This window comes from Methylocella tundrae (genome assembly GCF_038024855.1).
GTDB classification, from domain to species: domain Bacteria; phylum Pseudomonadota; class Alphaproteobacteria; order Rhizobiales; family Beijerinckiaceae; genus Methylocapsa; species Methylocapsa tundrae.
The window spans coordinates 622,490-678,357 of record NZ_CP139089.1 but is presented as its reverse complement, the minus strand read 5'-3'; the positions used below and the strand labels follow the sequence as shown (position 1 = coordinate 678,357).

Annotated in this window: 58 protein-coding genes and 1 tRNA gene (1 of these 59 cut by a window edge); 26 read left to right on the top strand and 33 right to left on the bottom strand. The window is 61.7% G+C overall.

Translation table 11 applies throughout. The features are described from left to right. Positions 1–272, top strand: the end of a protein-coding gene (locus tag SIN04_RS05665; protein ID WP_134487092.1) for a GntP family permease. 1,189 nt of this gene lie to the left of the window's left edge; the window shows 272 of its 1,461 coding nt (coding positions 1,190–1,461); its start codon lies off the left edge, out of view; it ends in the stop codon at positions 270–272. Positions 273–631: 359 nt separating this feature from the next. After that, complete coding sequence (locus tag SIN04_RS05660) at positions 632–1,222, top strand: TetR/AcrR family transcriptional regulator (RefSeq protein ID WP_134487089.1); 591 nt, start codon at positions 632–634, stop codon at positions 1,220–1,222. A gap of 72 nt (positions 1,223–1,294) precedes the next feature. Here the strand turns inward: SIN04_RS05660 and SIN04_RS05655 are convergent, their stop codons facing one another. The 5 genes from SIN04_RS05655 to SIN04_RS05635 all read right to left on the bottom strand — a co-directional run bounded on the left by SIN04_RS05655 (position 1,295) and on the right by SIN04_RS05635 (position 7,929). Next, on the bottom strand, positions 1,295–4,483 hold the full coding sequence (locus SIN04_RS05655) for an efflux RND transporter permease subunit (RefSeq protein ID WP_341264283.1): 3,189 nt from the start codon (positions 4,481–4,483) through the stop codon (positions 1,295–1,297). Beyond that, positions 4,480–5,571, bottom strand: coding sequence for a hypothetical protein (locus SIN04_RS05650; protein ID WP_341264282.1), 1,092 nt, complete (start codon positions 5,569–5,571; stop codon positions 4,480–4,482). Before SIN04_RS05650 ends, SIN04_RS05655 begins: the two co-directional genes overlap by 4 nt. 134 nt (positions 5,572–5,705) lie before the next feature. Beyond that, positions 5,706–7,070, bottom strand: a complete 1,365-nt coding sequence (locus tag SIN04_RS05645) for a TolC family protein (RefSeq protein ID WP_341264281.1) — start codon at positions 7,068–7,070, stop codon at positions 5,706–5,708. A gap of 458 nt (positions 7,071–7,528) precedes the next feature. Continuing rightward, positions 7,529–7,604: transfer RNA gene (locus SIN04_RS05640), tRNA-Lys, on the bottom strand. 88 nt (positions 7,605–7,692) lie between these two features. Then, positions 7,693–7,929, bottom strand: a complete 237-nt coding sequence (locus SIN04_RS05635; protein WP_341264280.1) for a DUF1467 family protein — start codon at positions 7,927–7,929, stop codon at positions 7,693–7,695. Positions 7,930–8,222: 293 nt separating this feature from the next. Here SIN04_RS05635 and SIN04_RS05630 point away from each other — a divergent pair, with 293 nt between their 5' ends. Beyond that, complete coding sequence (locus SIN04_RS05630) at positions 8,223–8,825, top strand: L,D-transpeptidase (protein ID WP_134487071.1); 603 nt, start codon at positions 8,223–8,225, stop codon at positions 8,823–8,825. Positions 8,826–8,939: 114 nt separating this feature from the next. On the opposite strand, the gene SIN04_RS05625 is transcribed toward SIN04_RS05630, so the two are convergent. Then, entirely contained in the window at positions 8,940–9,317 is a 378-nt protein-coding gene (locus SIN04_RS05625; RefSeq protein WP_134487068.1) for a gamma-butyrobetaine hydroxylase-like domain-containing protein, read from the bottom strand. A gap of 92 nt (positions 9,318–9,409) precedes the next feature. Between SIN04_RS05625 and moaA the strand changes: the two genes are divergently transcribed. Beyond that, complete coding sequence (gene moaA, locus SIN04_RS05620; protein ID WP_134487065.1) at positions 9,410–10,459, top strand: GTP 3',8-cyclase MoaA; 1,050 nt, start codon at positions 9,410–9,412, stop codon at positions 10,457–10,459. 101 nt (positions 10,460–10,560) lie between these two features. On the opposite strand, the gene SIN04_RS05615 is transcribed toward moaA, so the two are convergent. The 3 genes from SIN04_RS05615 to apbC all read right to left on the bottom strand — a co-directional run bounded on the left by SIN04_RS05615 (position 10,561) and on the right by apbC (position 12,858). Next, complete coding sequence (locus SIN04_RS05615) at positions 10,561–10,761, bottom strand: hypothetical protein (protein ID WP_134487063.1); 201 nt, start codon at positions 10,759–10,761, stop codon at positions 10,561–10,563. A gap of 235 nt (positions 10,762–10,996) precedes the next feature. Continuing rightward, positions 10,997–11,650: an XRE family transcriptional regulator gene (locus SIN04_RS05610; RefSeq protein WP_341264279.1), complete on the bottom strand. Its 654-nt coding sequence runs from the start codon at positions 11,648–11,650 to the stop codon at positions 10,997–10,999. Positions 11,651–11,766: 116 nt separating this feature from the next. Next, the gene (gene apbC / locus SIN04_RS05605; protein ID WP_341264278.1) at positions 11,767–12,858 is read right to left on the bottom strand and encodes an iron-sulfur cluster carrier protein ApbC; all 1,092 of its coding nucleotides are present in this window, start codon (positions 12,856–12,858) and stop codon (positions 11,767–11,769) included. A gap of 166 nt (positions 12,859–13,024) precedes the next feature. Here apbC and SIN04_RS05600 point away from each other — a divergent pair, with 166 nt between their 5' ends. The 3 genes from SIN04_RS05600 (at position 13,025) to SIN04_RS05590 (ending at position 15,279) form a co-directional block, all read left to right on the top strand. Further along, positions 13,025–13,924, top strand: coding sequence for a transporter substrate-binding domain-containing protein (locus SIN04_RS05600; protein WP_134487057.1), 900 nt, complete (start codon positions 13,025–13,027; stop codon positions 13,922–13,924). 123 nt (positions 13,925–14,047) lie between these two features. After that, positions 14,048–14,920 carry an NAD(P)-dependent oxidoreductase gene (locus SIN04_RS05595; RefSeq protein ID WP_134487054.1) on the top strand — a complete coding sequence of 291 codons (873 nt, stop codon included), beginning with the start codon at positions 14,048–14,050 and terminating at the stop codon, positions 14,918–14,920. A gap of 71 nt (positions 14,921–14,991) precedes the next feature. Next, entirely contained in the window at positions 14,992–15,279 is a 288-nt protein-coding gene (locus SIN04_RS05590) for a GlsB/YeaQ/YmgE family stress response membrane protein (protein WP_134487051.1), read from the top strand. A 135-nt stretch (positions 15,280–15,414) separates the two neighbouring features. Here the strand turns inward: SIN04_RS05590 and SIN04_RS05585 are convergent, their stop codons facing one another. The 8 genes from SIN04_RS05585 to SIN04_RS05550 form a co-directional block, all read right to left on the bottom strand. Then, the gene (locus tag SIN04_RS05585; protein ID WP_134487049.1) at positions 15,415–16,269 is read right to left on the bottom strand and encodes a molybdopterin-dependent oxidoreductase; all 855 of its coding nucleotides are present in this window, start codon (positions 16,267–16,269) and stop codon (positions 15,415–15,417) included. Next, entirely contained in the window at positions 16,266–17,102 is an 837-nt protein-coding gene (locus SIN04_RS05580) for a cytochrome b/b6 domain-containing protein (RefSeq protein WP_134487046.1), read from the bottom strand. Before SIN04_RS05580 ends, SIN04_RS05585 begins: the two co-directional genes overlap by 4 nt. A gap of 430 nt (positions 17,103–17,532) precedes the next feature. Beyond that, on the bottom strand, positions 17,533–18,909 hold the full coding sequence (locus SIN04_RS05575; protein ID WP_423136014.1) for a chloride channel protein: 1,377 nt from the start codon (positions 18,907–18,909) through the stop codon (positions 17,533–17,535). 117 nt (positions 18,910–19,026) lie between these two features. Beyond that, on the bottom strand, positions 19,027–22,431 hold the full coding sequence (locus tag SIN04_RS05570) for an error-prone DNA polymerase (RefSeq protein ID WP_134487040.1): 3,405 nt from the start codon (positions 22,429–22,431) through the stop codon (positions 19,027–19,029). Further along, a complete protein-coding gene (locus SIN04_RS05565; RefSeq protein WP_341264277.1) occupies positions 22,428–24,044 on the bottom strand; it encodes a DNA polymerase Y family protein in 1,617 nt (538 codons plus the stop codon). Before SIN04_RS05565 ends, SIN04_RS05570 begins: the two co-directional genes overlap by 4 nt. Next, entirely contained in the window at positions 23,953–24,798 is an 846-nt protein-coding gene (locus tag SIN04_RS05560; RefSeq protein WP_134487037.1) for an ImuA family protein, read from the bottom strand. The genes SIN04_RS05565 and SIN04_RS05560 overlap by 92 nt, the downstream gene beginning before the upstream one ends. A gap of 133 nt (positions 24,799–24,931) precedes the next feature. After that, positions 24,932–25,609: a TerC family protein gene (locus SIN04_RS05555; protein ID WP_134487035.1), complete on the bottom strand. Its 678-nt coding sequence runs from the start codon at positions 25,607–25,609 to the stop codon at positions 24,932–24,934. Positions 25,610–25,618: 9 nt separating this feature from the next. Continuing rightward, positions 25,619–26,323, bottom strand: coding sequence for a hypothetical protein (locus tag SIN04_RS05550; protein WP_166795854.1), 705 nt, complete (start codon positions 26,321–26,323; stop codon positions 25,619–25,621). A gap of 140 nt (positions 26,324–26,463) precedes the next feature. Here SIN04_RS05550 and SIN04_RS05545 point away from each other — a divergent pair, with 140 nt between their 5' ends. Then, positions 26,464–27,684, top strand: a complete 1,221-nt coding sequence (locus tag SIN04_RS05545) for an alpha/beta hydrolase (RefSeq protein ID WP_134487030.1) — start codon at positions 26,464–26,466, stop codon at positions 27,682–27,684. 442 nt (positions 27,685–28,126) lie between these two features. Beyond that, entirely contained in the window at positions 28,127–28,426 is a 300-nt protein-coding gene (locus SIN04_RS05540) for a hypothetical protein (RefSeq protein ID WP_134487028.1), read from the top strand. Positions 28,427–28,611: 185 nt separating this feature from the next. On the opposite strand, the gene SIN04_RS05535 is transcribed toward SIN04_RS05540, so the two are convergent. Both SIN04_RS05535 and SIN04_RS05530 read right to left on the bottom strand, forming a co-directional pair. After that, positions 28,612–29,187, bottom strand: coding sequence for a type 1 glutamine amidotransferase domain-containing protein (locus SIN04_RS05535; RefSeq protein WP_134487025.1), 576 nt, complete (start codon positions 29,185–29,187; stop codon positions 28,612–28,614). An 83-nt stretch (positions 29,188–29,270) separates the two neighbouring features. Continuing rightward, positions 29,271–30,050 (bottom strand): phosphoadenylyl-sulfate reductase, encoded by a 780-nt coding sequence (locus SIN04_RS05530; protein WP_134487022.1) that lies wholly within the window; start codon positions 30,048–30,050, stop codon positions 29,271–29,273. A 400-nt stretch (positions 30,051–30,450) separates the two neighbouring features. On the opposite strand from SIN04_RS05530, the gene cysT reads away from it, so the two are divergent. From cysT to SIN04_RS05495, 7 genes are all read left to right on the top strand, one after another. Continuing rightward, positions 30,451–31,287, top strand: coding sequence for a sulfate ABC transporter permease subunit CysT (gene cysT / locus SIN04_RS05525; RefSeq protein WP_423135995.1), 837 nt, complete (start codon positions 30,451–30,453; stop codon positions 31,285–31,287). After that, positions 31,280–32,203 carry a sulfate ABC transporter permease subunit CysW gene (gene cysW, locus SIN04_RS05520; protein WP_134487019.1) on the top strand — a complete coding sequence of 308 codons (924 nt, stop codon included), beginning with the start codon at positions 31,280–31,282 and terminating at the stop codon, positions 32,201–32,203. Before cysT ends, cysW begins: the two co-directional genes overlap by 8 nt. Positions 32,204–32,289: 86 nt before the next feature. Beyond that, a complete protein-coding gene (locus SIN04_RS05515; RefSeq protein ID WP_134487016.1) occupies positions 32,290–33,372 on the top strand; it encodes a sulfate/molybdate ABC transporter ATP-binding protein in 1,083 nt (360 codons plus the stop codon). A gap of 129 nt (positions 33,373–33,501) precedes the next feature. After that, positions 33,502–34,164: a DedA family protein gene (locus SIN04_RS05510; protein WP_134487014.1), complete on the top strand. Its 663-nt coding sequence runs from the start codon at positions 33,502–33,504 to the stop codon at positions 34,162–34,164. Between the two features lie 44 nt (positions 34,165–34,208). After that, positions 34,209–34,826, top strand: coding sequence for a DedA family protein (locus SIN04_RS05505; RefSeq protein ID WP_197731947.1), 618 nt, complete (start codon positions 34,209–34,211; stop codon positions 34,824–34,826). A gap of 68 nt (positions 34,827–34,894) precedes the next feature. Further along, entirely contained in the window at positions 34,895–35,233 is a 339-nt protein-coding gene (locus SIN04_RS05500) for a hypothetical protein (protein ID WP_134487011.1), read from the top strand. 85 nt (positions 35,234–35,318) lie between these two features. Next, positions 35,319–36,275, top strand: a complete 957-nt coding sequence (locus SIN04_RS05495; RefSeq protein ID WP_134487008.1) for an MBL fold metallo-hydrolase — start codon at positions 35,319–35,321, stop codon at positions 36,273–36,275. Positions 36,276–36,289: 14 nt separating this feature from the next. Here SIN04_RS05495 and SIN04_RS05490 read toward each other — a convergent pair whose 3' ends face one another. From SIN04_RS05490 to SIN04_RS05480, 3 genes are all read right to left on the bottom strand, one after another. Further along, positions 36,290–37,063 carry a DUF1499 domain-containing protein gene (locus tag SIN04_RS05490; RefSeq protein ID WP_134487005.1) on the bottom strand — a complete coding sequence of 258 codons (774 nt, stop codon included), beginning with the start codon at positions 37,061–37,063 and terminating at the stop codon, positions 36,290–36,292. A 19-nt stretch (positions 37,064–37,082) separates the two neighbouring features. Then, complete coding sequence (locus tag SIN04_RS05485; RefSeq protein ID WP_134487003.1) at positions 37,083–38,045, bottom strand: DnaJ C-terminal domain-containing protein; 963 nt, start codon at positions 38,043–38,045, stop codon at positions 37,083–37,085. A 192-nt stretch (positions 38,046–38,237) separates the two neighbouring features. After that, entirely contained in the window at positions 38,238–38,618 is a 381-nt protein-coding gene (locus SIN04_RS05480) for an RT0821/Lpp0805 family surface protein (protein ID WP_341264276.1), read from the bottom strand. A 179-nt stretch (positions 38,619–38,797) separates the two neighbouring features. On the opposite strand from SIN04_RS05480, the gene pdxH reads away from it, so the two are divergent. The 9 genes from pdxH to SIN04_RS05435 all read left to right on the top strand — a co-directional run bounded on the left by pdxH (position 38,798) and on the right by SIN04_RS05435 (position 45,547). Further along, a complete protein-coding gene (pdxH, locus tag SIN04_RS05475) occupies positions 38,798–39,412 on the top strand; it encodes a pyridoxamine 5'-phosphate oxidase (RefSeq protein ID WP_134487000.1) in 615 nt (204 codons plus the stop codon). Continuing rightward, a complete protein-coding gene (locus SIN04_RS05470) occupies positions 39,409–39,897 on the top strand; it encodes an NUDIX hydrolase (protein WP_134486997.1) in 489 nt (162 codons plus the stop codon). The genes pdxH and SIN04_RS05470 overlap by 4 nt, the downstream gene beginning before the upstream one ends. 27 nt (positions 39,898–39,924) lie before the next feature. Further along, positions 39,925–40,497 carry a TIGR02301 family protein gene (locus SIN04_RS05465; RefSeq protein WP_134486994.1) on the top strand — a complete coding sequence of 191 codons (573 nt, stop codon included), beginning with the start codon at positions 39,925–39,927 and terminating at the stop codon, positions 40,495–40,497. A 33-nt stretch (positions 40,498–40,530) separates the two neighbouring features. Further along, positions 40,531–41,535 carry a P1 family peptidase gene (locus SIN04_RS05460; protein ID WP_134486991.1) on the top strand — a complete coding sequence of 335 codons (1,005 nt, stop codon included), beginning with the start codon at positions 40,531–40,533 and terminating at the stop codon, positions 41,533–41,535. A 15-nt stretch (positions 41,536–41,550) separates the two neighbouring features. Next, positions 41,551–42,552: a c-type cytochrome gene (locus tag SIN04_RS05455; protein WP_134486988.1), complete on the top strand. Its 1,002-nt coding sequence runs from the start codon at positions 41,551–41,553 to the stop codon at positions 42,550–42,552. 82 nt (positions 42,553–42,634) lie between these two features. Beyond that, positions 42,635–43,942 (top strand): adenylosuccinate lyase, encoded by a 1,308-nt coding sequence (gene purB / locus SIN04_RS05450; protein WP_134486985.1) that lies wholly within the window; start codon positions 42,635–42,637, stop codon positions 43,940–43,942. Between the two features lie 53 nt (positions 43,943–43,995). Further along, the gene (locus tag SIN04_RS05445) at positions 43,996–44,637 is read left to right on the top strand and encodes a hypothetical protein (protein WP_134486982.1); all 642 of its coding nucleotides are present in this window, start codon (positions 43,996–43,998) and stop codon (positions 44,635–44,637) included. A gap of 4 nt (positions 44,638–44,641) precedes the next feature. After that, the gene (locus SIN04_RS05440; protein WP_134486979.1) at positions 44,642–45,193 is read left to right on the top strand and encodes an RBBP9/YdeN family alpha/beta hydrolase; all 552 of its coding nucleotides are present in this window, start codon (positions 44,642–44,644) and stop codon (positions 45,191–45,193) included. Positions 45,194–45,280: 87 nt separating this feature from the next. Continuing rightward, complete coding sequence (locus SIN04_RS05435) at positions 45,281–45,547, top strand: RAG2 PHD domain containing protein (RefSeq protein ID WP_197731946.1); 267 nt, start codon at positions 45,281–45,283, stop codon at positions 45,545–45,547. A gap of 75 nt (positions 45,548–45,622) precedes the next feature. Here SIN04_RS05435 and SIN04_RS05430 read toward each other — a convergent pair whose 3' ends face one another. From SIN04_RS05430 to SIN04_RS05400, 7 genes are all read right to left on the bottom strand, one after another. After that, positions 45,623–46,315, bottom strand: a complete 693-nt coding sequence (locus SIN04_RS05430) for a fumarylacetoacetate hydrolase family protein (protein ID WP_341264275.1) — start codon at positions 46,313–46,315, stop codon at positions 45,623–45,625. 251 nt (positions 46,316–46,566) lie between these two features. Beyond that, entirely contained in the window at positions 46,567–47,190 is a 624-nt protein-coding gene (locus SIN04_RS05425; protein WP_341264274.1) for a hypothetical protein, read from the bottom strand. Positions 47,191–47,256: 66 nt separating this feature from the next. Then, on the bottom strand, positions 47,257–47,514 hold the full coding sequence (locus tag SIN04_RS05420; RefSeq protein WP_134486977.1) for an exodeoxyribonuclease VII small subunit: 258 nt from the start codon (positions 47,512–47,514) through the stop codon (positions 47,257–47,259). Between the two features lie 71 nt (positions 47,515–47,585). Then, the gene (locus tag SIN04_RS05415) at positions 47,586–48,098 is read right to left on the bottom strand and encodes a tyrosine phosphatase family protein (protein ID WP_341264273.1); all 513 of its coding nucleotides are present in this window, start codon (positions 48,096–48,098) and stop codon (positions 47,586–47,588) included. Positions 48,099–48,251: 153 nt separating this feature from the next. Continuing rightward, complete coding sequence (locus tag SIN04_RS05410; RefSeq protein ID WP_341264272.1) at positions 48,252–48,920, bottom strand: phosphohydrolase; 669 nt, start codon at positions 48,918–48,920, stop codon at positions 48,252–48,254. After that, positions 48,917–49,507 carry a DNA-3-methyladenine glycosylase I gene (locus SIN04_RS05405; protein ID WP_134486970.1) on the bottom strand — a complete coding sequence of 197 codons (591 nt, stop codon included), beginning with the start codon at positions 49,505–49,507 and terminating at the stop codon, positions 48,917–48,919. Before SIN04_RS05405 ends, SIN04_RS05410 begins: the two co-directional genes overlap by 4 nt. Then, positions 49,508–50,356 (bottom strand): YgfZ/GcvT domain-containing protein, encoded by an 849-nt coding sequence (locus tag SIN04_RS05400; protein WP_134486967.1) that lies wholly within the window; start codon positions 50,354–50,356, stop codon positions 49,508–49,510. Positions 50,357–50,466: 110 nt separating this feature from the next. Between SIN04_RS05400 and SIN04_RS05395 the strand changes: the two genes are divergently transcribed. Then, complete coding sequence (locus tag SIN04_RS05395; RefSeq protein WP_134486964.1) at positions 50,467–51,792, top strand: dihydroorotase; 1,326 nt, start codon at positions 50,467–50,469, stop codon at positions 51,790–51,792. A gap of 194 nt (positions 51,793–51,986) precedes the next feature. Here the strand turns inward: SIN04_RS05395 and SIN04_RS05390 are convergent, their stop codons facing one another. The 4 genes from SIN04_RS05390 to glyS all read right to left on the bottom strand — a co-directional run bounded on the left by SIN04_RS05390 (position 51,987) and on the right by glyS (position 55,858). Beyond that, the gene (locus SIN04_RS05390) at positions 51,987–52,253 is read right to left on the bottom strand and encodes an RAG2 PHD domain containing protein (RefSeq protein ID WP_197731945.1); all 267 of its coding nucleotides are present in this window, start codon (positions 52,251–52,253) and stop codon (positions 51,987–51,989) included. 123 nt (positions 52,254–52,376) lie between these two features. Beyond that, positions 52,377–53,240, bottom strand: a complete 864-nt coding sequence (locus SIN04_RS05385; protein WP_166795853.1) for an FkbM family methyltransferase — start codon at positions 53,238–53,240, stop codon at positions 52,377–52,379. A 152-nt stretch (positions 53,241–53,392) separates the two neighbouring features. Then, positions 53,393–53,518: a hypothetical protein gene (locus tag SIN04_RS05380; protein WP_280178127.1), complete on the bottom strand. Its 126-nt coding sequence runs from the start codon at positions 53,516–53,518 to the stop codon at positions 53,393–53,395. 216 nt (positions 53,519–53,734) lie between these two features. Then, on the bottom strand, positions 53,735–55,858 hold the full coding sequence (glyS, locus tag SIN04_RS05375) for a glycine--tRNA ligase subunit beta (protein ID WP_423136013.1): 2,124 nt from the start codon (positions 55,856–55,858) through the stop codon (positions 53,735–53,737). Between the last annotated feature and the right edge of the window lie 10 nt (positions 55,859–55,868).

Here is a 55,868-nt window from a genome sequence, read left to right as displayed (position 1 = left end):
GCCTCACCATCGCACTCGAGGCGCTCGGCGACGCCTATATGAAGGTCGCCGCCCAACAGGGCATCGACCCGGCGCTGATGCATCGGGTCGCGGTGATCGGCGCAGGCACGCTCGACAGCCTGCCGCATAATGGCGCGGTCGTCACGCTGCTCGCGGTCTGCGGTTCAACACACCGCGAAAGCTATTTTGACATCGTCATGGTTGCGATCGTCGGCGCCATTCTCGGGCTTGTCGCCGTGATCGCGCTGGGGACAGCGTTCGGATCCTTTTAGAGCAGGCAAAGGCGCGTTCGTGATTGCGCCAAGGCTCCATGCGAACTGAACCTCATGCCGCTGACGATCCAAGCTATCAGGGCTATGTCGGACGGCCGCGGCAGAACGCAGCCAGTTTGCAGCAGGCCATCGCCGGGGCCGATTCAGCTCCCCTTACCGGATCGCTAGGTAGATTTTTCGCCTATTCATTTTTACGGCGACGGACAGTACAATATAACGAAAAGCAGCGCTTTGGAAATCAGGCATTCTAGATCAGTATGACAATTTCTTCATTGGGAAAATCAGACAGTTCTGACAAAATAGGTTATTCATAATCGGTCATAGCGCTGTTTGCTTCTCAAGCTTATTTGGATTGCGGGATGAAAAACTCGTTTGATCTGAGAGAGCATGACACTTATCTCAACATTGTCGATGTTGCGGAGCGTTTGTTCGCCGGAGTCGGATTTCAAAAAACGACCGTCGCCGACATCGCGCATGAACTACATATGTCGCCTGCCAACGTCTATCGCTTTTTCTCATCAAAGGCCGAGATCAATGAGGCGGTCGGACGCCGCCTTCTGAGCGAAATCGAGACGACGGTCGGCGATATCGTCAGCCAATCAGAGTCGGCCCGTCAAAGACTGCGCGAAATCGTGATCGCGATCAGAGAGGCCTTTGCACAGCGCTTGCGCTCCAATCGAAAGCTGTTCGAACTTGTCGAAACGGCATTCAATGAGAACTGGCCAATTGTGCATGAACATGTGGAGAAACTGGACAAATCGCTGGGCGAAGTCATAGCCCAGGGCGCGAGAGAGGGGGAGTTCCATGTCAGCGATCCCGAACTCGCGGCGATGCTCGTGCGCAGCGCCTGCCTGCAATTTTGCCATCCGCGGCTCATGCTCGAACGCGAGCAGGAGCCGGAGCCGACCGTCGATCAGATGATTGATTTTTGTCTCGCAGCGCTTGGCTGAGCGGGGACGCCGATGGGTCCACAGGCGGCAATCGGAGGCGATTACCGCGCCCATGGCGGCGTCTCGCATATATTAAGGCGGAGCCAGCTTGGCGTCAGTCCGGTCGAAGGGCAACTGCATGGTTCCTGGCGGCTTAAATCGGCCGAAATGCAAGGCTAGCGTTGGCAGAACGAGAAGGTTCAGCGCCGAGGAGCTGAAAAGGCCGCCCAGAATGACCAGCGCCATCGGACCCTGGATCTCGCGGCCCGGCTCGCCCATGCCGGCTGCGAGCGGCAGCAAGCCAAGAGCGGTGACGAGAGATGTCAGCACGATCGGCGTCAGCCTGTCCCCGGCTCCCTTGACGGCCGCTTGCGGCCCCCATCGCATGCCGTCCACGCTCACCAGATGCTCGTAGTGCGAAATCATCATGATGGAGTTGCGCAGGGAGATGCCGAAGAGCGCGACGAAGCCCACCATCGACCCGATGGTCAGTATGGCGCCGGTGAAATAGATCACGACCACCCCGCCGACGAGCGCGAACGGAATATTGACGAGGATGAGAACGAGATTGCGCCAGTTCCTGGTGATGAGCGACAGGAGAAGAAGGACGCCCGCGAAGGCCATGAGAGAATGCACGACCAAATCGCGGCGCGCGTGCGCCTGCGCCTCGGCGGAGCCCGCGAACTCCACATAGACGCCCGGCGGCAACCGGACTTTCGCCGACACCGCTTTCTGCGCCTCGGCGACGTAGGAGACAACGTCGCCGCCAACGACATCGGCGGTCACGGTCTGAAGGCGGTGGGCGCCGAAGTGATCCACCTGATATCGGCCGGTGGTCTGGCTCACATCGGCGATCTGACCCAAAGGAACGTAGGCTCCGCTGCGCGTCCGCAGAGGAAGATCCGCGATCTTGGCCACGCTGTTGCGGCTTTCAGCGTCGAGCAGCGTTATGACGTTGAAGGCGCGATGCCCTTCGTACGCCTGCCCGACGACGTCGCCCTGATAAGCGGTCCGTACGATATCGAGCACATCGACGGCATCGAGGCCCCACCTGACGAGATCTTCGTCACGCAGCCTGATGGTGAGCTGCGGCGTCGCGGCGGGCGTTCGCAGGCGCACGTCCCTCGCGCCGCGCACGCTCGCCATAACGGCGGCGACGTTCTTCGCCACGCCGTCGAGCTCGTCGAGGTCGTTCCCATAAATGTTGGCCGCGACCGCCGCGGTATAGCCCGAGAGCGTCTCCTCGACGCGTTCGGTCAGGAACGGCTTCAAAGAGAAGTTGAGGCCGGGAAAGCCCTGAAGCGCCGTTCTTATGTCGGCGTCCGCTTTGCTCAATTCGGCGCCCGACAGCCCGGCTCGCAGGTCGACTTCGATCTCGCTGTAATTAGGTCCCCAGGTGTCGTCGGCTGATTCGGCCCGGCCGACGCGCTGCGAAATCGACCGGACTGCCGGCACGTTAACGAGAGCTGAGGTGACGAGGAGGCCGAGGCGTTCGGATTCCGCGATCGACGTGCCTGGGACGGCCGACATATGCAATGTATAGTGACCCTCCTTGAATTCGGGAAGGAACGCGCTGCCGAAGAAGGGCAGCAGCGCGGCGCCGCCGAGCGTGAGGGCGGCGGTGGTCAGCATCACCGCGGTCGGCCGTTTTGCGATTCTGCCGAGAAGGCGCTCGTAAGGCTCGCGCATCCATCGAACCAGAGGGGGCGCATGCCGCGATGCTTCGTCCGCGCCGCCGCGTCCCGTGAGAAGCATCATGCAGAGCGCCGGCGTGACGGTGAGCGCGATGATCAGGGAGGCGAGCAGCGCGAGAATGTAAGCAAGGCCGAGAGGGGCGAAGAAGCGGCCGGCGATCCCTGGCAGGGTGAGCACGGGGATGAAAACAAGCAGCACGATGAAGGTCGCGTAGACGACGGCGCTGCGCACTTCCAGCGAAGCGTCGAGGACGACGCTCGCGGCGGGTCTTGGCCGCGCCGCGTGCCGATTCTCGCGCAGACGCCGCACGATGTTTTCCACGTCGATGACGGCGTCGTCAACGACTTCGCCAATCGCAATCGCGAGGCCGCCGAGGGTCATCGTATTCAGCGTTATACCAAGGCTGTTCAGCACGATGACGGCGGCCAAAAGCGACAATGGGATTGCGATGCAAGAGATCGCCGCGGTCCTGATGTCGAACAGAAAGAGAAAAAGCACGACGATCACGAAGACGCCGCCGAGCAAAAGCGCGTCGCGCACGCTCTTCGTCGCGACGTCGATAAAGGTCGCAGGACGGAAAAGGGTCGCGTCGAGATCTATGCCCTGAGCCTCCAGCGCGGGCCTTAGCGTCGCAAGCGTCTCCTCCACGCGCTTCGTGACGTCCAGCGTGTTCGTCCCGAACTGCGCCGAGATGACGAAAACGACACCCGGCCGGCCCATGATCGTCGCCGCGCCGATCGCGGGCTCCGGCGCATCAGCGACGGTCGCAACGTCTGACAGGACGACGCTTGCGGCGCCACTGGTCGTAACGACGGTGCGTCCGACCTCCGCCGGCGTCACCGCCTGTCCCTCGCTGCGAAAGATGATGCGCTGGTTGGGCGTATCGAGAAAGCCCGCGCCGCGGACCGCGGTGGCCTTGCGCGAGGCCGCGACGACATCTTCGAGCCCGACCCCATAGCGCACGAGATCGCCGGGATGGACCTGCACCTGTATCGACCGGACCTCGCCGCCGAAGACAGCAACCTTGGACACTCCCGGCACGGCGAGGAGCCGGAGGCGCACGGTCCAGTCCGCCACTGTCCGTATATCCATGAGACTTTTCGTCTTCGATGTCAGGCCGGCCACAAGGACCGTGCTGCTCGACGAGGTGAGCGGCGTCAGGACGGGAGGCTTCACGCCGGCCGGAAGCTGCTGCGTCGCGTAAGCGAGGCGCTCGGCGACGACCTGGCGGTCGAGATAGATATTGCTGCCCGGATCAAAGGTCACGTTGACGACGGATAGCCCCTGGCTCGACGAGGAGCGCAGCATCTGAATTCCGGAAACCCCGCTGATTGCGTTCTCCAGCGGTTGCGTGACCAGAACTTCAATCTCCTCCGCGGCGAGGCCCGGCGCCTCCGTCTGGATGCCGACCTGAGGTGGAGCAAATTCAGGAAAGACGTCGTATTTCGCCTGGGTGACCGAAAGAGCGCCATATCCGAGAAGCAGAAAGCTCAGGGCGACGACGATCCGGCGAAACCTGATCGCCGCCCCAATGATCGCGGCCTGGAATCCGGTGCGCGGTCGTTCGAAGACGCCGTCTGCGGTCAATTGCTGTCCTCGTCGGATGGAATCTGTGATTTCGATTCCTCCGACAGCAGCGTTTGCGCGCCGGCGACGACAATCAGCTTGTCATGCTGCAGGCTTGTCGCCGGCAACACATAACCGCCGTCTGCGGTCGGGGCCGCCTCTTCGCCGATCGCGCGGCGCTCAAACCTGTCCGACCCGGCCCGGACATAGATCCAGGCCTTTCCCGCCTGCCAGATAACCGCTGAGGGGGGTATGCCGACGCCGGGTTTGGCGGCGCCGTTCGGCAAATACGCGAGCACGCTCATTCCAGCCAGGGCGCCGGGCGCCATGGGTATCTTATAGAGATAGCTGACGTTCGGGACCTTGGGATCGGCCCGCGCGGCCTCGGAGACGAAGTCCGCTTCGGCGGTCGATCCGCCGCCCAGCGTCACGCTGATCCGGGCCGGAGCCGCGATCGTCGCGCCAGGCGGCAGCGACAGCTGAATCAAAGCCGACTTGCGAAGCACAAGCCCTTCCGCCAGAGGCGATCTCGCGACAATGGCCTGGCCGAGGATCAGTCCCCATTCCTGGATCGCGGTGTTTCTAACAGCCTCTCCCTCCGCCTGCACGGCCTCGAACGCGGCGGCGTCGATTTTGTAGGTGGCCTCGGCCGATTCGGCCTGCGCGACGGCTGTCGGAAATACCTTAAGCAGATTTTGCGCACGCTCGCTCGCGGTCCTCGATGCCGACAGTTTGACCTGCGCCGACTTAAGCTGCGCCGATGCGGCGAGGGAGGCGTTGTAAAGGCTCGTCAGCCGGTCCAGCGGCAGAATCGAGCCATAGGCGCGCGTCTGACCCTGATAGGCGATCTCCTTTGGAGCCGCCGTTTCGATCCCGCCCTTCTCCTGGCCGCCGGAATCCAGCTTCACGACCGCCGCTTCGCTTCCCGGCGAAGACGATTGCGCCACCGCCTTCGGCGCGTCGTCAGCGTCGCTGGAGCCGGCAGGCTCTGACGGCTGGAAGTTTGATACCAAAAACACGCCGGCGGTCAGGACGGCGGCCGTCACGGCCACGCCGCGCACAGCCCGGAGAACGGCGCGCCCGAAGATCGACCTCGTCCCAGATGACATTTTCCTTTTTCCCGGGAATTTTTCCCGGCTGACTTTGCGCCGAATTGCGTTTCTTTTGCAAGCCGCCGGCCGACGATGCCGCGAGAACTCTACTTCCCCTGCCGGAGCCTTCCCCGACGCGGCGGGCGACCGGCCTAGCGAGAAGTGGCTTGAAACAGCCCGAGCACGTCAGCCGGCGGCGGCTCCGGGCCGATCGAAATCCGCGGCATGCCGGCGCCGATCAGCGTGGCCAGCGCGACCTGCCCGTCGAGCAGGGCCTGCTGCAGGCCAATCTTCTCCTGCTCACGCGTCAGTTGCGCCACCTCGATGTCGACATAGGCGCGTTCGTCGAACGACCCCTGCTTGAACGCCGCCTCGGTCTTTTCGGCGATGAGGCGAGCCTCTTTCAGGCGCGGCTCAATGGCGGCCAACTGGCGGGCGAGCAGCGACTGTTCCGACAGAAGGGCGCCGATTTCCCCCTCCGCAGCGGTCAATCGCGCATTGAACTCGCGATTGAGCTGCTCGCGGGTCGCTTGCTCCAGGGCGATGGCCCCCTCGTTGCGATTGAAGACCGGTAGTTCAAACGACGCCTCCGGACCGAACGAATAGATGGAGCTGCTGTCCCGGCCGCTGACCAGTCCGATCGCGACGTTGGGGAATTGCGAGAGGATCGCCTGACGAAGCTTCGCATCCTCCGACCTGTAGCCATATTGCAGGGCGATGAGATCCGGCCGGCGGTCGGGGAGACTCGCCATGTCCGCGCGGATTCGCTGCGCGTCGACGCGCGGGGTCTCGCTCGCGCCGGCAAGAAGCAGTGGCGCGTCGGGCGCGAGACCAAGAAGCGCATTGAGCTGATGCCGGCGATTGAGCTGCAGCCGTTCAAGATCGTCGTAGCTCTTCTCGACGTCGCCGACCGCCACAAGATCGGGCGACAGCGCCGCCAGCGTCGCATTGCCCTGCTTGATCGCCGCCTTCGTGAGGTCGAACCGTTCCTGGAGGAACTTGCGACTGCGCTGGAGCGCCTTCTCGGCCCGCTCGCCTGAAACAATGTCGACAAAAAGAAGCCGCGCCTTGCCGAGGGTCTGCCATTCCTGCCAAAGCAGCGAGGCGTTGATCGCGGAGGCGGCGTTGTCGGCAATTTCGCGCCGCGTCGGACGCAGGAGGATCGATTTGAGGTCCTGCGCAACACCCACGCTGAACGCGTCCGATCCGTTGGGGCCGGCCATATAGAATGGATAGGAGAGTGCAATCTGCGGGTTGGGCAGCAGCTCGGCCTCGATGACCTGGGCTGTCGCGACGCCGAGCTTCGCCCGCGCCGCGCGAAGTTCCGGATTGTTGCCAAGCACCATCCGATCGAGGTCGGCAAGCGTGATAGGCCTGTTGTTTGCCCCTACGAGGTCCGAGACGTGTGAGGCGAGGTTCGGCGCCCGGTCAAGAGGCGCGGACCGGTAGGATGCGCAGCCCGCTAGCGTCATGAAGGCGGCGACGAGAGCCAGCCCCGGTACGCGCTTTTCCATCATGCGAACGCCAGTCGAAATATCTTGCGTGAGAAGGGTGCATTGAGGACCTAGCATGAACAGGCGAGGCCATGACGGTTTGTTCCCGCTGTGACAAAGAGATCGTCGTTTTGTGATGCTTATCTGCCACGATTCAGGATTTGCTCTGCAAATGGCGGCAATCCATTTGCATTTGCGAGCAGCCTGTCTCGTTCCCGGCGACAGCGCCGAGCCGGGACGCTTTTGCGCGATCCGAGGGATCAGGGGTGGCGCAGAACGCCATAATCCTCGAGAATTTTAGCGATTTTCCTCAGACTCCGAACATCGAGCTTGGGGTCGACGGATTCTTGACCCGCCAGCAGGATGGCTGACCTTCGTCCGAGAGATCGCTGTCGTGGCCGACTTCGCGCCTAGAATGTTTGCTGGGCGGTTGCCGTAGCGATGAGGCTAAGGAATCAAATGCGCTAACCATTTGATTTGCTTGGTGAGCGCGATGGGATTCGAACCCATGACCCTCTGATTAAAAGTCAGATGCTCTACCAACTGAGCTACGCGCTCTCCTAAGGGAGCGTGCGTCAAGTAACCTTATCGGCCCGCACCGTCAATAGAACGCGCATGCGCGGACCGTTTGCCGATCGTCCGGACGTCAGGATTCGGCAAAATGCGCAAAAATCGAGAGCGCGGCGAATGCCGCCGCCGCGATGACGGTCGTCCATAGAGCTTTGACGAGCAGGCGCGGCGCAACAGGAGCGCCCGGATCCGTGCCTTTGGTCACATCGCCGGCTTCCCTCTGCGATTTAACGCCAAAGGGAAGCACCGCGAAGAGAACGATGAACCAGGTCACGAAAAAAATAGCCAAAGACATCGGCGTCGAAAAAGGCATCTTCGTCCCCATTCAAGTTGAATGGCGCTCGGTCCCCGCGCGAAAAGAAACCCGGGGCGACCGCCCACGAAAAGCGCCGTCGCGCGCCGGCTTATATAGAGCGCGGTATGCGCAGAAGCCAAATCCCGCCTGCGTTGTTGCCATTTGAACACGCGCCGCGACAAAATAGGCGGCTTGCCGGCTCCGATCGCGTCATCGCATTGCCAGCCTCGCGGCAGGATCAGATTATGGCGGCAATGCAGCGCCCGCCGCTGGTTCACCGCAATTCAACCCATCTTCAAGGATCGTCAAACATGCGCCGTCGCGTTTTGGCAGTGGTCAGCGCCGCTGCCGGGCTTACGCTCGCCACCTTCTCTCCGGCTGCAAAAGCCTATGAATATCAACAACCGCCTCAGGCTCCTGGCCAAGGCTCATTCACCCAGGATCCGGGAGAACTCTCCGGCCGGCCGCAGGCAGCCGCGCCGCCGCGCGAACTCGTGCCTTATGCGGGCCGCTATGCGCCGGGAACGATCATCATCTCCAATGAGGAGCGGCGCCTTTATTATATTCTGCCGGGCAATCAAGCGATCCGATATGGCGTCGGAGTCGGCCGTCCCGGCTTCTCCTGGACGGGAACCAGGACCGTCGCGATGAAACGCGAATGGCCGTCGTGGAAACCGCCGGCGCAGATGCTGCGTCGCCGTCCGGACTTGCCGAAATTCATGGAGGGAGGCCCGGCCAATCCGCTCGGCGCGCGCGCCATGTATCTCGGTGGCACCCTTTATCGAATCCACGGATCAAATGAACCGCATACGATCGGACAGGCGGTTTCATCGGGCTGCATTCGCATGACGAATGAGGACGTCGTCGACCTTTACGAACGCGTGAAGGTCGGGACTCGCGTCGTCGTTCAATAAATATCTTTATCGGAAAAGTGATTCGTTCCTCGACGGACGCCGTCGAGCCTGAGAATCTGTTCGTCCGGTCGATTCGGCCGCCCGGGCGATCGGCAAAGGAGCGCCCAAATTGCCTCAAGCCTGGCCGGGTTTGTCGCGATCGAGCCCTTTGGATTTCAGTTCCGCCTCATACTTCGCCCATTTTTGGTCAAAGCCGGCGCCAAGGTCGTAAAGATAGTCCCATGTGAAGATGCCTGTCGTGTGCAGGTCGTCGAAACTGAGCCGCACGGCGTAGGCGCCGACCGGTTCGACGCCAATGATGACGCAGTTGCGTTTGCCGCCGACGGTCACGCGATCCTCCTCGCGGTGGCCCTGAACTTCCGCGCTCAGGCTCATGACGCGTAAATATTCCGCTGCCAACGCATATTCTCCGCCGTCGTCGAACTTGATATGGAGCACCCGGCCGTTTTCCTTCAGGCGCAATTCACTTGGCCAGTGAGTCGCATTTCTCATTTCGCCGCCTGTTCTTTTGAAACTTTTTTCATGCAATCAACGTTTCTGTGTATTGCTGATCTTCACGCTTTCGCATAGGCATACGCTCCGGCATGTCAATAATAAGCAAATTTTCCCAAGCTGACGCACAGCGTGCTCCGATAGCGTCTCCGCTTGTTGATCCGTTCGGCCGAACCATTAGCTACGTCCGCGTTTCGGTGACGGACCGCTGCGACATGCGCTGCGTCTATTGCATGTCGGAAGACATGAATTTCCTGCCGAAGCGCGACGTCCTAACGCTCGAAGAACTGGATCGCCTGTGCACGGCCTTCATCAATCGAGGCGTGAGCCGATTGCGCATCACCGGCGGCGAGCCGCTGGTTCGGCGCGGCATTCTCAGTTTTTTCACCTCACTCTCGCGTCACCTCGAATCCGGCTTGCTGCGCGAACTGACGCTGACCACGAATGGCTCGCAGTTGGCGGCTCATGCGGCTGATCTCGCAGCGCTCGGCGTGCGGCGGCTGAACCTTTCGATGGATACGCTCGATGCGCAAAAATTCCGGACGATCACGCGCTGGGGCGATCTGTCGCAGGTAATGCGGGGGGTCGACGCGGCCCAGACGGCCGGCATCGCGCTCAAGATCAATATGGTCGTGCTGAAAGGCGTCAATGACGCCGAGATTCCGGCCATGCTCGAATGGGCGCACGGCCGAGGGATGGATCTGACCTTGATTGAAGTCATGCCGCTTGGCAGCATTGAAGCCGAACGCGTCGATCAATTCCTGCCGCTGACCATTGTCGAGCAGCAATTGTCGCAGCGCTACACCTTGCAGCCGATTGATTACAAGACCGGCGGCCCCGCCCGCTATCTCCGCGTGACCGAGACCGGCGGTCGTCTGGGGCTTATAACGCCTCACACGCATAATTTTTGCGAAGGTTGCAATCGCGTCCGCGTAACTTGCACGGGGACGCTGTACATGTGCCTTGGCCAGGAAGACGCGGCCGATTTGCGCGCGCCGCTGAGAGCCTCTCAATCCGATGACCTCTTGAACGAGACCATTGAAGCCGCTATAGCGCGCAAGCCCAAAGGGCATGATTTCATCGTCGATCGTAAAGGCGCGAAGCCTGCGGTGACGCGACACATGAGCGTCACCGGCGGCTAGCGCGAGCCGGCTCATTTCGTTGAGAAGCGAGCCGTTGCCTCAATCTCGACGCGGTATCGACGAGTCAGGCCCAGGCGGTTTTTCGCCTCCTTGAGTGGGCGTCAGGCCGCGCCGGTTTCGGCCTCCGCCTCCCTTCGCACAAAATCGAGAAGCAACGACAGCCGCTCCAGCCGGGCCGTCTTCGCAAGCGTAAAGAGTTCAGACGCCATTTGGGCAAGATATTCAGCGGTTTCGCTCTTATTTGCGTCGACCGCATTGTCAAAGGCAAACTCGCCCATAATGGCGTTCGTCTTACGTGTCATTCTTTGGTCGCTGCCCTGTTTGTCCATTGCGCTAACCCCTCTCTTGGGACTGTGGCCGCTGATCAGCGGCGATAACGTACTGTACATAACGCACAGAGAAGCGCAACACAAAATGTACAATTAACAGTAATTTTACAAATAGCGCTGCGTGAAAGAACAATCGCATTTACCCGCGCCTCGGGGGACGGCGTGATTGGCCGATCGCGGGACGATCTCCGGCCCCGATCGGACCAGATCACCTGGAACGGCGCGGCGCTCTTTCCAGCAAGTTCCATTCGCCGGCGCGGATATTGCCAAAAACCTTGCAGGCCCATTCGATCTGAACATTCAAGATCGGGGCGGCGTTGTGGCTGACGAGATCGAAACGATCCTTGCTGACCCTTCGAATTGTCTTGAGATAACGCCTGCCATCGGTCAGACGCACGGCGGCTTCCCAACCATCGGCCTCGGTGCGGGTCTGCGCCACTTTCCAGCAGATAACGATGTCGCCTGGGTCATAGCGCGGCCACATGCTGTCGCCGACGATCTCGAAGGCGACGGCGCCGTCCGGGACAGGATAAGGAATTTCGATCTCGGCGAAGCCTTCCGGCGGCTCCTGCTCAAAATCGGCGTCGATGACCGCCCCGGCGCCAATGCGGCCGACCAGCCGCACAATATTTTTGGGTTCCGGCGCCGCTTCGGCATCGCCCTCCCCCGTCAAAAGCCAGGCGGCGCTCGTCTTGAATGCGCGCGCGTAGCGTTCAGCGATCGCAAGCCGCAGGCCGCGCTCGCCGTTCTCATGGCTGCGGTAGGTATTCTCGTTCCAGCCGAAGGCGCGCGCCGCATCCGTCGCATTCTCAAAGCCCGCATTACGCCGGGCGATCGCCAATCGATCGTGAGGTTCTTCCATGCCTCACATATAACAAAACGTGTTGTACCTTACTACCGTAATACACGATTTGAGGTCCGCCCGGATCCAAAACCCTTGAATCTGCCCGGTTTCACGCAAGCCTCGTCAACGATTCTCTATTCGATGACGATTTTGGGCGCGGCGCGCATAGTCCCCTTCTCGAGCCTGGCCTTAATCTGGCTCGCGATGTCTCGGTAGACCTTGGCGTGAGGGCCCTCCGGGTCGGTCGCCACGACCGGGCGCCCCGAATCGGAATGCTCGCGAATGTCCATATGCAGCGGCACTTCGCCGAGAAACGGCGCGCCGTCGCGCTCCGCCTCGCGCCTCGCGCCGCCATGATTGAAAATGTCGGACCGTCCGCCACAATGAGGGCAGATGAAATAGCTCATGTTTTCGACGATGCCGAGGACGGGCACCTCGACCTTGTTGAACATGGCGATGCCGCGCCGGGCGTCGATCAAGGCGAGATCCTGCGGCGTCGATACGATGACGGCGCCGGCAAGCGGCACGTTCTGCGCAAGGGTCAGTTGCGCGTCTCCCGTGCCGGGCGGCATGTCGACGACAAGGCAGTCAAGTTCGCCCCATGCGACGTCGCGCAGCAACTGCTGGATGGCGCCCATGACCATCGGCCCGCGCCAGATCATCGCATCGTCCTCCGCAACGAGAAAGCCGATCGACATCGCCTTGACGCCATAGGCCTCGAGCGGGGTCATGACGCGCCCTTCGGAATGGGGCCTGCCGCTGAGGCCGAGCAGGCGCGGCAGGGACGGCCCGTAAATGTCGGCGTCAAGGATGCCGATGCGCCAGCCGAGAGCGGCGAGACTTAGCGCCAGATTGACGGCGGTCGTTGATTTGCCAACGCCCCCTTTGCCGGAGGCGATCGCGATAATGTTGGCGACGCCAGGGATGCCGATTGTGCGCGCGGCCGGCGCCTTGGCGGGGCCAGGCGGCGCTTTCGGCGGCGCGCGGTCGGCGGTGAGGCTGACGAGCGCGCTGCTGACGCCGCTTATTTTTCTGAGCGCGATTTCGGCGGCCGCGCGCATCGGCTCCATCGCAGCCGCGCGCGCCGGATCGATCGCAATCGAGACATAAACCTTGCCGTCCCGGATCGAGACGCCGGAGACCGCCCCCGATTCCGGCAAAGGAGTCCTGCCATCGGGTCCCGGCACAGCCCGCAGCGCCGTCAGTACGTCTTGCTCGCTGGCCATTCCGTTCTTTCTCCGTCAATCCACGCCGACTGAAGGATCGGCGCCCATTCGAAGTTTGCTATAGGCGATTGACCGGTCTCATTCAATCACGGCGCGACGCCGGTTAAAGAGGCTTGTCCTGCCCTTGTTTTGGACACGCCAAGTGAGTTCTATATAGTCCCGCCTGATGCGGCCGCGAGCCTCAAGAAGCGCGCCGCTGAGCCTTATCACTTCCATTCCAAGGAGAACGCCCCTGCCCGCGCGCGATCCCTTTCGCCTTGATCCTGGCCGATCCTCCGCATATTCGCGCCTGCTCCAGACAATCGCGGCCGTCGCCCTGCTTGTCTTCCTGGCGCCGTCCGGCCCAAAAGCGCAGGAGCAGGTCTGGACGGAGATCAAAATCGCCAGCGAGGGGGCGAGGCCTCCCTATAATTATCTTGACGCCAACAATGAACTCGCCGGATTCGAAATCGATCTCGGACGCGATCTCTGCGCGCGCATGAAGGTGACCTGCCGCTTCGTGACGCAGGACTGGGACGGGCTCATTCCGGGGCTCCTCAACCATCAATATGATGCGATCATGGCCGCGCTCGAAATCACCGACGAGGGGCGTGAGAAGATCAGCTTTACAAGGCCTTATATTCGCATGCCTTCAGCCTTCATGGCGTCCAGGCAGAGCAGCATCACGAATACGACGCCGGATGGCCTCGCCGGCAAAACGATCGGCGTCGAATCGGGCGGCGCTCATGAGAGCTATCTCGATGAGGTCTACAAGCGATCCGACATCCGCCCCTATGCGACCCTCGAGGAAGCCATTCTCGACCTCGCAGAGGGCCGTCTCGATCTCGTCATCGGCGATAAGGACGCCCTTGTCGATTTCCTGAAAAGCCGCAAAGAAGGGCAATGTTGCAGGCTGATCGCCGACGCTCCGCATGATCCGGCCTTTTTTGGCGACGGCATCGGCATCGGCCTGCGCAAACAGGACGTCAATCTGAAAGCGATGTTCGAGAAGGCGCTCGACGAGAGCATGGCCGACGGCTCCTTCGCGCGGATTCGGGAAAAGTACTTCGACTACAAGATCAACTGACCACCGATCCGTGAATGAAAAGCGCGGCGCGGCGCTTGAGACGAAGCCGCAAAAAGGGCTAGATCGTTGCAGGATCGAAACCTCGGGCCGGCTTACGTCCCGCGCGGCAAAGGATGGATGGCAATGGCGAACATCGGGTTCCTTGGTCTTGGCGTCATGGGCTATCCGATGGCCGGGCATCTTCAAAGGAAAGGCCACGCGGTCACCGTCTATAACCGCACGGCCGCCCGCGCTCAGAAATGGGTCGCGGAATTCGGCGGCGCGGATGCGGCGACGCCCAGGGCCGCCGCGGAGGAACAGGAATTTGTTTTCGCCTGCGTCGGAAATGACGATGATCTGCGCAGCGTCGCGCTTGGCGAGAACGGCGCCTTCGCCGGCCTTGCGCGAGGCGCGGTCTTCGTCGATCACACCACCGCTTCGGCGGCGGTGGCGCGCGAACTCCACGCAATCGCCAAGCTGAATGGCAACGGCTTCATCGACGCGCCGGTGTCGGGCGGCCAGGCCGGCGCCGAGAATGGCGCGCTCTCCGTAATGTGCGGCGGCGACCCCGACATTTATACGCGCGTTGAACCGGTCATTTCCGCCTACGCCAAGGCTTCGCGGCTGATGGGACCGTCAGGCTCCGGCCAGCTGACCAAGATGGTCAATCAGATCTGCATTGCCGGACTTGTCGAGGGCCTCGCCGAAGGTCTTCACTTTGCGAAACGCGCCGGACTCGACGCAACCGCCGTCATCGAGGTGATTTCCAAGGGCGCGGCGCAGTCCTGGCAAATGGAGAACCGCTCCAAAACGATGATCGAGGGCAAATTCGATTTCGGCTTCGCCGTTGACTGGATGAGAAAGGACCTGGCGATCTGTCTTGAAGAGGCGCGCCGCAATGGCGCCAGCCTGCCGGCGGCGGCGCTGATCGACCAGTTCTATGCGGAAGTGCAGACCATGGGCGGTTCGCGGTGGGACACGTCGAGCCTCATCGCGCGCCTCGAACGGTCGCGATGAACGAGCCGCCAACGCAACTTTAGACAACAGAGCGCGTTTGCTTCCGGCAATTCAAATTTGCGAGGCGGCCTATGCATATTCTCTACATCATCCTTATTGGATTTGTGGCCGGCCTGATCGCCCGTTTCCTGGCGCCTGGGCCTTACAATCCATCTGGCTTTATCATGACGGTGGTGCTCGGCATTATCGGCGCTTTCGTCGCGACATGGCTCGGGCAGACAATCGGCTGGTACAGGCTCGATCAAGGCGCGGGACTGATCGGCGCGACCATCGGCGCGGTCATCGTGCTTTTCATCTGGCATGTCATCAAGCGCAACACGGATTCGGTTGGCCCGGCAGGAGGCCGACGTTGGCTCTAGAATCCTGGAGCCAGCAGCGGCCTTCGGATGTTGAAAAACCCCGTCTGACTCGTGCGAATCGGACGGGGTTGGCGATGTCTGGCGTCTGTTCGTTCCTGGCGCGAGCGCGTTCCGCCTAGTCGAAAACGAAGCTCATTAAATCCCCGCGTACCAGTCGTAGCCGCGATCTTCCCAATAGCCGCCCTTGCCAAGCCCGATCCCGGCAAAGCTTTCGACAAGTTCGATGCGCATGATGTATTTCGCCATCTTATAGCCGAGTTGACGTTCGACGCGAAGACGCAGCGGCGCGCCATGCGCAACGGGGAGAACACGGTCGTTCATGTCATAGGCGAGGATCGTCTGCGGGTGGCGCGCGTCGACGAGATCGATGGTCTCGTAGTAGTGCGTGGACGGGTCATCGAGGGCGGCGCCTGTTTGCGGCGGCTGTTCATCTGGATCAGTTTCCTGATCGCTCTCGGCCTCGTTCGGGTTGCTCGCGGCCTCGTCGGCGCCAAGCCGGTCCGCGCAATAAAACACGACATAGCGCGCCTGCGGCTTGACCCGAACCTCATCAAGCAGGGTCGATAATAAAACGCCCTTCCATTTGCCGATGCAACTCCAGCCTTCGACGCAATCATGCCGCGTGATTTGCGTGCGCGACGGAAGCGCGCGAAGCTCATCTAGCGAATAATCGCGCGCCTTTTCCACAAGACCCCCGACGTTCAGCTTCCATGAGGTGAACTGATCGCGGACGAGTTCGCGATAGGACGGCGCCTTCGGATCGATCGATCCGTTGGCCCTGAAGTTCCTGGAAATCTCTGTTGCGGCAAACTCCGGCGCAAGACGATCGGCGCCAATCAACAGGCGTTGCGCCTTGTAGCTCAACTCATTGACGCCATCAAAAACGTCTTGCGCCTGATCCGTTTCACTGATGCGATCACATCCGGCGAGCGCAACGCCAGCCGCGCCGATAAGGAATCCACGGCGATCCAGCCGGAAAAACCGTTTCATCGATCCTCCCCTTCGACGGCGTATCGTCCGGTGATCATCGAACGCAAATTATTGAGCGGCCCGGTCACGATCACCATCGCAAGATGGATGATGACGAAAGCAACCAAACCGAACGCCAGAATGAAATGGACTGTGCGCGCGCTCTGCCGGCCGCCGAACAACGCGGGCAGCCACGGCGCCGCGGCGTCCATCCCCGGCGACATGGCAAGGCCTGCGAGCACTATGACGGGCAGCACGAGAAACAGAATGACGGCGTAGGCCAATTTTTGCAGGGGATTGTAGCGCAGCGCCTCCTCGCCCTTGCTGAAGCGCAGCCGCGCATGCTCGATGATGCTTTTCGGGATGGCCCGAAGATCGCGCCATCCTGGCGCGACGTCTTTGCGAAAATGTCCGCTTGCGAGTCCATAGATGAGCGCGAGAACGCCATTGGCGACGAGCAGCCAGGCGAAAGTAAAATGCCAGCGCCGGCCGGTCGCGAGGTCCTGATAGGAAGGAAGCGTGAGCGCTGGCGGAAAGGCGCGCTCGAGAGGTTCTTCCTGCCCCTTGAAAAGACCCAGAAGTCCCGTCGTGTCGAATGTGCGGCCAAGGATTGTCGTCTCACCGCGCGTAGCGTCTTCATTGGAGGCGATCTGTAAAATCGGATGATCGAATCTCGACTTGCTTCCGAGATAGAGCGCTGGATGTGCATTGAAGATCTGAAGGCCGCTCATGAACAAAATGCTCAGACAGAGCACATTGATCCAATGCGTCAGGCGAATGAAAACGCTATGGCGGTAGACAATGCGCCGCTTCCGGGCGGCGCGCCGAACCTGCGTCAGAGAAGCGTCTGTCATGGTTTCGTTCGGTGTTGGCGATGCCCATATGAATACGCCCGAAGACGCCAGAAAGGTTACGTCTCTCGAAAAAAAGATTTTCTTTCCCGGAATTTCTGAAACAAATATCTAGACCGGGGCGCAAGGCTCCGGCTTATCGGGAGGTAGAGCCAATGCGAAATCTCATGTTTCTCGTGACTGCGACTTGTTTTCTTGGCGCCCAGGCTGTGACAGCGGCGCCAATTCCGGCCGCTGGCGTGACGACTATCTCCAGCGACGAGGGCCTCATCGTCAAAACCGCATATCACAAGCATAAGAACATGAAAAAGGTTCATAAGGCGCAAGGAAAGGGGTCAAAGTAATTTAGCTTTGCGCCCGGACCTTAAGGTCATCCTGCCAAACACAAAATAGTTTCAAAGGTCGGGGGCGGACGGCAAAGACCGCCCCCGGATCAAGAGCCGCCGCCGAGGTTTTGCTTTTGCGGATCCTGCGCCATTCGGCTCGGCGATGGGCGCCCGTCTCCCGCGGCCTCGTCCGCAGCCGGCGTCAAGAAAACCTGCGACAGCGCGCGATAAATGCTCTCGGGACAGACCAGTTTCGACGTCGTATTGGCGATGAGCGCAGTGGCCATCAATGGAATGATCATGGCGTGGTTTTGCGTCATCTCCGCCACGATGACGAATGATGTGATCGGCGTTTGCACAACGCCTGTCAGATAGGCGACCATTCCCAACAGCGCCAGAGCGCCTATCGGAACGGATTGGAACAGAATATGAAGGTCAGCGCCAAGGCCGGCGCCGACCGCGAGCGAGGGCGCAAAAAGCCCGCCTGGAATGCCGCTGATCGAGGAGAACAGCGTGCTCAGCAGTTTGAGCGCGCCGAACGAGGCGGGAAGCGTCGCCGTCGCATGCACGATGGAGCGGGCCTCGGCATAGCCCGTGCCGTAAACCGTATCGGCCGAGGCGAAGCCGCAGAGGGCGACGCAAAATCCGCACGCCATTGCAAAAGCGATCGGGCGGCGTTTGGTGAAGGCCCTTGGAAGGCCGGTTGAAAATGCGATGACAATGCGGCTGAATAGGCCGCCTGCGAGGCCGCCAGCGATCCCGCAAAGAGGCACGATCAGCCAGCTTCGTCCGAGCGGCAGAGTTTCCGCGGTTGAGCCAAAATAGGCGTAATCGCCCATGATCGCGAGCGACGTGATGCCCGCGGCGATGACGCAACCGATGATCAGTCCGCTCGTCCGGGCCTCGAAAGACTGGCTCAGTTCCTCAATGCCGAAAACAATTCCGGCGAGCGGCGTATTGAAAGCCGCGGCGATGCCCGCCGCGCCTCCTGCGAGCAGGAGCCCGACCTGATAGCCGGCTGGCGCCCAACGCCCAAACGCCGCCATGATCGACGCCCCGACCTGAACCGTCGGACCTTCGCGTCCGATCGACGCCCCGCCGGCGAGGCCGAGTATCATGACGATCACCTTGCCCGCCGCGATCTTCAATGAAACGAGAGCGCTGCGGTCCTCGGAATCATGCAACTCTGTCGCGGCGATGACCTGCGGAATGCCGCTGCCTTGCGAATTGGGAAATACCTTTCGGGCCAGAAAAGCGCAGAACCCAAAGATGCTTGGCGTGACGATGAAGGCGGCATAGGGCGTAAGCTCAAGGATGCGATGAAAAATCATTTGCGCTGGTTCGGCCAGCGCGGCCATCAACATCGCCGCGCCACCGACACAGAGGCCGCCCATCAAGAAAAGTGTTCGATGCATCAAACGCTTGAAAGCGGTTTGCGAGCGTCCAATGGAAGGGATCGGGCGGTTGGATGTTGGCATCGGCAGCCTGGTCTATCTCGATTTCAAGGTTCTACCTTGTAATGCTTTAACCGGGCCTTGCGCCGCCCGCCACAATGAGATGAGCCGCGAAACTGCGGCAAATCGGACGCTTAGAGGCGCGGCTCAATGAAAATTGCGCCCCTTCGGCAAAATGCGCCGGAGATTGATTGCATCGGGCGGCGGGGCATCGTTGAAGAGACTGGGCTGGATGTGCTTGCGTGGTTCGCGGGAATCACGCTCGTTTGGCCGCTTGACCTCGTCGGCGCGGGCAAGGGATGGGATTTCTTCCCCATGCCTCGACAGCAGCCCCAGAAGAGGCGTCAAATCCTCCGCCCGCTCCACCACGACATGGATGACGCCAGTCTCGATCTGAACGCGCCCCGTCGCCGCGATGAAACGGGCGCCGATGACGATTGGGCGTAAAGCCTCGAAAACCTTTGGCCAGACGACGAGATTAGCGGTTCCGGTCTCGTCCTCGATCGTCAGGAAGATAACCCCCTTGGCCGAGCCCGGACGCTGACGCACGAGAACAAGGCCGGCGACCGATACGCGCGCGCCGCTGCGCTGGCTCGCCATATCTTCGGCGCGGCAGACTTTTCTCTGTGCGAGGTGCGCGCGCAGGAAAGCGACCGGATGCGCTTTGAGCGACAGCGATAAATGGCGATAATCTTCGACCACATGTTCGCCGAGCCGCATGATGGGAAGCTTCGCGTCGGCCTCGATCGCGCGCCAGCTCAAGCTTTTAAGCAGCGGCAGATCCTCTTTGTCGCCGACACGGCCAAGGCCGCGCACCGCCCAAAGCGCCGCGCGCCGATCAAGGCCCAGTGATCGAAATGCGTCGGCGCCTGCCAGGACTTCCAATGCGCTGCGAGATAATTCTGCGCGCAGCCAGAGATCGCGCACGGAATCATAGCCCTTTCCACGCATCGCGACGAGTTGCTCCATGTCAGCTTTGCTGACGCCCTTGATCTGACGAAATCCAAGCTGGATCTTATGCGTCGAGCGAATTTCGCCTTTCATCGACGCATGACGCGAATGCAGCGGCGCTGGCCTCGCGCCTTCCGTCAGCATCGAGTCCCAATCGGACCAATTGACGTCGATCTCTTCGATCACAACGCCATGTTCGCGCGCGTCGCGCACGATTTGCGCGGGCGCGTAAAAGCCCATCGGCTGGGCGTTGAGCAAAGCGCAGGCGAAGACGTCGGGATAGCGGCATTTCATCCAGGCCGACGCATAGACCAGCAAAGCGAAGGAGGCGGCGTGGCTTTCGGGAAAGCCATAGGAGCCAAAGCCCTCAATCTGCTTAAAGCAGCGCTCGGAGAAATCACGCGAATAATTCCGTGCAACCATGCCCTCGACCATTTTCGCCTGGAATTTGCCAATCGTCCCGACATGTTTGAATGTCGCCATGGCGCGGCGCAGTTGATCGGCCTCGGACGGCGTGAAGCCGGCGGCGACGATGGCGATCTTCATCGCCTGTTCCTGAAACAAGGGCACGCCGAGCGTCTTGCCGAGCACATCTTCAAGCTCTTTCGATGGATAAACGACGGGGTCGAGACCCTGCCGCCGGCGCAGATAGGGATGCACCATATCGCCCTGAATGGGACCCGGCCGCACGATCGCGACTTCGATAACAAGATCATAGAATTTGTCAGGCTTCAGCCGCGGCAGCATCGACATCTGCGCTCTGCTCTCGATCTGAAAAACGCCGATCGTATCCGCGCGGGAAATCATCTCGTAAACCGCGGGTTCCTCCGCTGGCAGGCTCGCCAGGGTAAAGGCTTTTCCATAATGTTTCTCGATGAGGTCGAAACCTTTGCGCAAACAGGTCAACATGCCGAGCGCCAGCACGTCGATCTTCAAAATTCCGAGCGCGTCGAGATCATTCTTGTCCCATTCAATGGTGGTGCGATCCTCCATCGCCGCATTGATGATCGGAACCACTTCGTCGAGCCGCGAACGGGTGATGACGAAGCCGCCGGTATGCTGCGAAAGATGGCGCGGAAAGCCGATCAGCTCTTCGGCGAGCTTTAACGCCTGCGCGAGCCGTTTTTCCGTCGGATCTAGACCGGCTCTACGCGTCTGCCCGGCGTCGACGCTGGCTGATGAACGGCCCCACACTGTGCTCGACAGAGTCGCGACGACATCCTCCGAAAGTCCGAAAGCCTTGCCGACTTCGCGGATGGCGGAGCGGGCGCGATAGGTGATGACGCTCGCCGTCAGGCCGGCGCGGGCGCGGCCATAACGATTGTAGATATATTGCATGACCTCTTCGCGCCGCTCATGCTCGAAATCGACGTCGATGTCAGGCGGCTCGTTTCGTTCCGGCGAGATGAAGCGTTCGAACAAAAGGTCGTGAAAGACAGGATCAACTTCCGTGATTCCAAGACAAAAGCAGAGCGTCGAATTCGCCGCCGAGCCGCGCCCCTGGCATAGACTTTTGTTTTCGCGGGCAAAGCGCACGATATCGTGGACGGTGAGAAAATAAGGTGCGTAATCAAGTTCTTCGACAAGCTTTAATTCATGCGTGATGGCTTTTTCGACATGCGCCGGAACGCCATTTGGATAGCGGAATTTCGCGCCTTCACGTGCGAAAAACGCCAAGGCCGCCTGTGGCGTCGCAAAACCGTCGCGCAATTCCTGCGGGTAATCGCCGCGCAATTCATCGAGGCTGAAACTTAAGCCTTCAAGAAAGCGCAGCGTCTCGCAGATCGCGTCCGGCGCATCGCTGAACAGGCGGCTCATCTCAGCGCCGCTCTTGATGTGACGCTCTGCATTGGCTTCAAGACGCAACCCCATCTGGTCGAGCGTCTCCCCTTCGCGGATGGCGGTCAGCACATCCTGCAGGAGCCGCCGGTCCGGCGCATGCATGAGAACGTCATTGACGGCGAGAAGCCGCAGTCCGGTTGTGTTGGCGAGAGCGATGCGGCGGCCAAGATCACGACGCATCGACTGGCTATAAATCATCGAGGCGGCGAGCCAGACCCGGCCATTGGCGCACTCGCGCAGCTTTCTGAGCAAAGCCGCGTCATCGTCCGCCTTTAGCGGCTGAGCGTCATATGAATGACCGTCATATAAATCGGCGTGGATTTTCGCCGCTGTCTTGGCGTCGTCTCTGTCATCCCATGTGCTGGCCGGCATGACGATGAGCTGCTGGTCCTGCGCCGTCTCAAGGAGATCGCTGACGCGCAGAAGACAGGTTCCTTTTTGCGCGCGGGCGTTGCCGCGGGTCAACAGCCGCGTCAGGCGGCCATAGGCGGCGCGATCGCGCGGAAAAGTCAAAATGTCCGGCGCACCGTCGCAGAAGACGAGCCTTGCGCCGATGGCGAGACGAAAATCAGCCGCGCCTCTATTGGCCTTGGCGAAGCTATGGGCGCGGACGACGCCAGCCAGCGAATTGCGGTCGGCTATGCCGATGCCGGCAAGGCCTAAAGCCATGGCCGCTGCAACGAGTTCTTCAGGGTGGGAGGCGCCGCGCAAAAACGAAAAATTCGTCGTCGCCGCCAGTTCGGCATAGCGCGGCGTCATGCAAAGAGGCCGTGCATGAACCAGCGCGGACGCGGTGTTTCGCTGTTGAAGAGACCTTCGCGGAAAAGCCAGAATCTTTGCCCTTCGCGATCTTCCATGCGGAAGTAATCGCGGGTCAGCGCGCTCTCCCCGCGCCACCATTCGGGCGCAATGCGCTCCGGTCCTTCGAACGCCGCGACCTCGTGCAGGACGCGGCGCCAGCGAAAGCGCAGCGGCGGTCCATCCGGCACGCCGGCGATGGCCTCGATCGGTTCCGGCCGTTTCAAAAGCCGGATTGGCCGCGAGGGCAGATGGCCGCTGAGCGCCGCCTCGGATGTCGGAAACGCAGCGATGTCTTTCGACGCCGTTTTTATATGATGGCCTCTTTGCGCATATTGCGCCGCAGGGACCGCGATGACGGCAAATTCTGGCGTATGCGCAGCATTGAAGGCGAGCCGCGTCACGCGCCGAAGACCCAATCGCGCGCCGAGCCTGTCGACGAGATCGGCGAGATCGCCTGCAGCGTCCGGATCGCTCCATCCGGTTTGCTCCGGATCCTTACGTTCGACGACAAGCGCTGCGAGCCGGATGACGTCGAAGCCGTAGCCGGCGTCGAAGGCGTCGCCGTCATTGGCGATGCTGGCGGCCTCGAAGCGTTCGCGAAAGAGTTTTGCGATAAGACCGGGCTCGCGCAAGGGCCGGCTCGCGCCGACCTCGAAATGTTTGACCATGCCGTCGACGCGAAACAGGCTGGCCCTGAGCCGCCGCGCGCCTTCGCCATGCCGCGTCAACAGGACGGAAAGATCCTGCGCCAGCGACAGGATCGAAGCTTCGATGTCTTCGCGCCGCAAAACGCCATCGAGAAAACGCCGCTCCGTCATGAAGGCCGGCGCTTCGAAACGCGGCGATATGGGAGTCTTCGCGCGGCCGAGCAATCCATCGAGCCGGGCATAAAGAAGAGCGCCGCAGCGGGCGGCGATCGGCGCGCGCGGGCGCATTAGGATGTCGCAAAGGCGGCGCAGGCCCGCTTCCGCGAGCGCTTTGAGCGTCGCCTGATCGAGCCGCAAGGCGGCGAGCGGCAGATCCCCAAGACGATGGGCGAGTTCCGCCGCGTCGAGCCCCAGTGGCAGGATGCGGGCGTCGATCCGCGCGCCGCCATAGCGCGCAAGGGCGAAAGCCGCTTCTGGCGTCGACGCCAAAGCCGCCCTGGCGAAAAAGCCCTGAGTTTGAAGCCGTGTCTCGATTTCGGCGAGAAGGCGCGCCTCGCCGCCAAAAAGATGCGCGGCGCCGCTGACGTCGAGCATGACGCCGTCCGGCGCATCGAGAGCCGCAAGAGGGGTGAAGCGGCGGCACCAGTCTGCGATATGCGCCAGCGTCCTTGCTTCCGCCTCTGGGTCGGCGTCGGCGCAGATGAGGGTTGGATGCATGGCGCGCGCATCGGGCAAGGTCATGCCAGGCTTGAGACCGAGAGCTTGCCCCCGCGCATCGAGCGCTGCGAGCTTTTGCGCGCCGTTGATTTTAGCGGCTGTCGCCAGAGGCGCCTCAGGCGGTTTGACCAAACCCTGCGCGCGCATCAGCCGGATGATGCGGTCGGTCGCGAGCGTTGGCAATGAGACGGAGAGGAAACGCGTCACGGAAACAGCCCTCTTCATGATCCCAGAAAATGGCGACGGGATCGGCGCCATTGGCGCGTTCGACCGCGCGCGCCTTGACGATGCGCACAGACCAGCAGGCAAGACCCGGCAGCGGCAAACCAGCCAAGGGCGAGCCCCGCGCGTAAATCCCTTTGTGCGCAAAAACCTCGAAGCGCGTGTGCGCGCATGAGGACAGCCGCTCCCCTCCGCCCGCCATTCCGGCGGCCAGCATCAGGCCGGCGCCGCCGCTCGCCTGCGCCGCGAGGGCGAGACGGCGGGAGGCGGTGAGGCTGTAAATCTTCTCGAGATTCCATATTTCGCCGATCACCGCCGCGGCGGCACGGCATTTCAAGGCCTCCTCCATGGTCCACAGGCTGTCCTTTGCGCTCGCCGTATGCACGAGGATAAGGCGGGCGGGATCGACGCCATGGAGGGCGAGCCCCGGTCCATAAGGCGCGCCCCCTTCAAGGCCGGCGAAATCCTCGACGATCCAGATGATGGCGGAGCGGCCGGCGGGCGCTTTCGCGGCCAGGCGAGCGGATAGCGCCAGCGCGAAACCGGACGCCGCCGCGCCGTCGCCGGCTCGTCCCGGCGCGATCTCATGCAAAGCGCCGCAGCGCAAGCCGCCGCCCAGCATCCTGTCGAGGCTGCAATCCTCGCCGAGATTTCTTTGCGCGAAAGCGACGCTATTTTCGGCGCGGGCGATCTTTTGACGCAAAAAATCCAGCCGTTCCGATCTGCCGCCTGGCGACATCGGCCTGCTCCATGATGAAACTGCGGGTTAGTTCTCTATTTGTTCTTATAGATTCCCGCTTCAGGCGCGAGAGTCAAGGCGATTTTGACCTCGTGCCAACATCAGCCTAGCCCGGCGCAAGCCAGGCGGCGAGTTACGCCGAAGCTTTGCGGCGGACGCGTAACCCTGAGAAAAACAGGACCATGGCCGCCGCCACGGCGGCAAATTGCCAAGTCTCGACGACCACGGCATTTTTTCGTAAAAAGCCTGCCAGCGCCGGATCAGAGCCGATGAGTTCACCGGCGACCCAGCCGAGGATGCCGGCGCCGATCCAGACGAGGGCGGGAAACCGCTCCAACAGCGCGATCAAAAAAGTCGAACCAAGAACGACCAGTGGAATCGACAGAACGAGCCCGAAAATAATCAGCGCCATCGACCCTTGCGCAGCCCCGGCGACGGCGATGACATTGTCGAGCGACATCACGGCGTCAGCTATGACGATGATGCGGATCGAGCTCCAAATCGAGGTTGGGGCGGCCGCTTCTTCCTCGCGCTCCTCCTCGCCGACAAGACGTATGGCGATCATCATCAAAATCGCGCCACCGGCGATCTTGATGAAAGGAAGCGCCAGCGCCTGCAAAAACAGCAGCGTGTAAATGATGCGCAAAAGCACGGCGGCGCTGGCGCCGAGCACGATGGCCCAGCGGCGCTGCCGTTTCGGCAAGGAGCGGCTGGCCATAGCGATGACGAGCGCATTATCGTCGGAAAGAACAATGTCGATCCAGATGATCTGGAGCAGCGCCGTCAGAAATTCAGTTGAAGCTGAATCCATTGCTTGCAACTACGGCGCGGGGCGATGAATGAGCGCTCGCCGCGAACGCAGCGCGGGCGCCAAAATGCGAATGGCGACGAGCGCGGCGCGGACCGCATCATCGAGACTGAAGCGCCCCTTCCCTCGCCGATAGCGCACGGCGAGAGGCGGAACATGAACGAAGCCGACAAGAGGGGCATGATTTTGCTGCATGTGACCTTGGTTGAGCGAGAGAAACAAGGTCTGGTTGCAGACATAGTCGCCGGCGTCGGTCGAAACGGCGGCCGCAAATCCGTTGCGGCGCAGCTCAGCCGCGATCAGTCCGCAGGGGACGCTCGATGTCAGGCTCATCGGGGCCCCCGCGATAATGGCGCGGCGAGGCGCCGTTGCGCCGCTTGCGTCCAGATGCAGGATGCTCACCCGGTTCAGGGCTCGCGCTTCGACGCAAAACTTCGTCCGCCGCGTCGCGACGCCGAAATGTAAAATCGCATCCGGCGCGATCTCTTTCTGGAGGCGGACGAGACGCGGCGCGATCTCGGCATAGATCACGGGCAAGACACGGGGCTCGAGGCGAATGCCGGTGAGCGCGAGGCGCAACCGATAGCTCGCGAGCGCCGCCATCATTTTCGCCGTTGGATTTTTGGGTGAGCCTGGAAAGCCGGCAAAACCGGTGACGAGAATGCGCAGCGGCGCGCCCGGGCCGCGTGCTAACGGCGGCGGTCGCATTCCCGACATGATCGGAGGCCATTCAGACATGAGGCTAAAAGGACCTCGTTAAGCTTTCGTTAAGTTTCGATGCGTTGATAGATGCTCGAAAATCGCCGTGATCCCCGTCTACATGTGGCGGATGCAGTTGTACCAGAAGAGACAATGAGATGCGGCTGGCCTTTTCATGCGCGGCGCGGCGAGGAACGGCCGAAGGCTCGCCTTGCGCGGTTTGGGCTTTCCTGATCGCCGGCCTTTGCGCGCTTGCCCTTTCGGGCTGTGGTTCGGCGGGAATGGAAATCGCCGATTCCGCCGCAGGTCCGCGCCCCGTTTCGATGTTTGTCGTCTCGACGCGCAAGGGCGAGAGCGGCGCCTTGAGCGAAGCCGGCAACGATGGCGAGATGCGTGATTCACTGCAAATGATCGGCGTGCCCCCTGGCCACCAGGTCGGACAGTTGGAGCGTCCCTCGATCGGAGCGCCGGATCCCTCACGCCATTTTGCACTGGTGAAGCGCCGCAGCCTCGACGAGACCGCCTTTCTGACGGAGCTTGCGTCACACCTTTCGGGTCGCATCGGCTCCAATCGCGACATTCTGCTTTATGTGCATGGCTTCAATACGGGCTATGACGAGGCGCGTTTCCGTCTCGCCCAAATCGTGCAGGATGGCCGCTTTGGCGGCGTGCCAGTGCTTTTCACCTGGCCCTCGACGAATAATTTGCTCGACTATGGCGCAGCCAAGGAGAGCGCGACGGTCTCGCGCGACGCTTTGGCGAAAGTCATCCGTCTATTGACGGAAACGCCCGACGTCGGGCGCGTGCATATTCTCGCGCATTCCATGGGCGCATGGTTGACCATGGAGGCTTTGCGGCAGGACGCCATAGCTGGCAGTCCAAAGCTCAACGAAAAGCTGGGCGATGTGATGCTGGCCGCCCCTGACATCGATTTGAACGTCTTCCGCCAGCAATTGGCGCGGCTCGATCCCTCGCATGTGTTCGTTCTGGTCGCGGCGAACGATCGCGCCTTGTCGCTGTCGCGCACGCTCGCGGGCGACCGTCCGCGGCTCGGCGCTCTCGACCCGAAGAATGAGGCCGATCGAGCAGCGCTCGAGGCGTTGGGGGTCAGGGTCTATGATCTCACACGGGAAGCGGATATTTTCATCGGCCACGGCGCCTATGCCGACGCTCCCGACGCGGTGCGCACGATCGGCGCGCAGATCACGGCGCCGCGGCCGCAGGACGCCAATGTTCAGGCTGTCCTTGGCGACAGGCCCGTCGATGATCGCATTATCGCCGCGCCCCTCGCGCCTCCAGCGGCCCCGGCCGCCCCGACGGTCCCGGCCGCCTCTCCCTCCGCTACGCCCGCGACCGTCGTGGGCGCGCCAACACCCTGAAGCGAAGCGCAAAAAAATTCTTCCGCATTGGAACTTCTTGCGGTGGTCGGCGTTGCGCCTCATAGCGGCGTATCAGGTCGATATGGCCGCAGTTTCCGTATGTGCAAATTTATGGCCTCTCCGCGCGGTGAGAAGCGTAGCCGTATCGCTTTTCAGTAAATCGCACCACTTTGAACACGATTTATTTATTCTACTTCAAATCACAACTGGCTTTCGGAAATTTTGTTTAACATTGGAAGGATTCCAGGCCTATCTCCTCAAGTTTTGTTGCGCAGCAGCATAAATTATTCGTATTGACGTCATAATAACATTAGCATTAACCTATATATGCATAGGCGGCATTGATGGTGGAGGCATAGCTATCCTTTCAATTCGCCGGCCGGCCCTCGGCTGTGGCCAGGCCCCATCACTTGGTTGAGTTCAGTACGAAAGCGAGGGTGTGATGTGCTTGATCGCTGAAGTCGTGCATTCCTGCTCCAACGAGAAAGTCGCGCAAGCGGCGGTAGCCTCGATCGGCTCGGAATTCGCGGGTAAGGTCAGGGCGACCGCCAGCGTCTATGGGATGTCCATGGGCGCATTCGCAGCACGCACAGTCATCCAGTTCGACCGCAATTGTGGAGGAGAGGAGAAACAGGCTCTCCGCCGGATCATGAAGGGAGCCGATCAACCTATTCTGATCGCTCTTGAACATATTCTAAAACCCGCGGTGGATGGAGTGGCCCCAGGATCGGTCGATGCGTGAACGCGCGTTTTAACAGACGCCTGAACGATTGATCTCGAATTGATCATGCTCGTCGCCGACGGCTTTCCTGTTTATTTTGCGAGAGGCGCTCCAGCGCCCGAATGAGGAGGGCCGGCTGCGGCGCCCTGCCCTTGAGGCTTGCATTTTCTTAAGCCGCCAAGGGCCGGGACAGGGTGGCCTGGCCTTCATGCATTCTGGCGAAACGGCTCGCCTTCGAGACGTTCGCCGGTTTCAATTTGCTCGATGATCGTCGCGATGAAGGCGTCGAGATCCTTCGGCGACCGGCTCGTGATGATGCTGTCATCGATCACGACCGGCTTGTCGATCCATTGGCCGCCCGCGTTTTCGACATCCGTCCGGATCGAAGGATAGGACGTCAGTTCGCGTCCTTCGACAGCCCCTGCCTCGATCAGCAGCCACGGCGCGTGACAGATCGCAGCGACAATTTTTCCGGCGTTCAAAAAATCGACGATGACATCGATCGCGTCGTCATTCGTCCGCAATGAATCCGGGTTCATGACGCCGCCGGGCAGGATAAGGCAGTGGAAATCGGCGCTGCGCACCGAGTCCAGCGAAAGATCAACGCTGACGCTCTCGCCCCATTCCTTTTCGTTCCAACCTCTGATGGCCGGCCCTTGCGGCGCCGCGATCCGCACCGACGCCCCCGCCTCCCGCAGCTTGCGCAGCGGAACCATAAGCTCCGACTGCTCAAAGCCGTTGGTCGCCAAAATCAGAATTTGCGCCTCGCGTATCGTCGGCATGCTTGTTCTCCATGAAAGATATGGAGGCAAACCCGACGCCTGCACGCAGGTTCCACCTTAGGCGCGTCCGCTCCAGCCAGCGATCAGGAGAGCGGTTCTTCCGCCAGTGCCGCGGCCTGAAGCGCGACGCCTGTCAACGGCTGGGTATGAAGCCCGCATTCGACCTTGGCGGCGCCGCGCCAGCGCCCCGCGCGCGGATCCTCGCCTGGCCTGACCCTTGACGTGCAGGGGACGCAGCCGATCGAGGGATAGCCTTTGGCGACGAGTTCGTGTCGCGGCAGATCATGCGCATGGAGATAGCGAAGGATCTGCGCCGCCGACCAGTTTGCCAGCGGGTTGATCTTGATCCGCTTCTCTTCCGCCTCGAAGAGAGGCAGCGACCGCCGCGTTGAGGACTGGAATCTTTTACGTCCGGTGATCCAGGCGTCAAATCCCTCCAGCGCTTCGGCGAGAGGCAGGACTTTACGGATGGCGCAGCAGCGATCCGGATTGCTCGACCACAAAAATGTCTCGGGATCTTCCGCCGCCAGTCGATCCTTTTTGGGCGAAATGCTGATCACATTGCGAAGATCGAGAAACTTTATGAGGCGGTCCCGATAGGCGAGCGTTTCAGGAAACAGGACGCCAGTATCGAGGAACAGGACCGGAAGCGCCTTATCGATTTGCGCGACCATATGCAGCAGCACGGCGGAGTCGGCGCCGAAACTCGAAACCAGAGCGATTTTGCCGGCAAACAGATCCTCGATCGACAAGCGCAGCAATGCTGGCGTATCGAGAGAAGCGATCTTTTCGGCGCTATGCCCGAGCGCCGCCGCATCCGCCAAAAAGCCGGCGTCGTCAGCGCTTATGTCGTTCGCGCTCATCAAGCGCCTCCATCACGTTTTGTTGCGCGCGGCAACATGCTTGCCATAAGGCCTACGACCGCTCCCGCGGACAAACCTCGGTTTTGCAGGGCCTGGCTTCATCGAGAACAGGCCAGCAGGGCTGCGCCGAACTCTCGCGCTCGCGTTCATCAACCACCTTGGAATGACCCTTTGAAATGAGAGAAATCGACGCGGCTGTTTCCTGCTTATGTGGAATATAGGATAAACACCGCAGCTTTGCGATATATAAATAAATATACATTATATGTATGTATTATGTGAGGTTGCGATCCAGCGCGAACTCCGCTACCTTAAACTCTATAAGCTTGATAGAATGCGTCGCCTTCCCAAGCAGGCGGTGCGCGCTGCGGGGCCGCGGGGTTAGCGCGAAAGGGTTCACGTGTCTCTGTTTACGCAGCGCAATTCGATTCTTCCGGGCTTCGGACTGACGCTCGGATATACGCTCGTCTATCTCAGCGTGATCGTGCTCCTGCCGCTCGCCGCGCTTGTGCTGAAAGCCAGCGATCTCGGATTTTCGGGCCTTTGGCATATCGCCGCCGAACCGCGTATTTTCGCAGCCCTCAGAACGAGCTTTTCGCTCGCGCTGGCGGCGGCGGCGATCAATGTCGTTTTCGGCGCCATCGTCGCATGGGTCTTGACGCGCTATGATTTTCCAGGCCGCCGCCTGCTCGACGCCGCCGTCGATCTTCCCTTCGCGTTGCCAACGGCGGTGGCGGGCATCGCGCTTGCCGCGATTTATGCGCCGAACGGCTGGATCGGCGGGCTGATTGCGCCGCTCGGATGGAAAATCGCCTATACGCCCCTCGGCATCATCGTTGCTCTCGTGTTCATAGGCCTTCCCTTCATCGTCCGCACGGCGCAGCCCGTGATCGTCGAACTCCAGCAGGATGTCGAGGAAGCTTCGGCTTCGCTGGGCGCGAGCCGGCTCCAAACCCTCCGCCTCGTTATTTTGCCCGCACTAACTCCGGCGTTGCTGACCGGTTTCGCCCTCGCTTTCGCGCGGGGCGTCGGCGAATACGGATCGGTCATTTTCATCGCGGGCAATCTGCCTTTTGTCTCCGAGATCGCGCCTTTGCTCATTGTGGTCAAACTCGAGGAGTTCAATTACGCGGGCGCCACCGCGATCGCGGTTTGGATGCTGGCGATTTCCTTCTTCATTCTCTTGACCATCAATTTGGTTCAGGCCTGGAGCCGCCGGAGATTTGGAAATGTCTGACGCAGCAACCGGGCTGGCCGCGCCGATCGAAGAGCCGTGGCTCGCGGCAAAAGCCATAAGCCCGAAGCGGACTCGCAGTCCTGTCACCAGCGAAGGCAAAGTGCTGGCGGGCGTTTTGATCGGCGTCACCCTCGTCTTCCTTCTGCTCTTTCTGGTGCTGCCGCTCGCGGTCGTATTCTTCGAGGCGTTCAGCAATGGCGTCTCCGCCTATTTGACGGCGCTCGCCGAGCCGGACGCCCGTTCGGCCATCGGGCTGACGCTGCTTGTCGCGGCGATCGCCGTACCGGCGAATATCGTTTTCGGCCTCGCTGCGGCCTGGGCGATCGCCAAATTCCGCTTTCCCGGAAAAAGCTTTCTGATCACGCTGATTGATCTCCCCTTTTCGGTTTCGCCGGTGGTCGCGGGCCTCATGTATGTGCTGCTCTTTGGCGCGCAGGGACTGTTCGGCCCCTGGCTCAGAGCGCATCATCTCGAAATCATCTTCGCCGTTCCTGGCATCGTGCTGGTGACGATCTTCGTCACCTTCCCCTTCGTCGCGCGCGAACTCATTGCATTGATGGAGGATCAAGGCGCGGTCGACGAGGAAACCGCGCTGTCGCTTGGCGCAAGCGGGGCCGCAACGTTCTTTCGGGTGACTTTGCCCAACATCAAATGGGCGTTGCTCTACGGCGTCTTGCTTTGCAACGCGCGAGCGATGGGCGAATTCGGCGCTGTCTCGGTCGTATCGGGCCATATCCGCGGCAAGACCAACACCATGCCGCTGCACGTCGAAATTCTCTACAATGAGTACAACATAACCGCAGCCTTCGCGGTCGCGTCCCTGCTCGCCCTCCTGGCGCTCGTGACGCTTCTCGTCAAGACTGTGCTGGAATCGCGCTCCAGCAGCTCGGCGCCGGGCAAGGCGCGCGGTCACTAGCTCGACGCCCGGTTCCTGCGCGGCGGGCGCCGGTTTGGACGATGGTTTGAGACAAAGACTTTGCGAGAAGCAACAAAGGCAACGCCATGCAAATACGCGCCGTCGACATCGTCAAATCCTTCCCCGCAGCGCGCCGCGCGGCGCTGGAGGGCGTCAGCCTGACCGTCGGCAGCGGAGAGCTTGTCGCTTTGCTCGGACCATCTGGCGGCGGCAAGACGACCTTGCTGCGCATTATCGCGGGTCTCGACATTCCCGATGCCGGAAAAGTTTTCTTTGGCGACGAGGACGCCTCGCAAAAAACCGTGCAGGAGCGGCGCGTCGGCTTCGTGTTCCAGAGCTACGCGCTTTTCAAGCATCTGACGGTCGAAGAAAATGTCTCCTTCGGTCTCGACGTGCGTGAGCGCGCGCAGCGCCCGCCCAAGGCTGAAATTCGCAAGCGGGCTCTGGAGCTGCTGGATCTCGTCCAGCTGGGCGGCCTCGAAAAACGCCGTCCCGCGCAATTGTCAGGCGGTCAACGGCAACGCGTCGCCCTCGCCCGCGCGCTCGCCGTCGAGCCCCGCGTGCTGTTGCTTGACGAACCTTTCGGCGCGCTCGACGCCAAGGTGCGGCGCGAATTGCGCAGCTGGCTGCGCGAGCTTCACGCCCAGACGGGGCACACGACAATTTTCGTGACGCATGATCAGGATGAAGCGCTCGAACTCGCCGATCGCGTCGCGGTGCTCAATGGCGGCCGTATCGAGCAAATCGGCACGCCGGACGAGATCTACGACCATCCGGCGAGCGCATTTGTGAATTCATTCATAGGCGAGGCGACCGCTCTTCGCGCCCACCTGCGTGACGGGCAGGTTTTCATCGGCGACCATCAGGTGGCGCTTCCCGCCTCGAACCGGCAGGCGGCGAGCGGCGCAGGCGAAGGCCGGCTGTTCGTGCGCCCGCAAGATATCGCCATCGGCGACGCGGGCCCGGGTGCGCTTCAAGGCGAAATCCTGTCCGTGCGCCGAAGCGGCCCGACGCGGCGCGCGGAGATCGCAATTCCGTGCCAGGCCTCGAGCATCGAGGTCGATACGCCCGCTTCCGCCGTCTACCGCCCCGGCGAGAAGGTTCCGGTCCGCTTTTTGCGCGGCACGTTCTTCTTGAACGGGGAATCGGCGGCGCCCGCCGGCGCTTGAACCAATCGGCCCTAGCTGCGGCGCCGTGGATCTGACGCCGGCGGGCTTTGCGCGGCGGTCAAACTTTTGTCTTGATGGCGCCTCTGCTCGGCTATCCATCTCCGCGCCGAAGCCGCGATGAAGGCCAGCATGTTTCTCTCCGATCAGATTCCCGCTTTTATAGAGCATTACGGCTACCTCGCGATTTTCTGCGTCGTCGCGATTGAGAGCGCCGGCATACCTTTTCCGGGCGAAACGATTCTGGTCTCCGCCGCCATTTTTGCTGGCGGCTCGCACGCGCTCCATCACGAAAGCCTGAATATCTTCGGCGTGATCGCGACGGCCGCGGGCGGCGCCATCCTCGGCGACAATCTGGGCTTTTGGGCCGGCCGCACCTTTGGCGTTGCGCTGCTCGCGCGATATGGGCGTCTCGTCCATCTCGACGAAGGCCGCCTGAAGCTTGGACAATATCTGTTTCGAAAATACGGCGGGGCGATCGTCTTCTTTGGCCGATTCGTTGCTGTGCTACGCGCCTTCGCCGCTATTCTGGCGGGCGCCAACAGACTCGAGCCCTGGCGATTTTTCATTTTCAACGCCGCCGGCGCCATCGTTTGGGCTTCTTTATTTGGCGGTCTTGGTTTTCTTTTCGGCGCCGAAGCGCATCGGATCGCCGGTCCGCTCGGTTTGGTCAGCCTCGCCGCGGCGCTGGCGGTTTTTGCATTCTGCTGGCGATTCTATAAAAGGAATGAGATCCGGTTGATCGCAGAGGCGGAAGCGGCGTTGCCCGGCCCGATTCAAACGCAAGTCCGATGATGGTGAGAAGTCAGCCGCGCAACATCCGATAAGCAGGAGCCTTTGTGTTCATTGAACATATCCAACCGTTGATCGTCCAACACGGATATTGGGCCGTGTTCCTCGTTGTCATGCTGGAGAGCGCGGGCGTGCCGCTGCCCGGAGAAACGGTGCTGCTGCTCGGAGCCGGCTATGCCGGCGCGACCGGCAATCTCGATATAGCCTGGGTTATCGCAGCGGCGGCTGCGGGCGCGATCATCGGCGACAATATCGGTTTTTGGATTGGCCGCACGTTCGGGGCAAACCTGCTCCTGCGTTATGGCAAATTCATTCATTTGCCCGAAGCCCGGCTGAAGCTCGGCCAATACTTATTCGAGCGGCATGGCGGAAAAATCGTTTTCTTCGGCCGCTTCGTCGCCTTCCTCCGGGTTCTTGCGGCCCTGCTCGCCGGCGTCAATAAATATAATTGGGGCAAGTTCGTCTTCTTCAACGCGAGCGGCGGCGTGATCTGGGCCGTCGTCATGGGCGTCGGCGCTTATTTCTTCGGCGACGCCATGCATCGCGTCAGTGGCCCTCTCGGCATCGTCGCGCTCGTCATTGTCGTCGGCGGCGTGGTCGGCGCAATGATCCTCATGCGCCGTGAAGAGAAGAAAATGGAAAGGGAACTCGCCGACGTCGGTTGAGCCGGCGCGCGGAACAATGAGCGGAAAGGAGCGTTCGCAGCCGAAGCCACCTCCAGGGAGACACTTCGATGCGAAAAGAAATTCCGCTCATTCTCGCAGCAGCCGTGGGCTTTTACGCAATTCCCGCCGTCGCCCAGACAGCGCCGGGGGCGCCTGGCAGCAATGAAGTGATTCCGGAAAAAAACCAGGGCATCCCCAGCACGCAGCCAAAGGACGGCGTTCCCCTGACCTCCGGCCGCAGCGGGAGCCTCAGCGACAGACTCGACGCCGGCGATGGCGTCATCAAGCCAAAGCCAGGCGTTGATCCCGGAATTGTCAGGCCAGCGCCCGTGCCGCATCCAAATTCCACTCCCGTCATTCCTCCGGCCGGAACGCCGGGAGGACCTCCCGGCGCAGAACCGAAATAGAAGGGCGCGGCGCTCCCTCACGCCGCGCCAGACGGCTTTGACCGAAAATGCTGCGGCCGCGCCCCTTACGCGCTATGATCTCAGCATGAGCGAAACCTTAATTGACACCGCCGCCGAAGCAGCCGCGGAGGAGATTTCCTTCAACCGCTCCTTTGAGGGGCCCCCGGGGGCCCTCGTCCGGCTGTCGCCGCTGGTGCGCCGCATGGTCGCGGGCAATCCCGGCCCGATGACCTTCACCGGCACCTGCACCTATGTCGTCGGATCGGGCGAGGTCGCGATCATTGATCCGGGACCTGACAGCCCCTGGCATACTTCGGCGCTGATCGGCGCTTTAGCGCGCGAAACCGTCGTCGCAATCCTCGTGACGCATACGCACAAGGATCATTCGCCCGGCGCGCGCGCCCTCCAGCAAGCGACCGGCGCAAGCATTATCGGCTGCGCGCCCTTTGCTCCTGCGAAGCAAGCAGCCGGGGACGAGCCGGGCAAAATCATCCGTCTGGACGGCGCGCATGACCCCGGCCACACGCCTGAAAAAATCATGCGCGAGGGCGAGGCGTTCGAAACCAGCGATTTCTCTCTCGTCTGCGTCGAGACGCCCGGCCATACGATGAACCATTTGGCCTTCTGCCTGCCGCAGGAGCAGGCTCTCTTCTCGGGCGATCACGTCATGGCCTGGTCGACCTCTGTGATCACGCCGCCGGACGGCTCCATCCGCGATTACATGGCCTCTCTGGAAAAGCTGCGGCTCCGGGACGATCGAATCTATTGGCCCGGCCACGGCGGCCCGGTCACCGAGCCACAGCGTTTCGTTCGCGCTCTCGCCCAGCACCGCCGCCAGCGCGAACGCGCCATTCTTGCGCGCCTTGGGAACGGCGACGAAACCATCGAAGCGATCGTCTCCCGGGTCTATGAGGGTCTCGCCCCTGCCCTGCGCGCCGCCGCTGGCCTTTCGGTGCTGGCCCATCTTGAAGACCTCGTCGCACGCGGGCTCGTCACCGCCGACGGGCCGGCGACCCTTGCAACGCATTTCCATCCGGCCTGAGCGGGCCGCACGCGCTATTTCTTGTCGACCTGCGCCTCGAGCGCGGCCTCGAAGGTGTGGATGTTGCGCTGATTGGCGCCAAAATCATAGGGACCGAAGCGCGAGACTGAGCGCAGGTCGATTCGCGTTTGCCCGGCGAGCGGGCGAATGCGCAGGGTGATGTCGCAAGGAAAGCCGAGGATCAGACTGCGGGCAATGGCGTCGATATGACCGACGCCCATGCGTCCGCCGGGCGGCGTCTCAACAACGATGCGCCAACCGCTGGCGGCGACGGCTTTGGCGACGGCGACGAATGCTTCGTCGCCGGTAAGATCGAGGATGATCGGCAGTATTTTCGGATAGGCTTGCGCTTGCGCCCTGCGCATCGACGCCGGCAGCGTCTTTGGCGTCCGCCCGCCTCGCGCGGCCTGAGCGACACGCGATGCCGAGAAAACCGGCGGATCGGCAATATCAGTGGAAAAATCGGTCAAACGCGGCAAATGCGTCGTCTTGGCCAGTTGGTAGGCTGGATAGGCAAGGAGCAGGAGCGCAAGAAAGAGCCCGGCGGCCGCCTGCCCTGCGCCTTGGCGCCCGGTACGCCAGATCACCGCGAACGCCAGCAGCGCGCTAAGGATCGCAGCGGCGGCGAGAGCGATCGAGCCGCTGAGCACGGTAAGCGCGGCGGGCGGATCGATCCCGCTTCGCGCCGCGGCGACGCCGATCAGCGCGACAGCCAGAGCGAAGGCGGCGAGGCGCCGGCTGAGCAGCGCCGATTTGGAATAAGGTTCTTCGACGATCAGCCGCCGCATTATCAGCCCCGCGTGCGCCTCAACTCAAGTCGCTGCGCGGATTATAGGGCTTTCCGCTCTCCCATTTGCGCATCAAATTCGTAAGTTCCGGGTCTGACTCATCCGGCAGCACGATGCGCAATGTGACAAGGAGGTCGCCGGCTGCCCCATGCGGATTGGGAAGGCCCTTGCCGCGCAGACGCAGGGTCCGGCCGCCATTCGAGCCAGCCGGAATGGCAAGCTCGACGGCGCCGTCAAGGGTCGGCGCATTGACCTTGCCGCCGAGCACAGCCTCATAAAGCGTCACGGGCAGATCGAGCCGCAGGTCGCGTCCTTCGACGCGGAAAAAGGGGTGCCTGGCGATTTTGACGGTGACGATGGCGTCGCCCGGTTCGCCTCCGGCGGGGCTCTGATGACCCTGGCGTTTGAGGCGGATCTGCTTGCCGTCCTCGATCCCGGCCGGAATGGTGACCTCAAGCGTGCGTCCCGTCGCAAGCGTTACGCGCGCTGCGCCGCCCTTGACCGCCTCACCGAGGCTGACAGTCACGCTCGCCTGGATGTCCTCGCCGCGGGGCTGCGGCGCGGCGGCTCCGCGCCCGCCTCTGCGGCCAGCCGCGCCAAACAGCTCGCTGAAGATATCACCGGCTTCGAAGCCGCCAGGGCCAGCGCCCGGACGCCCGCCGCCGAAATTAAACTCGAAACCTTCAGAACCGGCGCCGGCATGAGCCCGGCGGCCAGCGCCCGGTCCCCCGGCGCCAAATCCCTCAAATCCCGGATGGCGCGGCTTGCCTTCGGCGTCGATCTCGCCGCGATCGAAAGCCCCCCGCTTTTTTTCATCGCCCAGAATCTCGTAGGCGGAGCCGATCTCGGCGAATTTTTCCTTCGCTTTTGGCTCCTTGCTCTGGTCCGGATGGAATTTTTTGGCGAGTTTACGGAAAGCTGATTTGATCTCGGCCGCGGATGCGGTTTTGGCGACTCCCAGAACAGTATAAGGATCACGCATGAATTGAGCCCACTCCCACGCTCGCCCTGCATTGGCGCGAACGCCTATGTCTCGTCTCAAATTTGGGGGATGTCCAAGCGCGGCGCAAGGCTTGCCGCGCTTTATCGCGACGCTTGCGGCAAAGTTTGTGACAAATGTTTGGCGCAGCGGCGAAAATACAGAGCGTTTGCCGATAAGGCAAACCCTGACGAGTCAACCTTTTTTCGAAGGATTGATTTGAGCGATCGTCCACTCGTCGCCCTTGTCGGAGCAGGCGACGCCCTGCATCGATTGGGAGCCGCTTTTGCTGTCGATGTCCGTTCTGAAAGCGCGACAGATTTTGGCGTCCGACGCATAGGCATTGCCGAGCGGAGCGAAAGAGCCTTTGGCGCCGGATTCCGGATTATCCCACGACACGAGCGAGCCGTTGCCCTGCGGATCAAGCGCCGTCGACAGAGCGGCCCTGGCCCTGCGCCAATCCTCGGGGTTGAGCTGACGCTCCAGCGCCGAACTTGGAATGGCGCCCGTCGCATCCTCGTTGGAGGTCGCGAGAGTAGCGATCGGCATGGACACGGCGCAGCCGGCGAGGGTCATGGCCATACAGGCCAAAGGCAGCCATCGAGCCGCGACGCTATGCGCGCGGCGCAAGTCCGGCGGCGATGATGTAAACCGGGAAAGCCTGGAGACAGATTGTGTTTGATGATAATGCCGCACGAGCCGTCCCGTCACGAATTAAGCCGCTCGCGAAAGAGTTACTTTAAGGAGATTTAGCCTTGAACAAGTTAACGGGGCGTGACTTCACCGAGGCCGGGGAGCCCTTCGATCTGTTTGATTCCTGGCTCACTGAGGCGCGCAGGAGCGAGGTGAACGATCCCGAAGCGATGGCGCTCGCAACCGTCGACGCCAACGGCCTGCCGGACGTGCGCATGGTGCTGTTGAAGGAGGCAAAGCCGAAAGGTTTTGTCTTTTACAGCAACGCCGAAAGCGCCAAGGGACGGGAGCTTCAGGCCAATCCCAAGGCGGCCGGCGTGCTGCATTGGAAATCGCTGCGCCGGCAGGTCCGCTTTCGCGGAGCAGTCGAGCGCGTTTCGGACGCCGAGGCCGACGCCTATTTCGCCAGCAGAGCTCTGCAAAGCCGCATCGGCGCCTGGGCGAGCCAGCAATCGCGTCCGCTCGAAAGCCGCTTCGCGCTCGAAACGGCGGTCGCGAAATATGCCGCGAAATTCGCCTTCGGGGAAATTCCGAGGCCGCCCTATTGGGTCGGCTATCGCGTCGCGCCGGTCTATATTGAATTCTGGTCGGACGGGGCTTTTCGTCTGCACGATCGAATCGTGTTCGAGCGCGCAACGCCTGACGCGCCGTGGCGCAAGGAACGGCTCTATCCATGAGCGCGATCGAGGTTGAGCCGCCGCGGCTCTATCCGAGCCGCCCCTTCCTTGCCGTGAGCATCGCCGTCTTCCGCGCCGGCAAGGTGCTGATGGCGACGCGTACACGGGCGCCTTTCATCAACGCTTTCTCGCTGCCCGGCGGCCTCGTCGAAACCGGCGAAACCCTGGCCGAGGCCGCTTTGCGCGAACTTCGCGAAGAGGTCGACGTCGAGGCGCGCGTCATCGCATTCAACCGCCATGTCGAATCGATTGAACGCGACGACGCCGGCGGCATCAAACGCCATTTCGTCATCGCTTCTTTCATCGGCGAATGGATCGCGGGCGAAGGGACGCCGGGTCTTGAAGCCGGAGAAGTCGTCTGGGTTGAGCCATCACAACTTTCGCGGCTTCATTGCACCCCCCATACCGCCGAAGTCGTGGCTGGCGCGGCGTCGGTGCTTCAATCAGGTCGATTTAACTTGCCGGAAAGCGGCGTAAGCTTATGAATGCGCTTTCACAACCGGCGAATTAAAATGGCAGCGGTCCTTCTGACGCCTCTCAAAAGCTGGCTGCGCGTCATCATCGCCGCGGCCACCGTCGGGGCGGCGTGCTCGCTCGCGGTCGCCACGCCTCAAGACGCGCAGCCTCAGCCCGCGAGCAAGCGCCCGCATCTGAAAGCGATCCATCCCGGCAAAGCAGCCAACGCGAAGGATAAGCCTGCGTCGAAATCCGAGGCGAAGCAGGAGCCTGGCCAGAAAAATCCCGGCGCGGCTGATCCACAAGATCCTGCCCCGCCGCAATCGCCGCCGCCGCCTTACGAGCCCGAGGTTCTGCGGCTCGCGGAGATTCTCGGAGCCCTCGCCTATCTCGACGACCTCTGCGGATCCAAGGCCGATTGGCGCGCAAAAATGCAGAACTTTCTCGAGGCCGAAGCAAAGACGGAAGATCGCAAGGAGCGGCTCGCCGGCACCTTCAACCGCAGCTTCCATGATTACGAACAATCCTACCAAGCCTGCACGCCGAATGCGCAGATCATCATCAGCCGCTTCCTCAGCGAAGGCGGCCGGCTGGCGCATGAGGTGGTCAATCGTTTCAGCGCGTCCTGATATTTTGGCGCGCGACGCACAGAGGGCCCCACGTTGAACAACCTCATCACTGACATCGCGGGACTGAGCGTCGGCAATGCGCAAGACGCAAAACTCGCCTCCGGGGTCACCGCCGTGCTGTTCGATGCCCCCACGATGGCCTCGATCGCCGTTCACGGTGGCGCGCCAGGTCTGCGCGACGCGACGCTGCTCGAACCTGGGATGACGGTCGAGCGGGTCGATGCGCTGGTCCTCTCCGGCGGCTCTGTCTATGGGCTCGATTCGATGGGCGGCGTCCTCGCCTTTTTGCGCGAGAGCGGCCGGGGCTTTCCGGTCGGCTCGATCAAGGTCCCGATCGCGCCGGGCGCGGTTCTCTTTGATCTTTTGAACGGCGGCGACAAGGATTTCGGCCGAGAGCCTTTATATTGGCGCCTTGGCTACGAGGCGGCAGCCGCGGCGGGGCAAGATTTCGCGCTCGGCAACGCGGGAGCTGGCTATGGCGCGACCACGGCCAATCTGAAGGGCGGCCTGGGTTCTGCGAGCGCTGTGACGGCGAACGGCTTTCATGTGGGCGCCCTCGTCGCCGTCAACGCCGTCGGCTCGGCGACGATCGGCGGGGGGCCGCATTTCTGGGCAGCCCCCTATGAACGAGACGATGAGTTCGGCGGGCTCGGCTGGCCTCCCGCCTGGCCGGGCGAGCCCAAGGACTTTCACATGAAAGGCCTCGACCCGCAGAACACCACGATCGCCATAGTCGCCACCGACGCCGCGCTGACCAGAGCGGAGGCCAAACGCCTCGCCATCATGGCCCATGACGGCATGGCCCACGCGCTGCGCCCGGCCCATGCCGCTATGGACGGCGACACGATTTTCGCCGCGGCGACCGGCCGCGCAGCCGCGACGCCAACGGTGAGCGATGCGGCCGAGATCGGCATGCGCGCCGCCGACTGTCTCGCACGAGCGATCGCGCGCGCGGTTTTTGAGGCCGAAGCCCTGCCCTTCGCCGGCGCTTTGCCGGGCTGGCGGGAAAAGTTCGGCGTGCATGAAAAGAATTTTTAGCGCCGGAGGAAGAGAATGACGACGCCTCTGGCGCGATATGGCCTTGCCATTGTCGCATTGATTGCACTCGCATCTCCGCAGCAAAGCCGAGCGCAGACATCACCAAGCGGCGCGGTCTGGAGCATTCCGGACATTGACGCCCTGCCCGATGACGCTCACGGCCAAAATGTCCGGTTCGGGCGCCGCCTTGTGACGCAGACCTACGCTCTGATCGGACCGCTGACGGCGGATCCCGCGAGGCGCTTCGCGGGCAATAATCTCGCCTGCGGCGATTGCCATCTCGAAGCCGGAACAAAGAAATTCGGCGCGCCTCTGTTCGGGCTATTCGACGCGTTTCCCCGTTACAGCGCCCGACGGGGCCTTAAGATCTCCATCGAGGAGCGCCTCAACGCCTGCATGACGCGAAGCATGAACGGGCGCCCGCTGCCGGGCGAAAGCCCCGAAATGCAAGCGCTCGTCGCCTACGTCAAATTCCTTTCGTCTGGGCTCGCGCGAGCCGACACATTGGCCGGACACGGATCGGGCGACATGCCCGAACTCGATCGCGCGGCGGACCCAAAGCGCGGCGCAGCCGTCTACGCCCGCGTTTGCGCCGGCTGCCATCGAAGCGATGGGGCGGGACTTCCAATGGATCCCGAAGCCTTGAACCTCGGTTATGCCGCCCCGCCCCTTTGGGGCGACGACAGTTTCAACGATGGCGCGGGCATGGCGCGCATCAGCTCCTTGGCGAATTTCGCTCATTCCAACATGCCGCCCGGAGCCGATTATCTGAACCCGAGGCTGCCGGTTGAAGACGCCTGGGATGTCGCGGCCTATGTCGAGTCGCAGCCCCGCCCGCGCAAAGCGGGTCTTGACCACGATTTTCCCGATCTTCTCGATAAGCCGGTTGACGCGCCCTATGGCCCCTATGCCGATGGCTTCAGCGCGGCGCAGCACAAATACGGCCCCTTTGCGCCGATCCGGGCGGCGATCGCGCGCCTGAAGGCTGACGAGGAGGCGACTGGCAAGGCGCCATAGGCTTTCGTCGCGTGGCTTTCTTTTGCGTTTCGCCCGCCGCGCGTGCTAGAGCGCTCCCTTAGCAAAGGAGTGCTCCAGCTCAATGATCCCCCGTTATTCCCGCCCCGAAATGGTCGCCGTCTGGGACGCGCAAACGCGCTTCAGAATCTGGTTCGAAATCGAGGCCTATGCCTGTGACGCGCTTGCGGAAATCGGCGTCATCCCGAAATCCTCGGCCGAGGCGATCTGGGCCAAGGCGGGCAACATCGAATTCGATGTCGCGCGGATCGACGAGATCGAAAAAGTCACCAAGCACGACGTCATCGCCTTTTTGACCCATCTTGCCGAGTTCATCGGCCCGGATGCGCGTTTCGTGCATCAGGGCATGACCTCCTCGGACGTGCTCGACACCTGTCTTTCGGTGCAGCTTGCGCGCGCCTCCGACATTCTCATCGCCGATGTCGAGGCGCTGCTCGCCGCCCTGAAGCGTCGCGCTTTCGAGCATAAGCTGACGCCGAGCATTGGCCGCTCGCATGGCATTCACGCCGAGCCGGTGACGTTCGGCCTGAAACTGGCGCAGGCCCATGCCGAATTTGCGCGGGCGAAAGAACGCCTCGTCAATGCGCGCAAGGAAATCGCGACCTGCGCCATTTCGGGCGCGGTCGGCACTTTCGCCAACATTGATCCGCGCGTCGAGGCGCATGTGGCGCAAAAACTCGGCCTTTCTGTAGAGCCCGCCTCGACCCAGATTATCCCGCGCGACCGGCACGCCATGTTTTTTGCGACCCTTGGCGTCATCGCCTCCTCGCTGGAGCGACTCGCCATCGAGATCCGGCATTTGCAGCGCACGGAAGTGCTGGAGGCGGAGGAGTTCTTTTCGGAAGGGCAAAAAGGCTCCTCGGCGATGCCGCATAAGCGCAATCCGGTGCTGACCGAGAATGTCACCGGCCTTGCCCGGCTCATACGCGGCATGGCGCTGCCGGCGATGGAAAATGTCGCGCTGTGGCATGAGCGCGACATCTCCCATTCCTCGGTCGAACGGATGATCGCCCCCGATGCGACGATCACGCTGGACTTCGCCCTGAACCGCATGACCGGCGTCATCGACAAGCTGCTGGTCTATCCGGCCAACATGCAAAAGAACCTCGATCGGCTCGGCGGCCTCATCCATTCGCAGCGGGTGCTGCTCGCCCTGACGCAAAAGGGCGTCAGCCGCGAGGACGCCTACGCCTATGTCCAGCGCAACGCCATGCCTGTCTGGCGCGGCGAGGGCGATTTCCTGACGCTCCTCAAAGCCGACCCGGACGTCGGCAAAGCGCTGAGCGCGGCGGAACTCGAACAGCTCTTCGATCTCGGCTATCATCTGAAGAACGTCGATTATATTTTTGAACGGGTTTTTGGACACGCGTGATCCTTGAACGCGCCACGACAACCCGCTGAGATGTGAGTTAAAGAGAGACCGCCATGCTTGCACAAAATCGTCTTGAAACCGCCGTCGGCGCGATCGTCGCGGATTCGCAGCTTCATGCGCGGTGGCTGAACACATTCTCCTATCTGGAATATGTCGGCTTCCGCAAAATTGTGAAAAGCCAGAGGGCGGAGGCGCTAACAGCGGAAATCCTCACCCATGCGCTGGAGGAAGGCCGCCATGCGCTTGGCCTCAAGAAGATCGCGCTGAAGATCGGCGGCGACGCCTTTTCCGCCTATGCCCCGGAAACCATGCTGTGCGGCGACGAGGCGGAAGACTATTTCCAGAATCTCGACGCCGCCTGCGATGAGGTTTTCGCCGACCGGCCCGACGCTCTGCGCGCGAAACTCGTCTATTGCTATGTGACCTGGCTGATCGAACGGCGCGCGCTGCAGGTTTACGGCGTCTACAAGACCGCGCTCGGGGCTTCTCCGGTCGCCGGTCGCATCGGCGGCTTGCTGATGGAGGAAGAAAAGCACCTGTCCGACATCGAGAGCGAGATCGCCAAAGCCGATCCCGATTTTGCAACGCGCGCCCCGAAACTCGAGGCGATCGAGGGACGGCTCTATGAGACCTTCATCGACGCGCTGGTTGCCGATCTCGCGAGGCCAAAGACTCTGGCCGCGGCGTCCGCCTAAAGCCATGCGGACTTCGGAGGCAGATATTCTGATCGTTCCGGGTCTTGGCGGATCGGGCGCGGACCATTGGCAGAGCCGCTGGGACGCCAAGCTGCCGACGGCCCGGCTGATCCTGCAGCACAGTTTCGACCGGCCGGTCCTCAGTGAATGGCGCGAACGCCTGATCGAGGAGATTCTTCGCGCCGAGCGTCCCGTGGTCCTCGTCGGGCATAGTCTCGGGTCGCTTGCCATCGCTCACGCCGCGCCTCACTTGCGCGACTCGGGCGTCAAGGGGGCCTTTCTCGTCGCGCCGCCCGCCCCCGATGTAGTGGCGACGCTTTCATCGATCGATCCGGCCTTCGCTGCATCGCCGATGGAGCCGCTGCCCTTCCCGAGCCTTATTATCGCCAGCCGGGACGATCCCTATTCCCCCTACGCCGACAGCGAGCGGCTAGCCGGAAGCTTGGGAGCCGAACTGGTCGACGCCGGCAATTCCGGCCATATCAACGCCGACAGCGGCCACGGACCCTGGCCCGAGGGTCTCATGCGTTTCGCCGGATTCTTGAAGAACCTTTAGCGTTGCAGTGAAAAAGCTACTCGCACGGGGCGCCCCTGTTCCTCTCCCAGGGCCTTCGTGACGGCCATGCTTTCAAGAGGGAAATCCTTGAATTTTTTGAATGAAACATCAGACGGAGGCTCCGCGTCGAAACAGGAGCCTCCGAGTTTGATCGTCGGGCGCGACGAGGCAAATCATTGGGTCGTTGTTGAAGCGCACGGCCTTTGCGGCGGCATTTTCGGAACCGAGGCGGCGGCGATGCGCTACGCTTGCGAAGAAAGCCGCGGCCGCGCAGGGGCGGTGCGCGTCGCGCGTCACCTTGTGGCCCTTGATCTCGCCTCGCCGCCGCGACGACGCGCGCTCGGCCAATCCTGATCCTTACCCTTCCTGCGAGCGCGGTCTTGATCTGACGGCAAGCCTTTTGGGCTGTCTGCGCCGGCGTGATGCGCCTCAGCCGATCGTGATCGTGATCGTCAGCGGCTCCAGTCCTTCGATTGTCGCTTCAATCATGTCGCCTGGCACGACCGGCCCGACGCCGGCGGGCGTCCCCGTGAAGATGAGATCCCCCGGCCTGATCTCGACGAGAGCCGACAGGAATTGCACGATCTGCGGCACTTTCCAGGTCATGTCGCTCAAATCAGCGGACTGGCGGAGTTTCCCGTTCACCTTGCAGGCAATAGCGCCCTTGACGAGCGCACCCGTCTCGGCTTTCGGCGTGATCGCTGCGCAAGGAGCTGAAAAATCAAAGGCCTTCGACATGTCCCAGGGGCGCCCCTTTTTTTTCGCCGCTGCCTGAATGTCGCGCCTTGTCATGTCGAGCCCGACGGCGTAGCCGAAAATCAGTTCCTCGACCTTATCGGCCGGGATATTGGAGCCGCCGCCGCTGAAGGCGACGACGAGTTCAACCTCGTGCTGGAAATCGCTTGTGCCGGGGGGATAGGGCACGCTCGCGCCATTCGCGACGATAGCATCGGCAGGCTTCGTGAAGAAAAACGGCGGATCGACCTCCGGATTGCTTCCCATCTCCCTTGCGTGCGCGGAATAATTTTGGCCGACGCAAAAGATGCGGCGCACCGGAAACGGCTTTGTCGAAGTCGAGGCGAGCGCGACGACCGGCGGCGCGGCGAATGCGTAATCACCCATCAGTCGGGATCCTTTGTCGGTGATGTATGCCTCAGCAGCTTTTCGCGTGTTGCGATGAAAGGCGCAATTCTTCGAGCAACTTCACGTGGCGGGAGGTTTGAGGAAATACCGCTGAGGCCCGAAGAGTCGAGGCTTTTCGATTTTATGACCTCGACATGGGGCGCGATGGCGCGCCAGCACGACCTCGCTTAGGATTTCCGACACGGCAGCCATTTTATCCGAAAAATCGGCTCCGCCTTTCGGAAATAAAGCTAGCGGCGCGCGCCGAGCAAAGCAGTTCTGCACGCCTCGGATAAAGATGCTGCGTTGGCGCGAAGGCACGCCGCGATGCGGCCCTGGCCCGGGCGCTCTCCTGCGCAAAGCGCACGATAATCCGGGCCGCAAGCCCGGCGAATCGCCATCATTTCTTCGCGCGGGGATAGCGGCGGATAGGTTTTTGCGGGAGCCGCTGTCTTTGGCGTGGCAGGCGCAGGCGCGGCGGGCGTCGGGGCCGGCGACGCCGCGCCGGTGGCAGGGGGCGCGGCGGGCGCGGATTGAGGCGTCGTCGAGGCGGCCGGGGGTGAGGCCGGCGCGCTTTTGGCGGGAGCCGGCGCAGCTTCCGCTGGCGCCGCCGCGCCGCCGGCGGCGTTGACCGCCGTCTGGCAGGAGGGCGACAGATTTGCGAGGTTCTTGCGCAAACAGGCGAGCGCCGCGGACCCGCCGGGCGGCACGCCGGCGCAATTGGCGCGGTAATCGCTCTGGCATGACGCGCGGATAGCGCCGATTTGCGCTTGCGTCGGTTCGGCGCGCCCCGGCGACGTTAGCGTGAGAAGCACAGCCGTCGCGGCGGCGCCCAAGAGTTGCGCCGGACCAGCGCTGCGCATAGCTTTGAACATTGTTGTTTCCCCTCACCTGCGGGCAGCATGCCAGCGCCGCCGATTCCGCGCAATGGCGGCGGGGGGTTATTCGACGTCGAGGGGCTCCGTGCCGATGGGGCGCCCGTCAGGACCGAAGGTGATTTTTTCGATCCTCTGTTCGGCGCTTGTCAGCATGGTCGCACAGTGCGTCTTCAGCGCCTCGCCGCGCGCGTAGATCGCAATCGATTCTTCGAGGCCGACGGAGCCCTTTTCGAGCTGGTCGACGATCTTTTCAAGCTCGGCGAGCGCAACCTCGAAAGAGAGGCTCGCGACGTCTTCATTCGGCCCGGGCTGCGCAGCCATTTTCGCAATCCTCATCCAGTGTCGCCGTTGTTGGAGGGTTTCTGCGACTCTGGTCTAGGGGGGGATTGGCCTCAGTGCAACTCGAGGGCGAACGGGACGCCCTCGAAACATTCTTCGCCGCGGCCGATCTGTTCGATCGCCGCCGTCATCCGTCCCCTGCGACGCAGCATTGCGTCGGCGATAGTGACGAGCCGCGCATTTGGCGTCGCGGTCGGCGATACGCGTCTGATCGCCAGCGCGATCTCGACCTCGTTGCGCTCCGGATTCAGGGCGCAGGCGGCGATGAAGGCGGCGGCGGTGGAGCGGCTGACCCCCGCGTAGCAATGGATCAGCATGGGTTCGGAAAGATCCCAACGCCGCACAAAATCGAGAAGTTCGGCGACATGCGCGTCAGTTGGCAGAACATGGCCGTCGATCGCCTTAACGATGTCGGATATGGACACGTGGAGGTGCCGGTCCGCCGCAATTTCCAGCGGGCGCGCGACCGGCGTGCCCTGATCGAGCAGCGTGACGAGACTGCGGGCGCCTGTCTCACGGACGGTCTGAGACACTTTTGCCAGCGAACAGACATGCAGACGGCCCATCCATCACCTCTTCGAGGCCGCGCCCAATTTGTGGCGTTGCAGCATCCGCCACGGTTCAACCAGCCCTGACAGTTTACCCTATATACCGCATCGCAACAAAGTTCGAAAGCAAAGTTGCGTATTTTGCTGCGTTTGCGTCCGGTCCAAATGACATCACCGCGACGCGCCGAGACGCCCGCTCAGCCGATGAAGCTCGTTGAGGAAACGCTCCGCCGCGAGCGCCGGCGGCCAGGGCTCCCAGGCTGTTCCGCCGTAGATCGCCGTCAGCGGATCCTTGGCCAATGGCTGATGCGGGATGCGCAAGGTCGTGCGCACCTCTTGTCGCGTCCAGCCGACGACGTGGACGGCTTCGGAGGCCGCCGCGACGCGATCAGCCCTTTTGTGCGGCTTCCTCTCGAGGGCAGTCCACGGCGCCAGGCCGTAGCGGAGCGCCACCGCTCTCTCCAGGGCTTCGGTCAGTTTGCGATAGGCCTCGCCGAGGAAAGGCTTCACGACCGAGATGCAGTCGAAGCCGAGGAGCCCTTCGTCCGCGTCATGCAGCAATTCGCGCAGATCCGCCCGCGGATCGTCAATCTGGGGAAACCAGAGGCGGCGGAGCGCCAGAACGAGCAACGAATGCTGGGCGACGGAAAGCGGCAGATCCCAGGCCGAATGGCCGCCCCAGCGATAAGTCCGCGCGAGTCCGATCGCAAGATCGGCGTCCTCCCAATCGAATGGCGTCGGATTTAACAGATCGAGGCGCTTGCCGGAATAGAGCCGCACCCAGGCGCGGGTGGGGGCTCGTTCTACCGCCGGTCGAAATTGAAGCGTTTCTGAACTCATGTCCTTTTGGCCAAAGCCGCGCATTCGGCGTGGCGCCAGCACGTCACAAGATGATCATTGACCATGCCGATCGCCTGGCAAAAGGCATAGATGATCGTCGGTCCGCAGAAATTGAACCCCTTGCTTTTCAGATCCTTGGACAGCCGGAGCGAAAGCTCGGTCTGCGCGGGGATCTCCGACGAATGGCGATAGCCGTTCTGCACCGGCTTTCCGTCGACGAAATCCCAGAGATAATTCGAGAAGCCCGGGCCTTCCTGAATCTTCAGATAGGCGCGCGCCGAAACAATCGCCGCCTCGATCTTGGCGCGGTTGCGGACGATGCCGGCGTCCTGCATCAGGGTCTCGACCTTGTCCGGCCCATAGAGCGCGATCTTTTCGGGGTCAAAGCTGTCGAAAGCCGCGCGAAAAGCCTCGCGCTTGCGCAAGATGGTGATCCAGGAGAGGCCCGCCTGAAATCCGTCAAGGATCAGCTTCTCATAGAGCGCGCGATCGTCGCGCTCGGGCACGCCCCATTCCTCGTCGTGATAGGCGCGGTAGAGCGGATCAGCCCCGGGCCAGACGCAGCGGATCTTGTCGTCGTCAGTCATTCAGCCGGCTCGCTCCGGCGCCGTGACGGCGATCGGCGTCTCGCCCGCTTTCACGATGGCGCCGGCCGCCCGCGCGTCCTCCAGCCTGTCGAGCCGCATCATGGCGAGCCCTTCGGAATGCGCGGTCGAGCCCACTTGCCCGATCGGCGCGCCGCCCGCGACGATATCCGCGCCGGGGGGCGGCGCCTCTCCGTCGAAATGAAATTTCAGGATGCGCTTTTTGGCCGATTTGCGGAAATGCACGCGCGCCACGACTTCCTGGCCGACGTAGCAGCCTTTTTTGAAGTCGACGCCATTCAGCCAGTCGAGATTGGCGTCATGCACGAACGTATCGCCATAGACGAAATCGCGGCCGCCCCGTGGCACGCCGTGTGCGATCCGGCGCGCCTCATAGTCGGATTCATCGGCGTTGCTGATCTTTTCCAACGCCTCGCGCGGCGCGATGATGCGCTGCCCCATGCCCGGCGCGCGCATGTCGCGGTAGACGACGCCTTCCACGCCCTCCGGCGCCCCGCCTTCCAAAATCGCGGCGACGCCGAACGTTTCGGACTGGTCCTGAATGTCGATTTTCGCGCGCATTTTGTGCAGATTCAGACGCTGCGCCAAGGCGGCGCTTTGGTCGCGCACGCAATCCATCAGATAGCCGGCGTCAGGGCCTTCCGGCAGCGGAACCACGAAAAAGTCGAACATCAGCTTGCCCTGCGGCGATAAAAGCGCCGAAAAACGGCTTTCGCCGGGGTCAATTTCGAGCACGCTATTGGTGATGAGCCTGTGCAGGAGCTTGGTCGCGTCGGCGCCGGCCAGTTTGATCACGCCGCGATCGGCAAGAAGGCAAATCTCGTTTTCCATGCAACATCCTCGACTTTGGTCCCGCCCGGCTTGTATGTGTTCCGCGCCCGACATATCGCAAGTTTTATCGCAAGCCTTGTGCCCCACGCTTTGTAAACAGGAATGAACCCATGCCGCAAACCTTTGATCTCATCGTAAAGGGCGGCGTCGTGGTCGATCATAATGGTGTTGGCGCGCGGGACATTGGCGTTCGCGCCGGAAAAATCGCTGAAATCGGCGACCTTTCTCGCGCCAGCGCGGGCGAGACCATTGACGCGACGGGCCTCACGATCCTTCCCGGCGTCATCGACACGCAGGTTCATTTTCGCGAGCCCGGCCTGACGCATAAGGAAGATCTTGAGACCGGCTCCCGAGCGGCCGTTCTTGGCGGAGTGACGGCGGTGTTCGAGATGCCGAACACAAATCCGCTGACCACCAGCGCTGAGGCCCTCGCCGATAAGGTTTCGCGCGCAAAGCATCGGATGCATTGCGATTTCGCATTCTGGGTCGGCGGCACCGCCGACAATCCAAAAGATATTCCAGAACTTGAGCGTCTGCCCGGGGCGGCGGGGATCAAGGTGTTCATGGGATCTTCAACCGGATCGCTGCTGGTCGAGGACGACGCCGGCATCGCCGCGATCCTGCGCCAGACGCGGCGGCGCGCGGCTTTCCACAGCGAGGACGAGCCAAGGCTCAATGCGCGGAAAAATCTGCGGGTGGAGAATGATCCCTCGTCCCATCCCGTCTGGCGCGACGAGATCGCGGCGCTGCAATCGACCCAGCGGCTCGTGCGCATCGCGAGGGAGTGCCGCGCGCAAGTGCATGTATTGCACGTCTCGACTGCGGAAGAAATTGATTTCCTGAAAGATCACAAGGACATCGCCAGCATTGAAGTGACGCCGCATCATCTGACGCTTTCCGCCGAAGATTACGCGCGCCTTGGCACGAAGCTGCAGATGAACCCGCCGGTCCGCGACGCACGCCATCGCGATCACCTCTGGCGCGGGGTCCAACAAAGCATCGCGGATATTCTGGGCTCCGATCACGCGCCGCATACGCTGGAGGAGAAAGCGAAATCCTATCCGCAGAGTCCCTCCGGCATGACCGGCGTGCAGACGCTGGTGCCGATCATGCTGGATCATGTCGCGAGCGGGCGGCTCAGCATCGAGCGCCTCGTTGATATGACGAGCGCGGGGCCTGCGCGGCTGTTCGGCATCGCGGGCAAGGGCCGGATCGCCGTCGGCTATGACGCCGATCTCACCATTGTGGATCTGAAGCGCCGCGCCACGATCGAGGACCGCTGGATCGGATCGCGCTGCGGCTGGACCCCCTACGACGGCAAAAGCGTTCTGGGCTGGCCGGTTGGAACGATTATTCGCGGCGCGCGCGTGATGTGGGAAGGCGAGATTGCGGCTCCCTCGCGCGGCGAGGCGGCGCGCTTCTGGCAGGCGCTTTGATAAATCAAAATATTTGAACAGGAACTTGCCGCACATGCCTCGTGTGTCATAGGGGAGAGGCGCGCGGCGGTTGGATTTCGGCGGAATGACGGGCTTGGCCTCGCGTTTGAGGCCAGCCTCACGCAAGTGATCGGCGTCATAATCCTTGTCGGCTTGACGTCAGATCAAGACCGCGCTCGCAGAAAGCGTAAGGCTCAGGATTGGCCGAGCGCAGGTCGTCGCTGCGGCGAGGCGAGATCAAGGGCCACAAGGTGATGCGCGATGCGCACCGCCCCTGCGCGGCCGCGGCTTTCTTCGCAAGCGTAGCGCATCGCCGCCGCCTCGGTTGCGAAAATGCCGCCGCAAAGGCCGTGCGCTTCGACAACGACCCAATGATTTGCCTCGTCGCGCCCGACGATCAAACTCGGAGGCTCGTGTTTCGACGCGGAGCCTCCGTCTGCCGTTTCATTCAAAAAATTCAAGGATTTCCCTCGTGAAAGCATGGCCGTCACGAAGGCCCTGGGAGAGGAACAGGGGCGCCCCGTGCGAGCAATTTTTTTCCGAAACAGATCAAAGCCGATACGCGGAATCCGATGACGATTTAATCAGCCCGAATTCCGCGCTGGCGGGAGCCACGCCTTGGGAATCTGAGCTTCCTTGTCGCGGGGAATGAACAGATAATCATTAGCCTCTGTTGTTTCCGTGCTCCAAACGTCCAACGGGAATTCAGTTAGCAGCGTCAGGCTGACCACATGGCTGGCGTCAGTGGTCTTGTTGATACGAAACACAAGGTAATTTGAACTGGCCAGTAGCGACATGAGGCGGCCAACATTGTTCTGGTAATTGACCTTATCTGCATGAGCATCCATGCGCAGCACTTCGCAAGTGATGGGCGGCTTCAACTCAGCCAATACTTCTGGCATGCCTTCAAGAACCTGTCGTTCTGCCCCCTCCACGTCGATTTTCATGAAGGCTATTTTATCTATAGCGAGGGCTTCGCGGATATCATCGAAACGATGAACAGGTACTAATTGGAAATCACATCTCTTTGCTGGTCGCAGATCGGCAACCGTGGTTGCTCCCGGATCTCTGAGCGAGGTAGAACCGGAGTAAAGGGACAGGATCGTATTTTTGTCCGACAGTCCGACAGGAACGATGGAATAGCCCTCCAATCCATTCTGCCGAATGATCTCCTGCAAAGCAGAAACGCAATCAGGGTTAGGCTCAAAGCCGATGTATCTGCCTTGATGATTCAGACTATAGAAGTCGGACAAGGTTTGCCCGACATTCGCTCCGATGTCGATAAAATCCCCGGAATTCAACTTGACGAAATGCCCAATTAGCTCAGTTTTCCAGGATGGTTTCCATTTGTTGAGGTACGTCGCAAATGGAACACGAAGAGTCTTTTCTCCGAGTTTAACTGTGAATCTGGGCTTAATCCGGCTCCATAGCAGTGGAAGCCGAGCCATGTAATAATTTATGTCAGTTGTTATATCCATCAAAATAGACTTTGGAGGACAATGCGCAGGCCTATAAATGGCCTCGTTACTTGAGGCAGACTTTCAGAAATTTACGCGAAAGTCTAGACATGATAAGCGCGTCGAGGGAGGCGCTTATTATGCTACCGCAGCGGCAGAATTCCCATTGCCCGCGCCATCAATCCGACGCCTATGATCAGCGCGACAAGGCCCGCATAGACGAGATCTGGATGGTTGAGGAGGGCTCTCACCTTTGATCTTGCGTTCATCTTTTGCTCCATCGGCCGATTGAACCGGCCTCAGCACGAAAGATGGGACAAACGGCATAAGGGATCGAGCCGAAAGACGAAGCGCGGGCCTAAGGGAAAGATAAGGACGCGTTTACAGCAGAATGTCCTATCAACAAGGCCGCATCCTGCTCCTTAAGCCTTTGTCTTGATGCATGACGTGGGTCCGAAAACTCTGCTGCTTTTCAGCGACGGGCTCTAACCGGCGATGCGGGAGAGATCCGCGACCTCGTTCACCGCGCGGCGCAGGCGCGCAAGCAGCCGCAGCCGATTGAGCCGAAGTTCCGGGTCCGGCGCATTGACCGTCACCTTTTCGAAAAAGGCGTCGACCGGCGCGCGGAGCGAGGAGAGCTCCGCCATCGCGTCTTCGAACGGCCTTTGATCATCGAACCCCGGCCGTCCGACACGCTCTTCCGCAAGCCGCAAATGCCTGCGCGCCTCGATGGCGAGGCTTCCGATCTTGTCCCACAGCGCGACTTCTTCCGGCTCTTGCAGCAAAGAGCGGTCCGGCGCTCCTTCGAAGGCGCCAATGGCCTCTTTCTTTTCTTCCGCACGCAAAATATTCGTGGCGCGGCGATAGCCCGCCAGCAGATTGACTCCGTCTTCCGTGTCCAGAAAGCCGCCGAGCGCCTCGACGCGGCGGACGATCAGCAGCAGATCGTCCTGGCCCGGCAGAGCGAAAACCGCGTCGATCAGATCATGGCGGGCGCCGCGCTCGCGCAGATAGATTTTTAGGCGGTCCCCGAAAAAGGCGAGAAGCTGAGCGCAGATCTCCTCTTCCTCAACGCGCAACGCCGCGCGATCCAAAGCGCCCTGCCCGACATGATGCGAGAAGGCGGAACGTAAAATCGGCAGAAGCGGCAGCCGCAGTCTGTTTTCGAGAACGAGCGCAATCACGCCAAGGGCGGCGCGGCGCAAAGCGTATGGATCCTTGCTGCCGGTCGGCTTTTCGTCGATCGCCCAAAAGCCGACCAGAATGTCGATTTTGTCGGCCAGCGCGACGGCGACGGCGACGAGCGCATTCGGCACCCGATCGTTCGGCCCTTGCGGTTTGTAATGATCCTCGATCGCCTCGGCGACTTCAGCACGCTCGCCCTGCGCGAGCGCATAATAGCGGCCCATCAGTCCCTGCAGCTCGGGAAACTCGCCGACCATTTCAGAGGGCAGATCCGCCTTGGCGAGAAGCGCCGCGCGACGGGCGACTTCAGGGTCGGCGCCGATTTTTCCAGCGATGTCTTCCGCGAGCCTCACAAGCCTTCCGACCCGCGCGCGTTGTGTGCCGAGCTTTTCATGAAACACAACAGAATCGAGCTTTATGAGACGATCCTCAAGCTTGATCTTAAGATCGGTCTCCCAGAAAAACTTGGCGTCCGACAGGCGCGCGCGCACCACGCGGGCGTTGCCGGCGGTGATCGCGGCCCCGCCGTCGCTGGCGTCGATATTCGCCACCAGAGCGAATTTATGGGCGAGCCGGCCCGTCGTCGCATCGCTCAGTACGAAACATTTTTGATTGGCGCGAATGGTCGCGCGAATGACCTCCGGCGGAATTTCGAGAAAGGCAGGATCGAATTCGCCGATCAGCACGACCGGCCATTCGACCAGCCCAGCGACCTCATGCAGCAAAGCCTCATCCTCGATCAGCTCGAGGCCCTGCGCAAAGGCGAGATCGCGCGCGTCATGAAGGATGATGTTGCGCCGGCGCGCGGGATCGAGCACCACCTTGGCTTTTTCGAGGGCTGGAGCGTAATCGTCGAAACGGCGCACGAGAATTGCCCGCGGCGCCATGAAGCGATGCCCGTAAGTGACATTGCCGGCGGCGATTCCATCGACTGAAAAGGGCACGACCTCCGGGTCTTCCGTTTCCAGTCCGAAAGTGGCGAGGATCGAATGCAGCGGGCGCACCCAGCGCAGCGAATCCGGCCGGATCGACGCCGCGCCCCAGCGCATCGACTTCGGCCAGGGAAAGCGCCTGATTACCGAGGGCAGAAGCTCGGCCAGAACCTCGATCGTCGCCTGCCCCTTGCGTTCGACGACCGCTATATAGAATTCGGTCTTTTTCTTCGGGTCCACTTCGATCTTCGCTTCGGAAATCGACGCAAGGCCGGCGCTTTTCAAAAAGCCCTGCACCGCCGCGTCGGGCGCGTCGACGCGCGGGCCCTTTTTTTCCTCCCGCACGTCCGGCTGGCGCACCGGCAATCCCGCGACATGCAAAGCGAGCCTGCGCGGCGTCGCAAAACTCGCGGCGCCCTCGAACGCAAGGCCACGCTCGCCCAAAGCCTCGGTGACGAGACGCTTCAAATCATCGGCCGCCTGCGCCTGCATACGGGCCGGA

Bases quoted from the DNA above. Each gene is read 5' to 3' on its own strand.
- SIN04_RS05660 (WP_134487089.1), top strand. From the start codon at position 632: ATGAAAAACTCGTTTGATCTGAGAGAGCATGACACTTATCTCAACATT.
- SIN04_RS05650 (WP_341264282.1), bottom strand. From the start codon at position 5,571: ATGTCATCTGGGACGAGGTCGATCTTCGGGCGCGCCGTTCTCCGGGCT.
- SIN04_RS05645 (WP_341264281.1), bottom strand. From the start codon at position 7,070: ATGATGGAAAAGCGCGTACCGGGGCTGGCTCTCGTCGCCGCCTTCATG.
- SIN04_RS05635 (WP_341264280.1), bottom strand. From the start codon at position 7,929: ATGCCTTTTTCGACGCCGATGTCTTTGGCTATTTTTTTCGTGACCTGG.
- SIN04_RS05630 (WP_134487071.1), top strand. From the start codon at position 8,223: ATGCGCCGTCGCGTTTTGGCAGTGGTCAGCGCCGCTGCCGGGCTTACG.
- SIN04_RS05625 (WP_134487068.1), bottom strand. From the start codon at position 9,317: ATGAGAAATGCGACTCACTGGCCAAGTGAATTGCGCCTGAAGGAAAAC.
- moaA (WP_134487065.1), top strand. From the start codon at position 9,410: ATGTCAATAATAAGCAAATTTTCCCAAGCTGACGCACAGCGTGCTCCG.
- SIN04_RS05615 (WP_134487063.1), bottom strand. From the start codon at position 10,761: ATGACACGTAAGACGAACGCCATTATGGGCGAGTTTGCCTTTGACAAT.
- SIN04_RS05610 (WP_341264279.1), bottom strand. From the start codon at position 11,650: ATGGAAGAACCTCACGATCGATTGGCGATCGCCCGGCGTAATGCGGGC.
- apbC (WP_341264278.1), bottom strand. From the start codon at position 12,858: ATGGCCAGCGAGCAAGACGTACTGACGGCGCTGCGGGCTGTGCCGGGA.
- SIN04_RS05600 (WP_134487057.1), top strand. From the start codon at position 13,025: ATGCGGCCGCGAGCCTCAAGAAGCGCGCCGCTGAGCCTTATCACTTCC.
- SIN04_RS05595 (WP_134487054.1), top strand. From the start codon at position 14,048: ATGGCGAACATCGGGTTCCTTGGTCTTGGCGTCATGGGCTATCCGATG.
- SIN04_RS05590 (WP_134487051.1), top strand. From the start codon at position 14,992: ATGCATATTCTCTACATCATCCTTATTGGATTTGTGGCCGGCCTGATC.
- SIN04_RS05585 (WP_134487049.1), bottom strand. From the start codon at position 16,269: ATGAAACGGTTTTTCCGGCTGGATCGCCGTGGATTCCTTATCGGCGCG.
- SIN04_RS05580 (WP_134487046.1), bottom strand. From the start codon at position 17,102: ATGACAGACGCTTCTCTGACGCAGGTTCGGCGCGCCGCCCGGAAGCGG.
- SIN04_RS05570 (WP_134487040.1), bottom strand. From the start codon at position 22,431: ATGACGCCGCGCTATGCCGAACTGGCGGCGACGACGAATTTTTCGTTT.
- SIN04_RS05560 (WP_134487037.1), bottom strand. From the start codon at position 24,798: ATGTCGCCAGGCGGCAGATCGGAACGGCTGGATTTTTTGCGTCAAAAG.
- SIN04_RS05555 (WP_134487035.1), bottom strand. From the start codon at position 25,609: ATGGATTCAGCTTCAACTGAATTTCTGACGGCGCTGCTCCAGATCATC.
- SIN04_RS05550 (WP_166795854.1), bottom strand. From the start codon at position 26,323: ATGTCGGGAATGCGACCGCCGCCGTTAGCACGCGGCCCGGGCGCGCCG.
- SIN04_RS05545 (WP_134487030.1), top strand. From the start codon at position 26,464: ATGCGGCTGGCCTTTTCATGCGCGGCGCGGCGAGGAACGGCCGAAGGC.
- SIN04_RS05540 (WP_134487028.1), top strand. From the start codon at position 28,127: ATGTGCTTGATCGCTGAAGTCGTGCATTCCTGCTCCAACGAGAAAGTC.
- SIN04_RS05535 (WP_134487025.1), bottom strand. From the start codon at position 29,187: ATGCCGACGATACGCGAGGCGCAAATTCTGATTTTGGCGACCAACGGC.
- SIN04_RS05530 (WP_134487022.1), bottom strand. From the start codon at position 30,050: ATGAGCGCGAACGACATAAGCGCTGACGACGCCGGCTTTTTGGCGGAT.
- cysW (WP_134487019.1), top strand. From the start codon at position 31,280: ATGTCTGACGCAGCAACCGGGCTGGCCGCGCCGATCGAAGAGCCGTGG.
- SIN04_RS05515 (WP_134487016.1), top strand. From the start codon at position 32,290: ATGCAAATACGCGCCGTCGACATCGTCAAATCCTTCCCCGCAGCGCGC.
- SIN04_RS05510 (WP_134487014.1), top strand. From the start codon at position 33,502: ATGTTTCTCTCCGATCAGATTCCCGCTTTTATAGAGCATTACGGCTAC.
- SIN04_RS05500 (WP_134487011.1), top strand. From the start codon at position 34,895: ATGCGAAAAGAAATTCCGCTCATTCTCGCAGCAGCCGTGGGCTTTTAC.
- SIN04_RS05495 (WP_134487008.1), top strand. From the start codon at position 35,319: ATGAGCGAAACCTTAATTGACACCGCCGCCGAAGCAGCCGCGGAGGAG.
- SIN04_RS05490 (WP_134487005.1), bottom strand. From the start codon at position 37,063: ATGCGGCGGCTGATCGTCGAAGAACCTTATTCCAAATCGGCGCTGCTC.
- SIN04_RS05485 (WP_134487003.1), bottom strand. From the start codon at position 38,045: ATGCGTGATCCTTATACTGTTCTGGGAGTCGCCAAAACCGCATCCGCG.
- SIN04_RS05480 (WP_341264276.1), bottom strand. From the start codon at position 38,618: ATGACCCTCGCCGGCTGCGCCGTGTCCATGCCGATCGCTACTCTCGCG.
- SIN04_RS05470 (WP_134486997.1), top strand. From the start codon at position 39,409: ATGAGCGCGATCGAGGTTGAGCCGCCGCGGCTCTATCCGAGCCGCCCC.
- SIN04_RS05465 (WP_134486994.1), top strand. From the start codon at position 39,925: ATGGCAGCGGTCCTTCTGACGCCTCTCAAAAGCTGGCTGCGCGTCATC.
- SIN04_RS05455 (WP_134486988.1), top strand. From the start codon at position 41,551: ATGACGACGCCTCTGGCGCGATATGGCCTTGCCATTGTCGCATTGATT.
- purB (WP_134486985.1), top strand. From the start codon at position 42,635: ATGATCCCCCGTTATTCCCGCCCCGAAATGGTCGCCGTCTGGGACGCG.
- SIN04_RS05445 (WP_134486982.1), top strand. From the start codon at position 43,996: ATGCTTGCACAAAATCGTCTTGAAACCGCCGTCGGCGCGATCGTCGCG.
- SIN04_RS05440 (WP_134486979.1), top strand. From the start codon at position 44,642: ATGCGGACTTCGGAGGCAGATATTCTGATCGTTCCGGGTCTTGGCGGA.
- SIN04_RS05430 (WP_341264275.1), bottom strand. From the start codon at position 46,315: ATGGGTGATTACGCATTCGCCGCGCCGCCGGTCGTCGCGCTCGCCTCG.
- SIN04_RS05425 (WP_341264274.1), bottom strand. From the start codon at position 47,190: ATGTTCAAAGCTATGCGCAGCGCTGGTCCGGCGCAACTCTTGGGCGCC.
- SIN04_RS05420 (WP_134486977.1), bottom strand. From the start codon at position 47,514: ATGGCTGCGCAGCCCGGGCCGAATGAAGACGTCGCGAGCCTCTCTTTC.
- SIN04_RS05415 (WP_341264273.1), bottom strand. From the start codon at position 48,098: ATGGGCCGTCTGCATGTCTGTTCGCTGGCAAAAGTGTCTCAGACCGTC.
- SIN04_RS05410 (WP_341264272.1), bottom strand. From the start codon at position 48,920: ATGAGTTCAGAAACGCTTCAATTTCGACCGGCGGTAGAACGAGCCCCC.
- SIN04_RS05405 (WP_134486970.1), bottom strand. From the start codon at position 49,507: ATGACTGACGACGACAAGATCCGCTGCGTCTGGCCCGGGGCTGATCCG.
- SIN04_RS05400 (WP_134486967.1), bottom strand. From the start codon at position 50,356: ATGGAAAACGAGATTTGCCTTCTTGCCGATCGCGGCGTGATCAAACTG.
- SIN04_RS05395 (WP_134486964.1), top strand. From the start codon at position 50,467: ATGCCGCAAACCTTTGATCTCATCGTAAAGGGCGGCGTCGTGGTCGAT.
- SIN04_RS05385 (WP_166795853.1), bottom strand. From the start codon at position 53,240: ATGGCTCGGCTTCCACTGCTATGGAGCCGGATTAAGCCCAGATTCACA.
- SIN04_RS05380 (WP_280178127.1), bottom strand. From the start codon at position 53,518: ATGAACGCAAGATCAAAGGTGAGAGCCCTCCTCAACCATCCAGATCTC.
- glyS (WP_423136013.1), bottom strand. From the start codon at position 55,858: ATGCAGGCGCAGGCGGCCGATGATTTGAAGCGTCTCGTCACCGAGGCT.